Source organism: Terribacillus saccharophilus (assembly GCF_000725365.1).
Taxonomy (GTDB): domain Bacteria; phylum Bacillota; class Bacilli; order Bacillales; family Amphibacillaceae; genus Terribacillus; species Terribacillus saccharophilus.
Genome location: NZ_CP008876.1, coordinates 173015 through 230685, shown reverse-complemented (window position 1 = coordinate 230685; position 57671 = coordinate 173015). Strand labels below are relative to the sequence as shown.

58 protein-coding genes and 1 pseudogene (1 of these 59 cut by a window edge) are annotated in these 57671 nt (G+C 42.7%); 15 read left to right on the top strand and 44 right to left on the bottom strand.

Annotated elements, in window-relative coordinates:
* The 4 genes in view from GZ22_RS01150 to GZ22_RS01135 are tightly spaced (each overlapping or abutting the next) and all read right to left on the bottom strand, a layout consistent with a single transcriptional unit that may run on beyond the window.
* On the bottom strand, window positions 1–475 hold the 5' portion of the coding sequence (locus GZ22_RS01150) for a lysozyme family protein (RefSeq protein WP_051747911.1). Its footprint begins 170 nt before the window's first position; 475 of the gene's 645 nt are visible here — the first part of the coding sequence; it begins with the start codon at window positions 473–475; the stop codon falls past the left edge of the window.
* Window positions 459–3071 (bottom strand): YfhO family protein, encoded by a 2613-nt coding sequence (locus tag GZ22_RS01145; RefSeq protein ID WP_038557891.1) that lies wholly within the window; start codon window positions 3069–3071, stop codon window positions 459–461. Before GZ22_RS01145 ends, GZ22_RS01150 begins: the two co-directional genes overlap by 17 nt.
* Window positions 3061–3465, bottom strand: coding sequence for a GtrA family protein (locus GZ22_RS01140; protein WP_038557889.1), 405 nt, complete (start codon window positions 3463–3465; stop codon window positions 3061–3063). Before GZ22_RS01140 ends, GZ22_RS01145 begins: the two co-directional genes overlap by 11 nt.
* The gene (locus tag GZ22_RS01135; RefSeq protein ID WP_038557887.1) at window positions 3443–4405 is read right to left on the bottom strand and encodes a glycosyltransferase family 2 protein; all 963 of its coding nucleotides are present in this window, start codon (window positions 4403–4405) and stop codon (window positions 3443–3445) included. Before GZ22_RS01135 ends, GZ22_RS01140 begins: the two co-directional genes overlap by 23 nt.
* 156 nt (window positions 4406–4561) lie before the next feature.
* On the opposite strand from GZ22_RS01135, the gene GZ22_RS01130 reads away from it, so the two are divergent.
* Window positions 4562–5410, top strand: coding sequence for a Cof-type HAD-IIB family hydrolase (locus GZ22_RS01130; RefSeq protein ID WP_038557885.1), 849 nt, complete (start codon window positions 4562–4564; stop codon window positions 5408–5410).
* A gap of 9 nt (window positions 5411–5419) precedes the next feature.
* Here GZ22_RS01130 and GZ22_RS01125 read toward each other — a convergent pair whose 3' ends face one another.
* Complete coding sequence (locus GZ22_RS01125) at window positions 5420–6421, bottom strand: NAD(P)/FAD-dependent oxidoreductase (protein WP_038557883.1); 1002 nt, start codon at window positions 6419–6421, stop codon at window positions 5420–5422.
* A gap of 127 nt (window positions 6422–6548) precedes the next feature.
* Between GZ22_RS01125 and GZ22_RS01120 the strand changes: the two genes are divergently transcribed.
* Window positions 6549–8609 (top strand): bifunctional diguanylate cyclase/phosphodiesterase, encoded by a 2061-nt coding sequence (locus GZ22_RS01120; RefSeq protein ID WP_038557881.1) that lies wholly within the window; start codon window positions 6549–6551, stop codon window positions 8607–8609.
* 17 nt (window positions 8610–8626) lie between these two features.
* On the opposite strand, the gene GZ22_RS01115 is transcribed toward GZ22_RS01120, so the two are convergent.
* Window positions 8627–9097, bottom strand: coding sequence for a nucleoside deaminase (locus GZ22_RS01115; RefSeq protein ID WP_038557879.1), 471 nt, complete (start codon window positions 9095–9097; stop codon window positions 8627–8629).
* Window positions 9098–9276: 179 nt separating this feature from the next.
* Here GZ22_RS01115 and GZ22_RS01110 point away from each other — a divergent pair, with 179 nt between their 5' ends.
* A complete protein-coding gene (locus GZ22_RS01110) occupies window positions 9277–9609 on the top strand; it encodes a winged helix-turn-helix transcriptional regulator (RefSeq protein WP_038557876.1) in 333 nt (110 codons plus the stop codon).
* 152 nt (window positions 9610–9761) lie between these two features.
* A complete protein-coding gene (locus GZ22_RS01105) occupies window positions 9762–10064 on the top strand; it encodes a hypothetical protein (RefSeq protein ID WP_038557873.1) in 303 nt (100 codons plus the stop codon).
* 223 nt (window positions 10065–10287) lie between these two features.
* On the opposite strand, the gene GZ22_RS01100 is transcribed toward GZ22_RS01105, so the two are convergent.
* The gene (locus GZ22_RS01100; RefSeq protein WP_038557872.1) at window positions 10288–11649 is read right to left on the bottom strand and encodes an FAD-binding oxidoreductase; all 1362 of its coding nucleotides are present in this window, start codon (window positions 11647–11649) and stop codon (window positions 10288–10290) included.
* Window positions 11650–11998: 349 nt separating this feature from the next.
* Between GZ22_RS01100 and GZ22_RS01095 the strand changes: the two genes are divergently transcribed.
* Window positions 11999–13690, top strand: a complete 1692-nt coding sequence (locus GZ22_RS01095) for an NAD-dependent malic enzyme (RefSeq protein ID WP_038557870.1) — start codon at window positions 11999–12001, stop codon at window positions 13688–13690.
* Between the two features lie 106 nt (window positions 13691–13796).
* Window positions 13797–14762, top strand: coding sequence for an AEC family transporter (locus GZ22_RS01090; protein ID WP_038565377.1), 966 nt, complete (start codon window positions 13797–13799; stop codon window positions 14760–14762).
* 39 nt (window positions 14763–14801) lie between these two features.
* Here the strand turns inward: GZ22_RS01090 and GZ22_RS18490 are convergent, their stop codons facing one another.
* The 6 genes from GZ22_RS18490 to GZ22_RS01065 form a co-directional block, all read right to left on the bottom strand.
* Window positions 14802–14948, bottom strand: coding sequence for a hypothetical protein (locus GZ22_RS18490; RefSeq protein WP_158221569.1), 147 nt, complete (start codon window positions 14946–14948; stop codon window positions 14802–14804).
* A 165-nt stretch (window positions 14949–15113) separates the two neighbouring features.
* The gene (locus tag GZ22_RS01085; protein WP_038557867.1) at window positions 15114–15713 is read right to left on the bottom strand and encodes a nitroreductase family protein; all 600 of its coding nucleotides are present in this window, start codon (window positions 15711–15713) and stop codon (window positions 15114–15116) included.
* 163 nt (window positions 15714–15876) lie between these two features.
* Window positions 15877–17439, bottom strand: coding sequence for an AbgT family transporter (locus GZ22_RS01080; protein ID WP_038557865.1), 1563 nt, complete (start codon window positions 17437–17439; stop codon window positions 15877–15879).
* Between the two features lie 22 nt (window positions 17440–17461).
* Window positions 17462–18901, bottom strand: a complete 1440-nt coding sequence (locus GZ22_RS01075; RefSeq protein ID WP_038557863.1) for a M20 family metallopeptidase — start codon at window positions 18899–18901, stop codon at window positions 17462–17464.
* A gap of 223 nt (window positions 18902–19124) precedes the next feature.
* Window positions 19125–20840: an ABC transporter ATP-binding protein gene (locus GZ22_RS01070; protein WP_038557860.1), complete on the bottom strand. Its 1716-nt coding sequence runs from the start codon at window positions 20838–20840 to the stop codon at window positions 19125–19127.
* A 140-nt stretch (window positions 20841–20980) separates the two neighbouring features.
* The gene (locus GZ22_RS01065) at window positions 20981–21865 is read right to left on the bottom strand and encodes a Cof-type HAD-IIB family hydrolase (protein WP_245609711.1); all 885 of its coding nucleotides are present in this window, start codon (window positions 21863–21865) and stop codon (window positions 20981–20983) included.
* A 188-nt stretch (window positions 21866–22053) separates the two neighbouring features.
* Here GZ22_RS01065 and GZ22_RS01060 point away from each other — a divergent pair, with 188 nt between their 5' ends.
* A complete protein-coding gene (locus GZ22_RS01060; protein WP_038557856.1) occupies window positions 22054–23400 on the top strand; it encodes a sugar porter family MFS transporter in 1347 nt (448 codons plus the stop codon).
* 30 nt (window positions 23401–23430) lie between these two features.
* Here the strand turns inward: GZ22_RS01060 and GZ22_RS01055 are convergent, their stop codons facing one another.
* The 3 genes from GZ22_RS01055 to GZ22_RS01045 form a co-directional block, all read right to left on the bottom strand.
* Window positions 23431–24135 carry an ABC transporter permease gene (locus GZ22_RS01055; RefSeq protein WP_038557854.1) on the bottom strand — a complete coding sequence of 235 codons (705 nt, stop codon included), beginning with the start codon at window positions 24133–24135 and terminating at the stop codon, window positions 23431–23433.
* The gene (locus tag GZ22_RS01050) at window positions 24132–24977 is read right to left on the bottom strand and encodes an ABC transporter ATP-binding protein (RefSeq protein ID WP_038557851.1); all 846 of its coding nucleotides are present in this window, start codon (window positions 24975–24977) and stop codon (window positions 24132–24134) included. Before GZ22_RS01050 ends, GZ22_RS01055 begins: the two co-directional genes overlap by 4 nt.
* Window positions 24978–25133: 156 nt before the next feature.
* Window positions 25134–26150 (bottom strand): LytTR family transcriptional regulator DNA-binding domain-containing protein, encoded by a 1017-nt coding sequence (locus GZ22_RS01045; RefSeq protein ID WP_038557849.1) that lies wholly within the window; start codon window positions 26148–26150, stop codon window positions 25134–25136.
* Between the two features lie 79 nt (window positions 26151–26229).
* Here GZ22_RS01045 and GZ22_RS01040 point away from each other — a divergent pair, with 79 nt between their 5' ends.
* From GZ22_RS01040 to GZ22_RS01030, 3 genes are read left to right on the top strand one after another with little or no spacing between them, the layout of a single operon-like run.
* Window positions 26230–26679 (top strand): YueI family protein, encoded by a 450-nt coding sequence (locus GZ22_RS01040; protein ID WP_038557847.1) that lies wholly within the window; start codon window positions 26230–26232, stop codon window positions 26677–26679.
* Window positions 26680–26738: 59 nt separating this feature from the next.
* Window positions 26739–27359: a flavin reductase family protein gene (locus tag GZ22_RS01035; protein WP_038557845.1), complete on the top strand. Its 621-nt coding sequence runs from the start codon at window positions 26739–26741 to the stop codon at window positions 27357–27359.
* A gap of 20 nt (window positions 27360–27379) precedes the next feature.
* Window positions 27380–28222 (top strand): SDR family oxidoreductase, encoded by an 843-nt coding sequence (locus GZ22_RS01030; protein WP_038557843.1) that lies wholly within the window; start codon window positions 27380–27382, stop codon window positions 28220–28222.
* Here GZ22_RS01030 and GZ22_RS01025 read toward each other — a convergent pair whose 3' ends face one another.
* The 10 genes from GZ22_RS01025 to GZ22_RS18485 form a co-directional block, all read right to left on the bottom strand.
* Entirely contained in the window at window positions 28223–28765 is a 543-nt protein-coding gene (locus GZ22_RS01025) for a transcription repressor NadR (RefSeq protein ID WP_038557841.1), read from the bottom strand.
* Between the two features lie 71 nt (window positions 28766–28836).
* The gene (locus GZ22_RS01020) at window positions 28837–29709 is read right to left on the bottom strand and encodes a glycosyltransferase family 8 protein (RefSeq protein ID WP_093881050.1); all 873 of its coding nucleotides are present in this window, start codon (window positions 29707–29709) and stop codon (window positions 28837–28839) included.
* A 179-nt stretch (window positions 29710–29888) separates the two neighbouring features.
* Window positions 29889–30449: a shikimate kinase gene (locus tag GZ22_RS01015; RefSeq protein ID WP_038565374.1), complete on the bottom strand. Its 561-nt coding sequence runs from the start codon at window positions 30447–30449 to the stop codon at window positions 29889–29891.
* Between the two features lie 96 nt (window positions 30450–30545).
* A complete protein-coding gene (locus tag GZ22_RS01010; RefSeq protein WP_038557836.1) occupies window positions 30546–31517 on the bottom strand; it encodes an aldo/keto reductase in 972 nt (323 codons plus the stop codon).
* Window positions 31518–31744: 227 nt separating this feature from the next.
* The gene (locus GZ22_RS01005; RefSeq protein ID WP_038557834.1) at window positions 31745–32674 is read right to left on the bottom strand and encodes a manganese-dependent inorganic pyrophosphatase; all 930 of its coding nucleotides are present in this window, start codon (window positions 32672–32674) and stop codon (window positions 31745–31747) included.
* 86 nt (window positions 32675–32760) lie between these two features.
* The gene (locus GZ22_RS01000; protein WP_038557832.1) at window positions 32761–33348 is read right to left on the bottom strand and encodes a DNA-3-methyladenine glycosylase; all 588 of its coding nucleotides are present in this window, start codon (window positions 33346–33348) and stop codon (window positions 32761–32763) included.
* Entirely contained in the window at window positions 33345–34586 is a 1242-nt protein-coding gene (locus GZ22_RS00995; protein ID WP_038557829.1) for an MDR family MFS transporter, read from the bottom strand. The genes GZ22_RS01000 and GZ22_RS00995 overlap by 4 nt, the downstream gene beginning before the upstream one ends.
* 98 nt (window positions 34587–34684) lie before the next feature.
* Complete coding sequence (mscL, locus tag GZ22_RS00990; protein WP_038557826.1) at window positions 34685–35080, bottom strand: large conductance mechanosensitive channel protein MscL; 396 nt, start codon at window positions 35078–35080, stop codon at window positions 34685–34687.
* 111 nt (window positions 35081–35191) lie between these two features.
* Window positions 35192–36016, bottom strand: coding sequence for an NAD(+) synthase (gene nadE, locus GZ22_RS00985; protein ID WP_038557824.1), 825 nt, complete (start codon window positions 36014–36016; stop codon window positions 35192–35194).
* A gap of 135 nt (window positions 36017–36151) precedes the next feature.
* Window positions 36152–36307, bottom strand: a complete 156-nt coding sequence (locus GZ22_RS18485; RefSeq protein WP_164071993.1) for a hypothetical protein — start codon at window positions 36305–36307, stop codon at window positions 36152–36154.
* A gap of 156 nt (window positions 36308–36463) precedes the next feature.
* Between GZ22_RS18485 and GZ22_RS00980 the strand changes: the two genes are divergently transcribed.
* Complete coding sequence (locus tag GZ22_RS00980; RefSeq protein WP_038557822.1) at window positions 36464–37333, top strand: SDR family oxidoreductase; 870 nt, start codon at window positions 36464–36466, stop codon at window positions 37331–37333.
* 30 nt (window positions 37334–37363) lie between these two features.
* Here the strand turns inward: GZ22_RS00980 and GZ22_RS00975 are convergent, their stop codons facing one another.
* Window positions 37364–38323, bottom strand: a complete 960-nt coding sequence (locus GZ22_RS00975; protein ID WP_038557820.1) for a cation diffusion facilitator family transporter — start codon at window positions 38321–38323, stop codon at window positions 37364–37366.
* Window positions 38324–38566: 243 nt separating this feature from the next.
* Here GZ22_RS00975 and GZ22_RS00970 point away from each other — a divergent pair, with 243 nt between their 5' ends.
* Window positions 38567–39097, top strand: a complete 531-nt coding sequence (locus tag GZ22_RS00970; RefSeq protein ID WP_038557818.1) for an HD domain-containing protein — start codon at window positions 38567–38569, stop codon at window positions 39095–39097.
* Between the two features lie 136 nt (window positions 39098–39233).
* Window positions 39234–39752, top strand: a complete 519-nt coding sequence (locus GZ22_RS00965; RefSeq protein ID WP_038557815.1) for a M15 family metallopeptidase — start codon at window positions 39234–39236, stop codon at window positions 39750–39752.
* Between the two features lie 600 nt (window positions 39753–40352).
* Here GZ22_RS00965 and GZ22_RS00955 read toward each other — a convergent pair.
* On the bottom strand, window positions 40353–40541 hold the full coding sequence (locus tag GZ22_RS00955; RefSeq protein WP_038557812.1) for a hypothetical protein: 189 nt from the start codon (window positions 40539–40541) through the stop codon (window positions 40353–40355).
* Between the two features lie 113 nt (window positions 40542–40654).
* Complete coding sequence (locus GZ22_RS00950) at window positions 40655–41428, bottom strand: glucose 1-dehydrogenase (RefSeq protein WP_038557810.1); 774 nt, start codon at window positions 41426–41428, stop codon at window positions 40655–40657.
* A gap of 676 nt (window positions 41429–42104) precedes the next feature.
* Here GZ22_RS00950 and GZ22_RS19070 point away from each other — a divergent pair.
* Window positions 42105–42437, top strand: a pseudogene (locus GZ22_RS19070) (methyl-accepting chemotaxis protein); the annotation flags it as partial.
* Between the two features lie 16 nt (window positions 42438–42453).
* On the top strand, window positions 42454–43281 hold the full coding sequence (locus GZ22_RS18940; protein WP_038557806.1) for a methyl-accepting chemotaxis protein: 828 nt from the start codon (window positions 42454–42456) through the stop codon (window positions 43279–43281).
* 30 nt (window positions 43282–43311) lie between these two features.
* Here GZ22_RS18940 and GZ22_RS00935 read toward each other — a convergent pair whose 3' ends face one another.
* From GZ22_RS00935 to GZ22_RS00865, 15 genes are all read right to left on the bottom strand, one after another.
* The gene (locus GZ22_RS00935; RefSeq protein WP_038557804.1) at window positions 43312–43908 is read right to left on the bottom strand and encodes a hypothetical protein; all 597 of its coding nucleotides are present in this window, start codon (window positions 43906–43908) and stop codon (window positions 43312–43314) included.
* A gap of 81 nt (window positions 43909–43989) precedes the next feature.
* A complete protein-coding gene (locus GZ22_RS00930) occupies window positions 43990–44799 on the bottom strand; it encodes a histidinol-phosphatase (protein WP_038557802.1) in 810 nt (269 codons plus the stop codon).
* Window positions 44796–45695 (bottom strand): alpha/beta fold hydrolase, encoded by a 900-nt coding sequence (locus GZ22_RS00925; RefSeq protein ID WP_038557800.1) that lies wholly within the window; start codon window positions 45693–45695, stop codon window positions 44796–44798. The genes GZ22_RS00930 and GZ22_RS00925 overlap by 4 nt, the downstream gene beginning before the upstream one ends.
* 20 nt (window positions 45696–45715) lie before the next feature.
* Window positions 45716–46561, bottom strand: a complete 846-nt coding sequence (locus GZ22_RS00920; protein WP_051747909.1) for an STAS domain-containing protein — start codon at window positions 46559–46561, stop codon at window positions 45716–45718.
* A 102-nt stretch (window positions 46562–46663) separates the two neighbouring features.
* The gene (locus GZ22_RS00915) at window positions 46664–48370 is read right to left on the bottom strand and encodes an adenine deaminase C-terminal domain-containing protein (RefSeq protein ID WP_038557798.1); all 1707 of its coding nucleotides are present in this window, start codon (window positions 48368–48370) and stop codon (window positions 46664–46666) included.
* Window positions 48371–48381: 11 nt separating this feature from the next.
* Complete coding sequence (locus GZ22_RS00910) at window positions 48382–49440, bottom strand: ABC transporter ATP-binding protein (protein ID WP_038557796.1); 1059 nt, start codon at window positions 49438–49440, stop codon at window positions 48382–48384.
* 15 nt (window positions 49441–49455) lie between these two features.
* Window positions 49456–50244, bottom strand: coding sequence for an ABC transporter permease (locus GZ22_RS00905; protein ID WP_038557794.1), 789 nt, complete (start codon window positions 50242–50244; stop codon window positions 49456–49458).
* A 3-nt stretch (window positions 50245–50247) separates the two neighbouring features.
* Entirely contained in the window at window positions 50248–51072 is an 825-nt protein-coding gene (locus GZ22_RS00900) for an ABC transporter permease (RefSeq protein WP_038557792.1), read from the bottom strand.
* A gap of 24 nt (window positions 51073–51096) precedes the next feature.
* A complete protein-coding gene (locus tag GZ22_RS00895; RefSeq protein ID WP_038557790.1) occupies window positions 51097–52023 on the bottom strand; it encodes a nucleoside hydrolase in 927 nt (308 codons plus the stop codon).
* Window positions 52024–52035: 12 nt separating this feature from the next.
* Window positions 52036–53085, bottom strand: coding sequence for an ABC transporter substrate-binding protein (locus GZ22_RS00890; protein WP_051747907.1), 1050 nt, complete (start codon window positions 53083–53085; stop codon window positions 52036–52038).
* Window positions 53086–53250: 165 nt separating this feature from the next.
* The gene (locus tag GZ22_RS00885) at window positions 53251–53589 is read right to left on the bottom strand and encodes a Na-translocating system protein MpsC family protein (RefSeq protein WP_051747906.1); all 339 of its coding nucleotides are present in this window, start codon (window positions 53587–53589) and stop codon (window positions 53251–53253) included.
* Window positions 53590–53729: 140 nt separating this feature from the next.
* Entirely contained in the window at window positions 53730–54281 is a 552-nt protein-coding gene (locus GZ22_RS00880) for an RNA polymerase sigma factor (protein ID WP_051747903.1), read from the bottom strand.
* Between the two features lie 3 nt (window positions 54282–54284).
* Window positions 54285–56222, bottom strand: coding sequence for a DUF6449 domain-containing protein (locus GZ22_RS00875; protein ID WP_038557786.1), 1938 nt, complete (start codon window positions 56220–56222; stop codon window positions 54285–54287).
* Complete coding sequence (locus GZ22_RS00870) at window positions 56197–57093, bottom strand: ABC transporter ATP-binding protein (protein WP_038557784.1); 897 nt, start codon at window positions 57091–57093, stop codon at window positions 56197–56199. The genes GZ22_RS00875 and GZ22_RS00870 overlap by 26 nt, the downstream gene beginning before the upstream one ends.
* Window positions 57090–57473 carry a GntR family transcriptional regulator gene (locus tag GZ22_RS00865; RefSeq protein WP_038557781.1) on the bottom strand — a complete coding sequence of 128 codons (384 nt, stop codon included), beginning with the start codon at window positions 57471–57473 and terminating at the stop codon, window positions 57090–57092. Before GZ22_RS00865 ends, GZ22_RS00870 begins: the two co-directional genes overlap by 4 nt.
* Between the last annotated feature and the right edge of the window lie 198 nt (window positions 57474–57671).

Sequence of the window (57671 nt, the reverse complement as noted above, 5' to 3'; positions counted from 1 at the left end):
GATCTTCGCTAAATGCTCCACCGTTTTCGTTAACAAAACCGATAAAGCCGGCACCGAAATTATAAGACTGGATGGCTACATCTTCCTCTCCATCCGCTTCTTCCAGCATACGGAGGAAATGCGCGATTCCGTAGGCAACCGATTCTTCCGGATCCTCGATACAGCCAATTTCACCGCATTTGCTTTCAGAGGCTTGCATCGGGTCATCTCCTCTGCCGCCAGATTCCTGCATCATGACAGAGAGAACAAGCGGTGCCAGAGACTCCTGATTCGATTTAGCCAATTCCTGCTCTATCGTATCCCGATAAGCCAATACATCTTCAGACAGTACTCTGCCTTCCTGCTGCTCAGTGCCGTCATTCTCTACCACAACGGAAAGAATGAACAGCAGAAAGAACAGACCCAAACCGAATAAAAGTACTGTTCCAAATGCTGTAAATAGTTGTTGCTGTTTTCTATTACGCTTCTTTTTCACCTTTCTCACCCGCCATATGACGTTTTCGTAAGAAGATTCCCCATGCTAGTGAAACAATAAGACTTCCAATACATAGAACAAGCAGCAAATTCCAATACGGCGGCCGATAAGTGAAGACAATATGGTTTTCTCCGCTCTGCAGCTGTACGCCAAGGAACGCATAATCTGCTTGCAAAAGTTCTTGATTTTCACCATTAACTGAAACTTGCCAGCCTTTTTCGTAAGGTACTGGTATTTTTAGATAGCTGTCTTCCTGTTGATTATTATAGTCTACCGTAACCTGACTGCGGCCGATAGTAAACGGAATGTCCTCCGCTTGTGCTACAGCAGAATCGAGCTTTTGATAATCTTCATGCTGCAGACTAAAATCTTCGATAGTATAGCTTCCTTCCGGCAAGCGTATCCGGATTGTATCAGCTGCTTGCACTCGAATTGTCAATTCATCGATTTTCGTACGATAAATAGACTGTTGCGATTTTCTGTCTGTTTCGAACTCATTGACAGTCAAATCATATAATGGTGCGCTCACATCGTTGTTTTTCAGATAGAAACTGACATAATAATCACCTGTCTTCGGTAAGTCATCATCAAGCTGCAGATCCAGGCCGCCTTCTGTTTGTTCTACTTGAAGCTGCCCATCTTGATAAGTACCCCCTGCCGCTTCTACTGACACTTGATCCATCAGATTCGGAAGTGCTTCCGCATCTTTAGTCGAACCGCCGTCTGAAAGAATAATACCATCAAGCATGGCATGCTCCCGTTCAAGCGGTGTATGACTTTCCAAGTCATTCTCCTGAAACACATTAGCAGTGACTCTCGCAAATGGCAGTAAGTTTTCATTCTGGTAAACAATATAATCACTACTTTCCATGTACGGTTTAAACCCATATGGTGCAGCAATTGCCTCTTGTTTATCGAACATTATATATTTTCCGTTCAGCATACTATATAAGTTCGCTCTGTTCCCGAAGCCTGAATAGCGGCTCACGCTTTCCCGCTTCATATCTATGTTCAAATCATGATAATAGAAAAACAGCAGCTCCTTATTAAGAATGCTAGAGTAAATACTGATTCCCGGAAAACCTTGGACCATATTTGTATTATTACTATCATCTGTCTTCCATTCGAGCCTGGTAAAGTTATCGTCTGATCCAAGCACTTCATGTATCAGTTCTTGCTGTTCTTTACTTGCATATTTGTCACTTGTCAGGAGCTGGAGCGTTGAATTATCTACATTCCCTGCATCAGAGAGCTGCTTTTCTTGATGAGAATTGATTAGCGGTATATACGTTGCAAAAACAACTATCAAACAAATTCCTAACATCCATGCTTTCCTTTTTAAAATATAGAAAAGGAATGCCAGCAGCACAAGCGCTACTCCTGCCAAGACATACTTCGCCCATTCATCTGCCCAATCAAGTGTCAGATCATGGTGCAGATAAAGACTATACAAAATAGCTGTAATCCCTATTGCAGCCAGCAGATGCCATTTCTTCACTTTGTGCAATTGTGTAATTCCCACAGCGATAGTTCCTGCAACAACGAACATGGTTAAGTACTCAAATCGATATTGCGGAGCTGAAAAACCGTTAAAGATACTCGCTATACGGGGGCTTCCCTGGAAGAAAATGAACAAGATGCTTAACAGAGCGAACAATCGGAAAAGCTTGTTTTTATAAAGTCCTGCTACACACATTAAAAAGACAAACAATACCGGCAGAAGTAAGGTTCTGCTTGTGAATAAGATGTTATCATCATTCCCATAAAACGGTATCGGATCTTCGAATGCCGGCCGGTAATTATTCAAAAAAGCATAAACAGATGGGATAAATGAAATGGAACCGATCCCGAACCCAAGCAGAATAGCCGGGATGAAATAGAGCAACTGGGATTTGATAGGCAACTCATCTTCTGATAACTTAATGAACCATCGCGCTATCACATAGATTCCAATAAAAATAAAGCTTATGTATGAAAAATAGAAATTATCGAATACGGATATGGCCACTGCGGCAATGAACCAGTAAGGTTTCCGCTCCTGGATAATTTTCTCCACTCCAAGTACTAGAAGCGGCAGCCAAAGAAAAGCGTTAGCGAAAAACTCCCAATACACGACATGCCTGAAGTAAATGGCACTGCCAGCATAAAAGCACGCTCCGATAAATGCGGGCAGAAGCGGTATTCGTAAGTATCGGAACACACCAACCGCCAGCAAGAGCGCAGCTGTAAGCCTAATGATACTAACTGGCAGGATAGCTTTTGCCCATGTGATAACATCAGGGCTTCCAATCACATTGGCAATGTCCAGGAGCCTTATCCCAAGCAATGTGAGCAAATAAACAATGCTCGTCGAGAAATAATAAGCCAGCTGACTGTAAATACCGCCGCCAAGCCCAAAGGAGAATGAATAGAAAAAATTCCCCTGCGTATATTGTTCATATAAATGCTGCTTAAATGGCAGCATTTGCGCCATTCCATCATTTGGTCCCAGCATGAAACGACCGTCAAAGTATTCCTTGATGAAATGCATATGTACCAAAACAGCAAATGTGAGTGCTGCTAAAACGAGCAGCACCACTTTCCAACTACGCTTCATGTGTTACATCCTCACGTCCATTCTTCATAATTTTACTTGTGATAACAAACGTGATCGGCACAGTGAAGAATACAGCCGCGATCGGCGCTACTGTACCGCTCCAGCCGAAGCCTTCAACGAATATGTACACCAAAACAGATGATACGGCTATATTGACAGCCTGCGTGAGCGGGAACTGGAAAAACTTCCGCCACGTTGGCCGTACGCCGTACGTGAAATAACTGTTCAAGAAAAACGAGAAAATCATGCTGATAATAGTCCCAATCCAATGGGATACGAGATAATGAACATCTGCAAGCTGATAGAAGAACAGGTATACCAGGTAATAGCAGATGGTGTTCAGCACACCTACGATGATAAAACGTGTAAACTCAAGCTTCCATATTTTTTTCATAGCTTTTCCTTGCCTCGATATTCGTATCTTTTACTAGGTAATGCGGTCTGCGTTTTGTTTCGTTATAGATTCTTCCTATATACTCTCCGATTACACCTAGACTCACAAGCTGTACCCCGCCCAAGAAAAGGATGGCGGTAATCAAAGTGAAATAACCAGGAGTGATCACTCCTCGGACAAGCACTTCCACAAACGTATACAGAATATATGCCAGCGAAAGGAATAGCACAATGAATCCGGCATATAAGCAGACCCGCAATGGTTTTGTGTTGAAGGAAACAATCCCATCGATGCCGTAATCGAACAGTTTCCCGAACGACCACTTTGATTCCCCATTCTGACGGGAAACATTGTCATAATAAACTGTTTTCTGCTCAAAGCCAATCCAAGAGAACAATCCTTTGGAGAATCGATTGCCCTCACTCAGGATTAACAGTGCGTCGATGGCCCGGCGGCTGAGCAAACGAAAATCTCCTACTCCATTTTGGATACGAACATCGATGAACCGATTGATGATCTTATAGTACATAGTCGAAAGCACTTTGCGTGGAAGGCTTTCACCTTTTCTGTTTCTTCGTGCAATAACTTGATCATAACCCTCTTCAAAACCGGCCAGTAACTCATGCAGCAGCGCAACCGGATGCTGTAAATCCGCATCGATGACGACTGCACAATCGCCTTTTGCATGTTGGAAGCCGGCCAGTATTGCCGCCTCTTTTCCGAAATTCCTTGTGAAAGACACATACTGCACATTGTAATGCATATCTGCTAATTCTTTCAGTTCCAATAGCGTGGTGTCAGAACTGCCATCATCCACATAAATCACTTCGTAGTCATAAGGTGAGTATTGTAATTCTTTGGCAAGTTCTTCATAAAAGAGCTTAACATTTTCCGCTTCATTAAACGAAGGCACAATTACGGATAGTAATTTCCCAGCCATTCTTTTCCCTCCATTAGGTATGAACCATTCTATATGTATTGTTAAAATTGTGAGCGGCTTGACTCCTTATTATACTTTACTACCCTAATTTCGTCAGTTTACATCCTATCCGAAATAGGGAATGTATGTAAAAAAGGAGTAAAGGAGCAATATCAAATGCGCAAATTAGTAGCAATAGACCTAGATGGAACATTTCTTAATCAGTATTACACTATATCCTCCCTGCATGCCAGCACCGTAAAAAAAGCGCAGCAAAAAGGAGCAGAAATTGTCATAGCAACAGGAAGAGCAAACTTCGATGTGCAGCGTCTCTTTCAAAATGAGCAGCTTTCTACTTGGGTTATCGGAGCAAACGGAGCTACCACTTACGACCCAGAAGGGAATTTGTCTGTTGCTTTGCCAATGGAAACAATTTACGCAAAAGAAATTATTACTTGGCTTAATGAAGAAAACTATTATTATGAAATCGTCACGGATAATGACATCTTCATAACGAATAAAGCAAAACAGCTGCTCCAGGATGAAATGGATATCGTCCAGAACACGGACAGAAGTGAGATGGAGAGCGCTCGCGAGCGCCAGCTTGGACAGGCGAATATCCAAGAGATAGAGGACTATATCGATGTCTTTCAATCAAAAAAAGAAATTTACAAAATAACGATTGTAAGCTTTGATGAAGAAAGACGACGCGTAGCGGCTGATACTTTAAGCAAGAAAGGACTGAATTTATTTTCTTCAGCCGATTTTAATTTAGAAATCGTTGATGCTAAAGCTTCAAAAGGAAACGCTTTGAAAAAACTAGCAAAGAAATTAGACATGAAGCAAGAAGATATTATTGCAATCGGGGACAGCATGAATGACCTGCCGATGCTGGAGATCGCTGGTACGAAGGTAGCGATGGGCAATGCAACCGAAGAGGTAAAACAGCATTGTGATTATACAACCGAAACGAACGAGGATGATGGCGTAGCTCATATGCTCGAACGTGAAATACTACAAAAATAGAGGCTGCTATCAGCCTCTATTTTTTTGGTATTCAATTGTACTGTAAACCTGTGCACTTGCTGATGGATCCAAATACAGTTTTGCACTATTTACGGCAGTGATTGCCTCCGCGAACCCTGTTGCAATCAGCATATTTTTATTGGCATAATGCACAGCATCTCCTGCTGCGTAGATGCCTGGTACATTAGTAGCCATACTATAATCCACGATAACCTTGTTTTTATCTGTTTCAATTCCCCAGCTGGCAAATGGCGTCTGCGTAAGATTTACATTTTCATAATATAACAGTGCATCCGTTTCATACATCATTTCCAAACCATCCTGTTCCACCAATAAAGTGTGCAATCCTTGGCTGTTTCCTAATAGCTTGGTGACTTTATGATTGTATTTCACGCGTATTGATGTATTCTCAAGTTCATCGATTACTTGGGGCGGCGTATACAGGAAATAATCTCGTTGATTAATTAATGTCACTTCTTTTGCCGTCTTCTCGAGTGCCCTTGCCCAATCAATACCTGTCCGGTTCATTGCATAAACCATGACACGCTTATCCCGGAATTTTTCAGCTGACTTCAAATAATAATGCAAATTCTTTCCCTCATATAAAGGTGCTTCCTCAAGCCGCAGCGGTTTCATCTGGTATGTTCCCATTCCGCTAGTGAGAATAATTGTCCGAGCCATATACAGCTTGCCGGCAGATGTTTCAATTTCAAAGATTCCACTTTCCTGCTTTCTTATTTGCTCGACAAACTCACCTGTTATAATCTCCGGTTCTGCTCTCCTGCTTTGCTCAAGCAGTTTATCGACCATTTCTTCTCCAGTTGCAACGGGAAAAGCACCTACATCATAAATGTGCTTTTCCGGATAAAATTGTGCCACTTTCCCTCCGAAATCCGAGGTAGCTTCGATTAGTAAAGTCGTCATCTTCCTTAGCTTTGTATAAAAAGACGTATACAGTCCGGTTGTTCCGCCGCCCACGATGATCACATCGTATATAAAATCATTCCGCAATGACAAATCCTCCCTGCTAATTAAGAATTATTTACTATTATTTCGCTGATTTTGGTTTGCTTTTTGTAACCATGGGTATACAATATCCCTATGACTATTTGACTATATAACAACTCGGAGGTTTTCCATGCAGGAAGTCACTGGTACGTATAACGTCACCTTTGTTGTCGTTTCTATATTTATTGCCATTCTTTCATCCTATATCGCCCTGGATATGTGCTCCAGGATAAACCGTACTGCAGGCTGGCGAAAATTCTTTTGGTTTATTTCCAGTTCACTTTTGATGGCACTCGGCATCTGGTCGATGCATTTCATATCTATGCTGGCCTATAAGCTGCCCGTGGAAGTCACTTATGATCCCGGTCTTGTCATTTTATCCGTGATCTTCGCTTTTGCTGGTACTTCCATTGCATTTTACCTTGCTACGGTAAGAATGACTGCGTTCCGTCTCTTTGCAGGCAGTATCTCTATGGGAGCAGCAATTGTAAGTATGCATTACATAGGCATGGTGGCCATGCGCATGGATGGCATGATGCATCATGGCGGGCCGTTTTACTACTTATCAATCATAATTGCTATTATAGCATCCTGCGTCGCTCTGCTATTGTTTCACTACTTCCAAAACCAGACTGGTCAAACACAGCATCTATTTAAGTTTGCCAGCGCGATTACAATGGGTACTGCCATTTGCGGCATGCACTATACAGCAATGAAAGCGGCTGTTGTCCATGTGAATAGCGGTTCCATTTTGCCAGAACCGGTGTTCACACCGAATAATATCAACCTTGCTATTAGCGTGATGCTCGTCATCCTGCTGACACAGGTATTGGCTTTCGTCTCCACTTCGACTGATCAAAAGCTTGCCGAACAAGCAGACCGATTACAATATATCGCAAACCATGATGAGTTGACGAATATTCCGAATCGCCGTTACTTTGAGCAGCAGCTTCTTGGCTATTTAGAAGAGCGTACAAGTGAACCCGCAGCTCTATTCTTCATGGATCTGGATCGATTTAAAGCAGTCAATGATACGCTCGGTCATAAATTCGGCGATAAGCTGCTGCAGCTTGTGACATTGCGCCTTTCACGGATGCTTCCAGATCAGAGTATGCTTGCTCGACTTGGCGGAGATGAATTCACGTTGCTTTATCCGAATGCAAAAAAGGAAGATGCAACAATGTTGGCACAAGCAATCATACAAAGCGTTGAAGAGCCATTTTTCATTGAAGGTCGGAAAGTAACCGTCAGCACAAGCATCGGTATTGCTTTGGTTCCTGATAATGGGACAACCAGTAAGGAAGTAATGCGATTTGCTGATATCGCCATGTATTTGGCAAAAGAAAGCGGCAGATCAAATTACAAGTTCTTTGCCAATGACAGCTTGCATGACTCACAGCCCCTTCTGCTGGAATCAGAATTATGCAGCGCCATTGCCAATGGAGAAATACAAGTTTACTTTCAGCCAAAGATGGCAAGTTCCGGCGACCAAGTATATGGTGTCGAAGCTCTATGCCGCTGGGTTCATCCTACGCACGGTATTATTCCGCCCGGCCAATTCATCCCTCTGGCAGAAAAGAACGGAGACATCATCGCACTTGATAGAAAAATGATTGAACTTGTTTTTGCCGAAATGAATAAAGAAGCTTTCTGGGATCTTCATGTTGCAGTTAACATCAGCACACAGCAATTTTATAACAATCGCTTTTTGAGCTTCATTCGCAAACAAATGGAGAGATATCCTCAAGTAGATGTAACGAAGCTGGAAATCGAAATAACAGAGGAAACTGCAATTCAAGACGTAGAAGGCGCTGCACACACAATAATGGAGCTGAAGAAATTAGGAATTCGTATCGCGCTTGATGACTTTGGCAAAGGCTTCAACAGCCTCAACTATTTAAAACAATTGCCCGTTGACACACTAAAGATTGATCGTGCTTTCATTGCGAATTTACCTAAGGATTTTCAAGACCAGGCCATTGTCTCTTCTATTGTAACGTTAGCGAAAAAACTGCAGCTTTCTATTGTCGCAGAAGGAGTAGAAAGCCAAGAACAGCTGACTTGGGTGCAAAACTTAGAATGTGATTATGCACAAGGTTACATGTTCAGTAAACCCCTGCAAGTGTCAGAGTTCTTAACTTATCTCGACACATTCAATGCAACACATAAAAAGAAGGCGACCCTGTTATAAAAGGATCGCCTTTTTCTTTAATATTCTACTTTATCTTCTTTCTCTGTCCATGCTTTCATCGGATCTGCCGTTTGATTATCACGAAGCTGCACCGTAAGAATTTTTCGTTCCTCATATGGTTTCTCAATCTCCTGATAGATGAAATCATCATCGAATCCAATTTGTGCAGCATCCTTTTTCGTATAAGCAAAGTACAATGCTTTCGGGCGCGCCCAATAAATCGCTCCTAAACACATCGGACAGGGTTCACAGCTGGAATATATGATACAATCCTCCAGCTCGAAGTGACCCAGGTTGCTCGTTGCGTTACGTATAGCCTGTATTTCTGCATGTGCCGTTGGATCATGCAAGCTTGTTACCAAGTTCGTTCCTTCTCCGACTATTTCTCCATTCTTTACAATGACAGCACCAAATGGACCGCCCTTGCCGTTGTTCACATTTTCTACCGCTAATTTACATGCATAATCTATGTAATAATGATGATCCATCTATTCTCCTCCTACATCATACTTCCCTTATAATTATAGAATTTTTCTTAATATTTAGCCAGAAAGTTAGTATGTAATCCTCTGCTTATAGGAACAATATACTTGTTACTTTTCGTAACCTCATATATAATGAAAAACAACAGATGAAGTATACAGTGTTTTTACAGAGGTGATGATAGATGAAATCCGAAGAATTATGTCCGCGCTTTGAGTCAGGAATGGAACTTTTAAGCAAACGTTGGACTGGCCTTATCATTTTCCGCCTCTTAGAAGGATCACAGCGATTTTCTGAATTGGAATCGTCCCTGCCGATCAGCGGTCGTTTGCTTTCTGAACGTCTTAAAGAGTTAGAGGCAGCAGGCATCGCAACAAGAACAGTATATCCGGACACACCTGTCCGTATTGAATATGAACTGACTGAAAAGGGTCGTGCACTGCACCCTGTGATTACTTCCATAAGAGAATGGGCGGAAACATGGGTTACACCGGATGAACCAGCCCAAACAAAATAATAATCTTTTCAAATAACCTGCCCTTTCGATAGGACAGGTTTTTTTACGCGTTTTAATTTCCGAATAGTAAGAATATTGATAAATAACCATTTACATTCTTACAGAATGGGTATATAGTAAAGAAATCAAAACGGATAGGAGGTGGGGAGGAAATGCAACGTAAAGCTGCTCTTTTGTTTATCGGACTTGTGCTGTCTATTATGGTGCAAGTAATGGTACTGCACCCAATGTATCAATTGGGAACAAATGATATTCAAGCACAGCACGTCGTCATACACAAGGCTGATTTGCCGGATGATGAAAAACACTGGTTCCCGATCATTTCACAAACAGCAGTCCTGATTTTTCTGCCTGTGCTACTCGTCACAAGTATGATGCAAGCACGTATGATGCAGACTAAACAGGCGGTCCGGCATTTCCTGCTGGCCGTCTTCTATCAATCGAGTTACCGCTGAATAGTCTTCCCTTTTGCTTAAAGGTTTCTTAGCATTCCAAAGGAGGGGACGAAAATGTTTGTGGCAAGAGCGATCATGGTCATAGCACTTTCAGTTAGCGCACTATCCATCTTTGCATATCAAGGCATTGAAGTGGTGCATGCAATTTCAGACCTATTCAGCAAAAAAGGATAAACATATAGGAAAGAGCGTATTCTTGAGGGGGAATACGCTCTTTTCTATTTTAATCGATTAATTTGCCTGGATTCATAATGCCGCGTGGATCGATTGCCTGTTTAATAGTTCGCATTAAATCATAAGCTGTACCGTGTTCTTTTTGCTGATAGCTTTTCTTCCCTATTCCCACACCATGCTCACCTGTACATGTACCGTCATGAGCAAGCGCATAGTCCACTATTTCTTTATGGAGTTGCTTAGCTGCGGTTACTTCATTTGCATCCTCAAAATCCGCCATCGCAATGATATGAAAATTCCCGTCACCTACATGTCCGACAATACCCGCTTCCAATCCGCTTTCATCTACTGCTTGCCTTGCATGAAGGATTGCCTCCGCAAGCTCTGAAATCGGCAGACATACATCTGTGACGAGCATTCGTTTTGTTGGTGCAGCTTGTATGTAATAATAAGCAAGATTATGCCTTGCATCCCATAAACGTTCCTGTGATGCCTGATCGGTTTCTGCCAGGAATTCAGCTACATGAAATGGCTTCAATAACTCCTCCATCCGTTTGATTTGATGCTGAAGATGTTCCACCTCACCATTCAACTCGAAAAAGATAGTCGGCTGTTCAATGTAAGATGTATTAGCGAATCGATTGACATGTGCAACTGAGGCCGCGTCAACAAACTCAATCCTAGCCAAATCTAATCCTGCTGTACGAAGTCTCACCACAGCAGTTACGGCTTCTTCAAAGTCATCGAATACAGCACGTGCTGCTACACTTGCCTCCGGTATTGGATACACACGAAGAGTGAGTTCTGTAATGACACCAAGTGTACCTTCTGAACCTGCAAACAAACCCGATAGATGCAGTCCAGAGGAAGACTTCACAGCTTTCGAACCAGTATGTATGATTTCTCCGCTCGGCAATACGACCTCCATATCCAGTATATTGTCCCGCATCGTGCCATACTTAACGGTATAAGATCCGCTGGCATTCGTACCCGCCATCCCGCCAAGCGTTGCTTCCGCTCCAGGATCTACACTGAAGAATAATCCATGCTTTTTCAGGGCATCATTCAGTTGGAACTGTGTTAGACCTGATCCGACAACGACATACCCATCGTTATCACCGACGGTCTTCAAGTCATTCATTAACCCAAGGTCAAGAGAGATACCTCCCTCATATGGAATCGCATGCCCCTCCAAACTGGAGCCTTTTCCGAAAGGAGTAACCGGTATTCCATGGTCGTTCGCAAACGAAAGAACTGCGCTTACTTCTTGTGTATTTTCCGGAAAGATGACGACATCCGGATCAGCCGCAGGGTGATAGGACGCATCGTGGTTATGCTGGCCAATGACCGCAGTTGCTGTTGATATCCTCCCTGGATGAATTAATTTGCTCAATTCTTTCACAATGTCCATACCTAACTCCCCTTCTATACTTATAAAAACAAGCTTAACATGAAGGGTCTAAATTAAAAAGCCGAACAGTCAGAATAATTAAATATAATAAATCAAACCGCACGTTGTATATTTTTATAAATAAAAAAAACAATAAAAAAGTAAAAATCGAATTTACTTCACATCAGTAAAATACTTTGATACCGCGGTTTCCCAAGCGGTTATTTAGTATGTGAAATATCACACAAACTCGAGTATTGCAATAGTTATTTTAAATACTTTGTTAAAATTGATTAACATTTGATTAGTGATAGAATTGGTTGTGGCAGTTACAAAAGGTAAGTAATTATTCGAAAAGGTGGAATCAGATATGAACACATATCGTAATAACGAAGATGGATCAATATCCACTTCTCTAAGAGGTAAAAACTTAATTTCAAATCCTTTTCTAAATAAAGGTGTCGCTTTTACAAAAGAAGAACGAGCTGAGCTTGGTCTTGACGGTGTTTTGCCAGCGACAGTATTAACACTAGATGAGCAAGTAAAACGTGCTTACGAGCAGTTCAATGCACAGCCTAACAATTTGTTGAAAAACAACACGTTAAACCAGCTGTACAACCGTAACGTTGTTCTTTACTATCGTCTATTGACTGATCATCTAAGCGAAATGCTTCCAGTCGTTTATACTCCAACTGTAGGACAAGCTATCCAAGAATACAGCCACGAGTACCAACGTCCAGGCGGTGTTTATCTTGATATCAACAACCCGGACAGCATCGAGCAAGCATACGAAAATACATTGCTTAACACAGATGAAATCGACTTGATCGTAGTAACTGACTCTGAGAGCATTCTTGGAATTGGTGACTGGGGTGTCGGTGGTCTGAATATCGCTATTGGTAAATTGGCTGTTTATACAGCTGCCGCTGGTATCGATCCTAACCGTGTTCTTCCAGTAGTAATTGATGCTGGTACAGACAACGAAACATTGCTTAACGATCCACTTTACGTCGGTAACCGTCATAAACGTGTACGCGGTGAGCAATACGATCAATTCATCGATGCATTTATCAGCAAAACAGTTGCTAAGTTTCCTAACGTACTTCTTCACTGGGAAGACTTCGGTAACCGTAACGCACGCAACATCATCGATAAGTATGGCGATAAGATCCTTACTTTCAATGATGATATCCAAGGTACTGGCGCCATCACACTTGCAGCTGTTATGAGTGCTTCCAAAGTTACTGGCACACCAATCAGCGAGCAGCGTGTAGTTGTCTTCGGACCTGGTTCTGCAGGTATCGGTAACGCAGACCAAATCGCAGCTACTATGGTACTTGATGGCATCTCTAAAGAAGACGCATTGAAAAACTTCTGGGCTATCGACCAACGCGGTCTTTTAACTGATGACATGGATGGCATTGCTGAATTCCAGAAACCTTACCTTCGTTCCGCTGATGAAGTGAAAGACTGGAACAAAGAAGATGGCATCATCGGTCTTGCTGAAGTTATCCGCCAAGTGAAACCGACTATCTTAATCGGTACATCTGGCCAAGCTGGTGCTTTCAGTGCAGAAATCATCAAAGAAATGGCGAAACACGTAGAGCATCCAGTTATCATGCCTATGTCCAACCCAACACCACTTGCGGAAGCAATTCCAAAAGACTTGCTTGAGTGGACAGAAGGTAAAGCACTAATCGCAACAGGTAGCCCGTTCGACCCTGTTGAATACAAAGGTACAACTTACCATATCGGTCAAGCTAACAACGCATTTGCGTTCCCAGGTCTTGGACTTGGATCAATCGCTGTTAAAGCGAACTTGATTACAGCTCCTATGTTCGCAGCAGCAGCTAATGCAATTGCAGACATGGTTAACAGCAACACACAAGGTGGCTCTTTGCTTCCAGCAATCGATGAGCTTCAACCAGTATCTAACGCTGTAGCTGAGGCAGTTGCAAAAGCTGCAATCGAAGATGGCGTATCTGATGCAAAACCTGAAGAAATTAAAGACCTTCTAGCTAAATCTGTTTGGAAACCAGAATACAAATCCATCAGAGGCTAAGCTTTTAAAGAATTTCTAATGGTGCAGGTGACTCCTTCCAAAAGGAGGCACCTGTATTAATTTTGACAACATGAGCATTATAACTACTGTAGGGAGTGGAAAGAACATGAGTTTTGGTGAAATTTTCATCATACTAGTCCCGATTTTCTTCGTAATCCTTCTTGGATTCATCGCTGGGAATCGTGGCATCTTCAACAAAGAAACATCTAAAGGGATTAACACACTTGTAACAAAAATTGCTTTACCAGCACACTTATTCGTTGGGATTACAACAACTTCCCGCGAAACAATCTTTGATAAAGCATCGTTCCTTGGAGCATTGCTAATTGGCGTTATCGGCTTTTTCATCGTCTTACTTCTTATTACAAAATGGACTACTAAATATGACTTCGTTACTTCAACGATGTTCTCATTGAATTCAACACAGCCTACTTTTGCCTTCATGGGTATTCCTGTTATGGGAAGTATCTTCGGTGCAGAAGCAATTGCAATTCCAATTGCCCTTATGGGTATTATCGTAAATGCTGTCCTTGATCCATTGTCTACTATCCTTGGTACTGTTGGATCACGTAATAATGGTTCAGAGTCCACTGAAAACAAAGAGAGTCTTTTCAAAGTAACAATGAAATCCATCGGTCATGGTCTTACTGAACCACTTGCATGTGTACCGATCATCGGTTTGATTCTTGTTCTTGTCTTTAACTTCCACCTTCCGGAACTAGGCGAGAAATCACTTGACCAAATTGGTGATGTTGTTTCTGGTGTTGCACTATTCGCAGTTGGTGTTACAATCGGTATCAACAAAATCAAACTTAGCTTCTCTGCATTTTCAATTGCCATTCTAAAAGCAGTTGTTCAACCGCTTGTTATGGTTGGTATTGCACTTGCACTTGGCTTAGGACACAATGATTTCGTACAAGCAGTATTGCTTGTATCCTTCCCAGGTTCTGCAGTTGCAACTATGATTGCAATTCGCTTCAAGAGTTTGGAAACAGAGGTTGCATCTGCATTCGTAATCAGTGCAATCCTGTCAATTATCACATTGCCATTCTTGATAACGGCATTAATGTAAAGCAAAAGGAGTATCCCGCATATCGGGATACTCCTTTTTTTATTTGACGGCAGGAAGGTCATCTGATTTCGACATTTCATCTCGTAAGTAATCCATGTATCGTTCCAATGTTGTTAGGATCTCATCTCGTTCGTCATCCGACAAGTCACCGGCATGCTGCAACTTCTTATATGGATAGGCACTCACTTTGCTTCCTTCCTTTCATTTAAATGTGATTGATTATGTTAGTAGCTACTATATACCCCGGCTCTCAGTGATGGAAACGTATGTAATATAACTGTAACAGAATTTTCAAACAATTATATCTAAAAAAAGTGCTATTGTCTATACAAGACAATAGCACTTTTTTTATTATTTAATGACTTTAACACGCTCTTCAAGAGGTTGGAATTCTTTATCGCCAGCTGGCATTGTCGGCTTACCGAAAGGCATCTGACCGCGAAGCTTCCAGTTAGATGGGATATCCCATTCTTTTTGGATTGCCTCGTCTACTAATGGGTTATAGTGCTGCAGACTCGCACCAAGACCTTCCATTTCCAATGCAGTCCAGACCACAAGCTGATGCATACCAGAAGTCTGCTCAGACCAGATCGGGAAGTTATCAGCATAAAGTGCGAATTGCTCTTGAAGACCTTTTACAACTGTTTCATCTTCAAAGAATAGAACCGTACCATATCCATTACGGAAAGATGAGATTTTCTCTTCAGTTGGTGCAAAGTTATCAGCCGGAACCACTGCACGAAGCTGCTCTTCAGTAAGATCCCAGAAACGATCATGCTTGTCTCCTAGAAGCACGATTACACGTGTGCTTTGAGAGTTGAATGCGGATGGTGTGTATTTAACTGCAAACTCCACAATTTCTTGAATACGTTCATCAGAAACTGGAGATTCTTTTGCTAGTGCATAAATGGATCTTCTGTTTTCTAAAGCTTTGAAAAAATCTTGAGTCATTATATATCCCTCCAAAAATTGTACTACCGTTTGATAGCATACCCGACTAAACAAACACCTATTAGTTACTTATTATTATCGAGTTACTTTCAGTAATTAATGTATCGCATTCTAAAGAAAACGTCAATAAAAAAGGGCGCTGCATAGGCGCGCCCCCCATTTCTTATAATCGAATATCAACACCTGGACCAACCTGCAGTCCAAGCAAACTCCAAACAACAAACATAATGATCCAAGCTGCCAAAATCAGAAGTGCAAATGGTAGCATGAGAGACATTAGCGTCCCAAGACCCGTTCGTTTATCATATCGTTTCATGAACCCAAGCAGCATAACAACGTATGGATTCATTGGAGACAGGATATTGAAAGCCGAATCCCCAATACGGAAAGCCACCTGTGTATAAGCTGGATCGTAGCCCAACTGATAAAACATAGGAAGAAATACCGGAGCAAGCAGTGCCCAAAGTGCAGAGCCACTTGTGATGAACAAATTGACGATAGATGAAATCAAGGTGAATCCTACCATGGCTCCTATGCCCGTCATGTTCATGCTCTCCAAAGTGTTACTGCCGTTCACCGAAATGATTGTACTAATATTAGTCCATTCAAAATACGCGATGAACTGTGCAGCAGCAAAGACCAGTACGATGAACCCTGACATTTCTTTCATCGCAATACCCATCTTTTCCGGGACATCTGAGATCTTCTTGAGTGTACCGGCTGTAAAACCATATGACACCGCCAATACGATGAAAAGAACTAAGATCAGCGGCACTATATTACTCAAAAACGGAGATTGAAGCACTCCTCCATCTTCTCCACGCAAAAGACCATTAGAAGGCACGATAAGCAAGGAAACGAGAACAATATAAATTCCAGCTGCTATTAATGCATTTCGAATACCGCGCTTTTGTTCCGGACGCAGCTTCTCTATTTTCGCAGTCAGGATACTCTTATCTGCAAATTCAGGATTAAATTCACCTAGACGCGGTTCAATAAACTTCTTCGAAATAAAAGCTACAACAAATACGAGCATTATAGTTGAAGCCGCCATAAAGTACCAGTTATCCAGCGGAGACACAGACCGTGCATCCGGATACCGGCCTTGAATGACTTCTGTCGAAATACCAGACAGCAAGACATCTGTTCCAGCAATAAGGAAGTTCGCTGTGAAACCGGCTGATACAGCAACAAAGGCTGTTAAAAGACCTGCAATCGGATGTTTGCCAACGGAATAATAAATCATTGCAGCAAGCGGCGGTATAATTACCATAGAAGCATCCGACGCAATATTTCCTAATACCCCTGTGAAGATGACCATATACGTAACCAAGCTTTTAGGAATATTTGCTACCATTCCCCGCATAGCTACTTCAAAAAATCCAACATGCTGCGCAAGCCCGATACCGAACATCATGACCAGCACAAGACCAAGCGGAGCAAATCCCGTGAAGTTGTCCAGCATAGAGGATAAAGCGAAAATCAATCCTTCTTTTGAAATCATGTTGTTGACTTCCACAACCTCATTTTCAGGTGTGGTGACGGATACGCCAAGCATACTCATGATCCAGGAAACAATGGCAATGAAAACTGCCAAGTAAATGAAAAGCATAAACGGATCAGGAAGCTTATTCCCCGCTCGTTCTATTGCAGAGAGAAACCTGAGGGCCCTTCCCTCTTCTTTTTTAGGCTTCTGCGAGCCGCCATTCTGTGTTTGATTTTCCATCTCTTTACCCCCGATCTGTTAGTTAGGCTAATATGGTTGGCTTGATGCCATCCGGGATAGGACTTGTATATCCATTTGGTCCTAGACGCTTTTGCAGTTCAAATTTTGCAGCTTTCAGCTGTTCTGGCTTATCAAATAGAGATAATGCAGTAGCTGCCATTACTTCACTTGCATAGAGCATTCCTTTTTGAGCTAGAGGCGTTTTCCCCTGGGACACTACTTGCCATGTATGTAATGGAGTACCAATAGCAAAGCAAGCTGCATGGAATTGGATAGTAGGTGTGATTCTGCTCACATCTCCCACATCAGTTGAACCGTATTGGAAATTGTCTATATCTTGGTACGGAATTGGTGTTGTAAGAAGTGGTGATGTCTCCATCTCTTCTTCCCACAATGCAGCATCCTTTCCAATTATCTGCAGAATAGAGCGCTTATCTGAAGAGATATCTTCTTCACTCAGCGTCGTTTGGATACCTCTTGCAAAATCAAGTTCTTCTGCGGAATACTCAGGCACCCGAACTCGCTCCACCTCGTTCTGCATAACTTGCTCAAGGACAGTATTGCGGATAAAGCCGGAACAAGCCTTGTCGAATGTTATCTCCAGCTCAGTTTCCGTCATTAGCGCTGCTCCTTTGGCAATTTTCACTACGCGCTGATAAATACTTTCAACTTGTTCTGTCTCCGGAGCCCTAACCAAATATAGAACTTCCGCTTCAGGCTGAACGACGTTCGGAGAAACACCGCCTGCATTCGTAATCGCATAATGCAAACGAGCGTCCTGTATAACATGTTCTCGCAGGAAGTTAGTGCCGATATTCATCAGCTCAACTGCATCCAGCGCACTGCGCCCCAAATGAGGTCCGCCTGCTGCGTGTGCACTTTTCCCCTTAAATTTGAAATATACTTGGTAGTTGGCCAACGTCTCGGCTCTTTGCACCCCGCTATGCGTAAATGGATGCCAAGTAATAGCCGCATCTGCATCATCAAAGACGCCTTCTTTAGCCATGAAGGTTTTTCCTGATCCACCTTCTTCTCCTGGACAGCCGTAGTAACGAACAGTACCGCTCAATCCATTTTCCTGCATATATTCCTTTACCGCTAACGCAGCTCCCAGAGCACTTGTACCGAGCAGGTTATGGCCGCAGCCGTGACCCGACCCTCCTGAAACAATCACTTGTTGCTCTATTACACCCGCTTCCTGACTCAAATCAGAAAGCGCATCGAATTCTCCCAAAAAAGAGATGACTGGTTTGCCTGCACCAAAGTTTGCTACGAACGCTGTTTCGATACCTGCAATGCCGCGCTCGACATCAAATCCTTCCTCTTCCAGCACATCCGCAAGAAGTGCTGCAGATCGCTTCTCTTGAAAACGCAATTCAGCAAATTCCCAAATTCGCTCACTTATCGCGCATAGCTTTTCCGCTTTATTTCTTATAAGATTATCAATCGAAATAGTGCTCATTAGCATTTCCTCCTATGTATGCAAAAGTCATGTTAGCTTTCCTTCCCTGTGATGTTACCTAAAGACAAGCGAATCTGCAATAGAATATCGTCAAAAAAATCTAATAATTCTAATTTTATTGTAAAATATTCTAACATATATTAATAGAAAACGCTTTCATATCTTACGAAAAAACAGGAAGTAGTTTCTCCCTAATGGAAGAAAACTTCCTGTTTCTAATGAATTAGTGAGCAAACTGCGCATCATAAAGACGGCGATAAGCACCTTCTTTTTGCAATAGCTCGCTATGCTTTCCTTCTTCCGTAATACCTTGTTTCGTTACCATTATAATCTTATCAGCATGCTTGATTGTTGCCAGTCGGTGGGCAATTACTAATGTTGTACGCCCTGCTGACAGCTCATCCAGCGCTTCTTGTATTTTAACTTCTGTTTCTGTATCCAATGCAGATGTTGCTTCATCCAGTATGAGGATTGGCGGATTCTTCAGGAATACACGCGCAATGGATATACGCTGTTTCTGACCACCGGAAATCATCACGCCACGTTCCCCAATAACAGTATCCAATCCTTTCGGCAATTCAGCAAGGAAATCAGTCAGCTGAGCTCTTCTCGCAGCTTCCTCAATTTCAGCATCTGTTGCACCCAACTTGCCATAAGCAATATTTTCCCTGATAGTGCCGCCGAACAAATAAACATCTTGCTGTACGATTCCGATTTGACTTCGCAAGGATGCCAATGTCATCTCATTCGTCGGAATACCATCTATGGTTATTTCTCCTGCATTACGCTCATAAAAGCGCGGCAGCAGACTGCATATCGTAGATTTACCAGCTCCGGAAGGGCCAACAAAAGCAACCGTCTCTCCTGCATTTATAGAGAAACTAATATCTTTGAGAATCGAACTGCCCTCTTTGTATCCGAACGAGACGTTATCATATCGGATATTTCCCGTGAGAGCATCAACCTGCTTGGCATTTGGTGCATCCTTTATATCCGGATCAAGCCGCATGATGTCCATATAGCGCTGGAATCCAGCAATTCCTTTCGGATAAAGCTCGATGATTGCACCGATTTTCTGAATCGGCTGGAAGAATACGTTTGTCAGGAGAATGAAGGCTACCAGATCTCCGTAAGACATTGTTCCCTGAATAATGAACCAGGCGCCGGCAATTAACTGAAAAACAGCTATGAATCGCATCAGCATATACGTAACTGATAGATTCAGCGCCATAATTTTATAAGAAAGCAATTTCGTCAGACGGTAACGTTCATTGTTGACCTTGAATCGCGCTTCTTCGTGCGCTTCGTTAGTAAAAGCCTGAACAACACGAATACCACCAACAGTATTTTCGATTCTAGAACTGAAATCTGCTGTATCTTCGTTCATTCTTCTGGAGGCTTCCGTCATTTTCTTGTTGCAATAAAGAACAATCCAGAACAGAATCGGAACGACTAGCATTGTCATTAAAGCAAGCGGCCAATTGATGAAGAACATAATTGTGAGCGCACCAACAATGGTCATTAGCGCGATAAACAGATCTTCCGGACCGTGGTGAGCCATTTCCCCGATCATGAACAAATCGTTCGTCAATCGGGAAATCAAGTTTCCTACCTTTGTATTATCGAAGAAACGAAAGCTCAGCTTCTGAATATGCTCAAACAGCTGTTTGCGCATATCCCGCTCGATATTGATGCCAAGCTTATGTCCCCAATAAGTGACTATGTATTGTGTGACTGTACTCAAGCCATAGACAATGAACAACAAAATACACGCTGTCACAATCCAGCTCCAGTTTTCAGTCGGAAGCAATCGGTCGACCATCATATTAACGCCAATTGGAAAAGCCAGCTCCAAAATGGCTACAAAAACAGCACTGCCGAAGTCCAGCATAAAAAGCCGTTTATACGGTTTATAAAAAGCAAAAAACTCTTTTAACAAGACCCACACTTCTTTCTTTGAGAATGATTATCACTCTATTCTACATGTAACATGCAGCTTACGCACCCCTTTATTGGATAATTCTAAACAAATTAGCAGGAAAACGTAAAAACCCGATGCACTACTGCATCGGGTTTTCCTTACACGCCTTCTTCGACTCGTCGCAATTCTTCTTGCTCTCCAGCAATCAGCTTATCAATAAAATATGCTACGCCAAGCTCATCATTCGTCTTTGTCACATGCGTAGCAATTTCCATGAGCTCTGTCATTGCATTTTTCATCGCAACGCCGTTACCAGCAACCTCAAACATACTGATATCATTCGGGCTATCTCCTACTGCGTAGATATCTTCCTTCTGAATTCCATATTTTTCAGCAAGCATCGTCACCGCATAGCCTTTACCAGATTTCTCGGGTAATATTTCAAGAATATGCTCACCAGAGGATGTAACCGCGATCTTCGTATTCTGTCTAATAGCTTTATACACTTTAGCCAAATTCTGCAGATCAAAACTGAAGACAAGAATCTTGAATATTGTATTCTCATCGGTGAAAATATGGTCAATATTCGGGACAAAGCGGATACCGGATTGCTTGAACTGGGACATAGCACCGATCCAAAGCTTCTCAAGGCTTTCATCAGGGTTGGCAGAAATCACTTTATCTAATTCCGCCTGCAGCTTTTCTTCTCCATTATAAGGAGAAAGCAGCTCTGTTTCTGTATACACTTCAAAGTAGATATCCTGTTCAATGAGGAACGTCGCTATTTCCCTTGCAAGTTCTTTCTCAAATGTAATTGTGTTAAGTAATTTATATCCAACATCATGTATCGTACCGCCGTTTGAAGCAATGATCGGGATATCCAAATCATCTCCGACAAGGGACTTCACATCAAATGTTGCGCGTCCAGTACTAATTGAAACCAGCATATCCGCATCAATAGCACGCTTGATTGCTGCTTTATTTTCTTCGGGGATTTGACTCTCAGTATTCAGTAATGTTCCATCCAGGTCTATTGCTATCATTTTTTTAGCCAAGCAAAATCCTCCTAATAACATTTTTAGGTAGTCAATTCTGATACTATTAAATTATAATGGTTTATTGTGGGACTTTTCAATCGAGAGCAGATGGAAAGGTTTCATCTTATACCGAAAGAGGAAAAGGCTTACATAATTATAACATAGTTATCGCACAACTTAGGAGGTAGCAATATATGCAGAAAAAGCAATCCAATGGCTTATTGTATTTTTTTGGTGCACTTGGCGGCTTGCTGTATGGATATGATACCGGAGTCATCTCTGGTGCACTGCTATACATCGACGAAGATCTTGGACTGAATTCCTTCACGGAGGGACTTGTCGTTAGCTCACTATTAGTAGGGGCTATCATCAGCGCTGCCATCACTGGCCGTGTTACAGATAAAATTGGACGTAAAAAAACGATTATCGGAGCCGGTATCTTATTCCTTATCGGCGCATTGACCGCTGGACTTGCTGTCAATGTAACAATGATGGTTGTTGCTCGTGTCATTCTTGGTTTAGCAGTTGGATGTTCGACGACAATTGTACCACTTTACTTATCAGAGCTTGCTCCAAAAGAAAAACGCGGCTCTCTCGCTTCATTGAATCAACTATTAATTACAATTGGTATTTTGTCTTCATACCTTGTTAACTATGCTCTGTCAGATGCAGGCGCATGGCGCTGGATGCTTGGACTGGCTGTTATCCCAGCAATCATCTTAATCGTCGGTATGTTCTTCATGCCGGAAAGCCCACGCTGGCTCCTTACAGCAGGAAAAGAAGATCAAGCACGGGCTATTCTAAAGCGTGTACGAGGAGAAAATGCTTCAATTGATGAAGAAGTCTCCGAAGTTAAGAAAGCAGAAAAAGAAGATGAAGGCGGAATGAAAGAACTGTTTTCCAGCTGGGTACGCCCCGCTTTAATCGCCGGAATGGGTATTGCATTCTTCCAGCAGTTCATCGGTATCAATACCATTATTTATTACACACCAATCACACTGGAGAACGCCGGATTCGCAAACTCCGCTGCCATTCTCGGTACTGTCGGTATCGGAGCAGTCAATGTACTAATGACACTCATCGCTATCCGTTTTGTAGATAAAATCAACCGTAAAACTTTGCTAATGGCAGGTAACATCGGAATGGTTATCAGCTTGGTAGTTCTGTCTACCGTTAACTTACTGGCACCTGATTCTACAGCTGCAACATGGGCAATCATCATTTGCCTCGGAACCTTCATCGTATCGTTCTCGACAACATGGGGACCAGTTGTTTGGATCATGCTTCCAGAACTATTCCCGACAGCAGTTCGAGGAATTGGAACAGGTGTAGCTACCTTCGCTCTACATGGTGCAAACTTGATTGTGTCATTGCTATTTCCGATTTTGCTCAATGCAATCGGTATCAGCTACCTTTTCTATATTTTCGCCGTCATCGGCATCCTTGCCCTCCTATTCGTCAAATTCTTCACGACCGAGACACGCGGGAAAAGCTTGGAACAAATCGAAGAAGATCTACGCAAACGCAGCAGTGTAGGATAAATGAAAAGCCGCCCATAATGGGCGGCTTTCTTATTTGGATAAACTTTTCTTTTTAAAGGTAATGAAGGTAACAACTAAAGCCGCTACTGTCCATCCAACAAGCCAAATGATGTCTTCTCGATAAGAGGAGAAGGCCTCCCCGCTAATTGCTGCCAAACACGCTTCCATCATAAAACTTCCTGGCGTATAGCCTAATATATCCGCCACTATACCTTCTGAGAAATACATTTGGATCATCGGACCAAACCCGAACACAAAGCTCAGCGGCAATAGATATACGGTAGTCTGAACCAAGTTTTCACTAAGCAAGCCAACTAACGTACCCAATGCAACAAAAAGAATAACACCAAGTACCAAGGTGACGGAGAGCATGATGGGACTCTCCACATTCACATCTATAATCAGCATAGATACCACCAAAACTATAACCGTTAAAATGACAGATATGATGCTTTTGCCGATCATGATATCTGCAGAGCTAGCGGGTGATAGCAATAAGACTTGCAGCGTGTTTTTTTCTTTCTCTTCTGCCAGCAGAAGCGCCTGGACATACATTGTCACAAATGTAACCGTCATAATAAAGACGAAAGATGCAGCAAAGCTCTGTTCACCATCCATACGACTATAAAGAATGGCTAAAAATATAGGTACAATTACAACAGATAAAACTTGAACATTAGATTTTGCATCATGGTATTCTTTCACAAGCATTGCGGATATTCGTGCAGCATTCATGCTAATTTCCTCCCCGTCACTTCAATAAATATATCTCCCAACGTCGGCTGATCGGAATGCACAGCAAGAACTTCCTCTGCCTGCATGTATTGATACAGTCGTTCTGCTCCAGTCGGATTATTCTCGATAGTTTCGTTGCGACCATCTTTCAATTCCAGATGAATTGTATTTTTAGCATATTTACGTTGCAATTGGTTCGGCGCATCCATTTCTCGTATTTGTCCTTCATGCAGGAACGCTACGCGATCACAAAGCTGCGCGGCTTCCTCCATATTGTGCGTGGTCAGGAAAATCGTTGTTCCTTCTCGGTTTAGATCCCGCAGTAGATCATGCATCTTTTGAACATTTCCAGGATCCAAAGCAGAAGTCGGTTCATCGAGGAAAAGCACTTCTGGTTTGTGCAGGACAGCACGGGCAAGAAGCACACGCTGCTTCATCCCTTTTGACAGTTTTTTTACTGGTTTTTTCTTATCTTCAGCTAAGCCTACCAGCTGCAAAACCTCTTCCACTCTTCCTGCAGCGGCATTATATAACTTCGCATAGAAATCCAGATTCTGCTCAACTGTCATTCGTTCATATAACCCACTGTTGTCGGTTAAAATACCTATTCTGCCTAAGTCAGCATCTTTCATTTTAGATGCCGGTTTACCTAGTATATTAACTTCTCCTGCCGTCTGCAGAAGCTGCCCTGTAAGGATCTTAACAGTCGTTGTCTTTCCGGATCCGCTCGGTCCGAGGAAGCCGAAGACCTCTCCTTTTTTTACATTGAATGAGACTTGCTGTAATGCCCGCTGCTGTCCGAATACCTTGGATAAATCCTTCACTTGTAATGCGTAGTCCATGTTATGATGCTCCTTTCCGTTCGTAACGGTTGATAATCAAAGCTTACTAGTCTTTTGGGAAAAACGCTGTAAAATCAAGCTTAACAGAACACTAAAATACTGAATGGAGCAAATAATAGGCTGAATACTGCAAAAATCAAGGCCGAATGGAGCAGGCTACAGATCGAGCATACCCTTTAATTCTTCAAAACGGTTTTTTGACAACGGAACCGAACTGCGTGAATGATCATCAAGGATCAAACTGAAGCTGTTTCGTGTCCAAGTTACCACTTCCTTCACCTGCTGCAGATTCACAAGATAGGAACGATGACAGCGAAAGAAGCCAAAAGCCCTCAGCCGCTCCTCCAATTCCTGGAGCGTGTATGTACATGGGTAGACACCATCTTGTAAATGAAGCTGCGCCACTCCTTCGCTGCTCTCGATAAAGTTAATATCGAAAGGATTAAAAAGAATGATCTTATCATCGATTTTTGCCGGTATTTTCTCAAGCTTAACTGGCTGTATAGCTTCTTCGCCTGATGCTATTTGCTCGGTTTCCTCTTCAACAGCAATCCTTTTACAGCTTTTTTCCGACAAAGTATAGACATAATTGGTGAGCGCTAATGCATTTTCCAAGTCTATAGTAGTAAGAAGGATAGTTTTACCTCTCTCCTTCAACTCACTAATGATGCGGTGAATGATCAAGCTGGTTTCAAGATCAACATTCTGTTCGGGCTCTTCCATTATGAATATAGGCTGATCTTGCACAATTAGTCTGCCTATTTGCACCCGTCGCTCCTGTGAATAAGTCAGTTTGCTGATTTTTGTACTTCGACACTCTCGCAGTCCAATTTGCTGCATTACCTCTTCCACTTCAATCTTGCTGCCGTAAAGCTTCCGAAAAAAGGTCAGATACTCACATACCTTCATTCTTGTATACGTTGCATCATTGAGATACAAAAAACCAATACGATCATTTACAGAATGCAGGTTTTCGATATTTTCACCGAATAGTAGTACACTACCGGTAGATGGATTTTCTTGTTTCATGATTATGTTAAGCAGCTGACTTCCAATCACTTTATTACAGCGAATGACATAACATTCACCAGCTTTCAGCTCAATATCGATTGGAGGCAGGAGCGTTGTATTGTGAGAAGTTTTACTGAGATTTTCGAATTGCAGTGTAGCCATTATGTATTCGCCCCCTGTTTTACTTTTATTGTAAAGCTAACTCCATGAATTGGAAATACCGAATCGGAGATGAAGACCATTGAAAAAAGATATAGATGATTATCTAAACGAAGGAATATATGGAATAAAAGAAACAAAGGCAAGTGAAAGGAAAGAGTTTCTGGGAACATTGCGGGAAAGAACGATACTTGCATTGACAGAAGGAGAAGTCGTCCAGCAGAAAGGACTAAAACAGCTGGAGGAAGCTATGAAAAGCTATCCTGATGCTTCCCTGCGATTTTCCGGAGAAGTTACGATGCGTTTCTTCAAGCCGTACAAGACGCTTGCTTCATCGCGTCATATTCCATACACATCCGTAACTAATCAAGGCGCAGATGTGGATATCGCGCTCGTTCTGCATGTTGATCATGCGATTGATAAACCTGATATCTTCCTGCACGAGGAGAAGGAGCAAGAGAAGGCAACAGAAATAACCAAAAAAACAGAGCACTCCATTACATCTGTGCTTAAAAATATCTTTAAACGGTAATAGAACTGTTAAGTGCACGTAAGGTTTCTATGATAGCCTGACAGAGAGGAGTAATAAACTTGTTCACATTCAATGCAAATGACCTTTCAGCCAAAACACACTACAAAATACTCACAGGAAGCATCATCCCAAGGCCAGTAGCTTTCGTCACGACCAAATCGCCAGAATCGGAAGTAGTCAACGCTGCTCCATTCAGCTACTTTTCAATTGTAAGTGCAACGCCGCCTCTTATCAGCATTTCGATCCAGCGTGCAGGAGGAAAACAAAAGGATACGGCCCGCCATGCTATTCACTCTGGCGAGCTTGTTGTCCATATCAGCACAGAGCCAATTGTAGAGGAAATGAACAAAACCGCAGCAACGCTTCCTTCAGAAGAAAGCGAGCTTGATCACACCAGCTTAACACTCGAGCCAAGCACATACGTTTCGGTTCCCGGAATTGCTGAAGCTTCCATTAGGATGGAATGCACCTTGTATGAACATATCGAGATAAAAGATGATGATGGGGCTGTTACAGCAGATCTATTGCTTGCAAAGGTGGCTGGTTATCATCTTTCACCAGAAGTTTATGATGACAGCACCGGCTATCTGAATGCGGAAACCATCCAGCCAATCAGCCGCTTGGCAGGTAATGATTACAGTAAGCTTGGAAAGCTATTCACACTGAAACGTCCAGAATAACAAGGAAAGTGGTGTACAATATGCAGAAAACAGCCGTAATCACCGGCGCTAATTCCGGTATGGGCTTTGCCACAGCTGTATCGTTAGCCAGAAGAGGATACGCCGTATGTATGCTTTGTCGCTCTGAAGAACGCGGCACACAAGCAATGAAGGAAGCTAAACAGCAAAGCGGTTCGGAGAACATACATTTATATGTATGCGACTTGGCTTCATTTACTAGTATTCACACCTGTGCGGAAGCATTGAAAGCAGAACATCCTGCTATTGACGTACTCATCAACAATGCCGGCATTGTTACAACAAAAAAACAATTCACTGCTGATGGTTTGGAGATGATGATGGGTGTGAATCATCTCGGACACTTCCTCTTGACCAATTTACTGATAGAACAAATCAAAGCAGCACCTCAAGGTCGTGTGGTCGTTGTATCTTCCGGTGCTTATAAAATCGGAAAAATAAATCTGGATGATCTAGGCGGAGCCGAATCCTTTACGCCTTGGCAAAATTACGGTCACAGCAAACTTGCTAACCTTTTATTCACCAAAGAGCTGTCTCTGCGTCTTCATCATTCAAATGCCACGGTAAACGCAGTACATCCTGGAGCGGTAAGCACAAGTCTCGGTGTGGACAGGCAGACCGGATTTGGCAAAAAGATTCATCAATTACTACGTCCATTTTTCCAATCGCCTGCTGATGGGGCAGATACTGCTCTGTATCTAGCGGAAAGCTCTGAAGTGCAGCATGTATCTGGCGGTTACTTTTACAAACGTCAAATCCAGGACGTGAAGGGCCAGGCCGATGATGCTGAACTAGCTAAGCAGCTCTGGGCAATCAGTGAAAGAAAAGTGGGATTGACCGTATGATCAATCCCACTCTGGCACTAAAAAGCCATGATGGCTCAACAAATTGATTGCTTCCTCCATTATTGACTCATCATTTGCTGCCAATGTATGAAGATGGATACCATCAGTCAGTTCAGATAAATAACCTGCATTGCTGTTTGCTATCCGCTCGATGAACTTTTTTACTTCTCTTCGGCTGGATACCATGATAGAAGCCGTTATTTGTCCATAAACTGGATGCTCCACCCGGACATCCTTCACTGTCACACCCAAGTCTACAAGCAATTGCAGCTCTTCCTCCGTCCGTTCAGGTGCATGCTGACAAGCTACGATTCTTTCAACTGAATAGGCAGGATGCTGCTGCAGTACATATCCCTCACTGGTAGCGATGATCGGGTGCTGCTCTGCTTTCAACAGTGTAACATCACCTACGATAACCTGTCTGCTGACATTTGCCTCCTCTGCCAGTTCACTTCCCTTAAGTGGGCCGGCTGCTGCCTGCAACTTATTCAATAACCACTTTCTGCGCGTACTCCCCAATAACTTCTTTTTTTCTTGGCCCATCTCGAATCCGTCCTTTACCCTGTTTCCTGTATTATAGCAAATAAAAAAGACACAGCCATATTAGCTGTGTCTTAGTCTGCGTACACTTCCTGTTCCTTTTTCTCAGGAAGTACTTTCCATGGTGTCTGCTGCAGGAATTCGAAATACAGCGGAGCAAACGGATGCCCTACATCTGAGTTCCACGGTTTATTCGCACCAGTGAAATGAACGATGGCAGGTGATTGGCGAGCTTCTTTATAACGTTTCCGCTCTACTAATTCTCGAGGCGTTTTTGTCTTTAGTATGATAAAGGATTGCGCATTCCATTTCGGATGGATTGGCTTCCACTTATCCCAAAGAATAGCATTCAAGGCATCTTGATCATGTAAGTAAAGGAAATCCGGATCATTGTTTTCATCAATGAATTGCAGCACTCTATTCGAGATATTTTGTTTGCGCCAGCCTTCCATGTCAATAACCATCATACCGGAATTAAAGTACTTGCCTTCAGTAGTAATATTCATTTTCTCCAAACGCTGAAGCTGGCCAGCATCCTCTACTGCCGCCATCAGGTTCCCATCCAGATCGATATCGTTCAGCTGGGCAATATCCGTCAGCACAAGTGTGTCGCAGTCGATATAGATGACTCGTTCTACACTAGGATCTGTTATGACCTCCGGAATGGAGATACGATAGTAAGCTGTTTTATTTATATATCTGCTTTCTGTTGCATTCTTATAGGATTCTGTATCTATGGATAGAAAACGGATCGGAACACCGAATTGCATCGTCGTCTTCATTAGCATTCTTTTGTTTGGCTTTTTGATGCCCCCGTCGATTACATATAGCATGACTCGTCTGTTCTTATCGACATTTGTAAGCAGGGATGCCAGCATCACACCAAGGTGGTGGGCATAGTTATCATCCGCACTGGAAACAACATGAATTGTATCTTTGTGATGCAAGACGTTCATCCTCCTTTGAAATCGTACATTTCTGTACCCTGCTTTTCCTTACAGGAAACCCTTTATAGCAAAAATAAGCAGATAGAACTGTTAATTGTTTGATAATTAGGACAATTATTCCGGTTAAAAAGAGCTATTACAACTAGTTAATTGCAATAGCTCTTTGATCAAGTGTTTGATCAGGATAGCGGCTGATGGAGTTCCCAGCCCAGCTTCAGTATTTCCACGATATAATCCGCGACTTCCTCTGGATTCAAGTTATCGGTTGTGACCCGCGCATTATGTTCTGCATAAATCGCCTGTCGTTCGTCAAAGATCTCTTGGACCTCGTCGACCGACTTATTATGCAGCACAGGGCGGTTTTCGATCAGCAGATCCATACGTTCCTTCCAGCGATCCCAACTTAAATCAAGGAAGAGCACCAGACAGCTGTCGAGACATTTTTCCCGGATGGCTTCTTGTTTAAAAGCACCACCTCCGAGAGAAACGATATTACATTGTTTATTATCACAAATATCGATGACCGTATTCCGTTCAATCTCTCGAAAATACCCTTCACCATGCTGCGCAAATATTTCTGGTATCGTCTTGTCATAACGGCGTTCGATTTCGATATCAACGTCGATGAAATCCCTGTAAAGTTTATCGGCAACCATCTTGCCGATGGTCGTTTTCCCGACACCCATGAATCCGATCAGGACGATATTCTTCGCCCGCACGGGTATATGCTGTCTGCTCATTGTCCGCACGCTGTAACTCCTCTCCTTACGTTTCGTATACTTTGCATTATGTTCTATTGTATACGATAAATCAAAAAATCGTAAGAGAGAAATACCCTACTTCACTGCGGCATCGGCAAGCTCTAGATTCAGCCACTTTACTTCTTCTTCCGTCAGATCAATATCAATTGCCGGCAGTGCTTCTTCTAATCGCTGTACATTTTTACAACCGACAATAGCACATGTCGGGAAATCTTGATGCAGTACATACGCAACAGCAATCTGATTCGCCGTCACGCCTTTTTTCTCAGCAATTTCGGCTGCACGATCAAATCGTTCCCAGTTATCATCATTGTAATAAACCCGGGCTATTTCTTCATCTGTCACATGATGCCTATCATAGGTACCAGTAAAGAAGCCTCCTGCCTGAGATGCCCAAGAAATGACCGGCATACCTGTACGGCGGTGCCAAGCCAGATTATCATTATCCAATGCCACTGTCTCAGCCCAGCGCACTTCGTTCAGCTGCGCGAGACTCAAGTTCGGACTGTTCACGAACAGTCGGTCAAATCCTTTGGCATCAGCGTAGGCATTCGCCTCCTCAATGCGATCAGGCTGCCAATTAGATACTCCATATATGCCGATTTTCCCGGCCTTTTTATGCTCATGCAGCATATCCATAAGCACTTGGACAGGAACACTTCGATCATCCCGATGTATGAGATAGATGTCGATATAATCTGTCTGCAGATTTTCCAAGCTATCATGTAGATCCTTTGTAATTTCGACAGGATCAACACGCTTCATGTCGGGATGATGCGTACCATCCTTATCAATATGGTAATGCCCGCCTTTGGATATAAGAATCACATCCTCACGGTTACCTCGCTCTTGCATCCACTGACCAATCAGTTTCTCAGCTTGGTATTTCGCATATTTTGGTCCTGTATCAATCGTATTGCCGCCTGCCTGTAAGAAGGCATCCAGAACAGCGAATACATCATCTTTTTTGTCTTCGAAGAATTTTGTTGTTCCCAGGATTAATTGTGATAGCGGGCGCTCGATTCCTGGTATATCTGTATATTTCATCCTGAAAAACCTCCCTTTATTCTGAAAAGTAAGTAAGCAGTTTGCATTCCTATTCCCTTTTTAATAAGAAAAGTATCCTTTGCTAGTACAGAAAAAACAGAGTTCTTATAAGAAGAAACTATTACGGGGTTGTTTCCTATAGGGGCGTGTATAATCACTTTAGCATTATGGCCATGCCTTCAGCAAATAAAAAGAGCAATCACATAGTGTGACTGCTCTCATATGCATTAGCCATTCATGACTTCTGTCAGAACTGGCACGATTTGTTTCTTACGAGATACAACACCTTTTAGGGTTGCTGTATTATTGGAAAGCTTCACTTGGAACGCTTTTTCGACAGCTTCTGTATCTGCTCCGATTGCGATTGCAGTGGAGTCATTTGTCAGGATATTCGTGATAGCGAAGAGATAGAGCTTCAGGCCTTTATCTGTAATCTTCTGCTTCATCGCTGCTTCTACTTCAGCCTGACGTACAAGAACATCCTGTTCATCTACAACGTTAACTTGCGCAATTTCTACTGTTGCATTACCCATCTGGAATTCTTTTGCATCAAGTGTGATCAATTCCTCAGGAGTTTTCTTGCTAACATCCGCTCCAGCTTTCAGCATATCCAAGCCGTATGTATCTACATCGACGTCAGCAATTTCTGCAAGTTCCTTCGCAGCCTTAATGTCCTGTTCTGTACATGTAGGAGATTTGAACAATAGAGAATCAGAGATGATTGCACTCAGCATAGCACCTGCGATTTCTTTTGGAATCTCTACATCATGCTCTTTGTAGATTTTCTTGATGATAGTTGCTGTACACCCAACTGGTTCCGCACGGTAATAAAGCGGATCAGCTGTTTCGAAATTGGCAATACGATGGTGATCGACAACTTCAATTACAGAAACCGTATCGATATCTGAAACACTTTGCTGTTTTTCGTTGTGGTCGACTAAGATGACTTGCTCAGCATCTCCATCAATCGCCTCAATTAAACGAGGTGCTTCCAATCCGAAAGTTTTCAAAGCGAATGCTGTTTCTTCATTCAATTCTCCCAGGCGGACTGCTTCTGCTTCCACACCTAGTTTATTTTTTAAATGCGCGTATGCAATTGCGGATGTAACCGCATCTGTATCCGGGTTTTTATGTCCAAAGACTAGTACTTTACCCACTGCCTATCTCTCCTTTTTTGCATTGCCGGCGAGTGCCGGACATGATGTATTCATTTTACATGATTATAGCTGTTTTAAAAAGGGACTCACCTGGAAACATACCTGTTCCCATGCACCCAGAAACGCCACGGAAAATCTTTGGCTTCCTGTGCATTTGGAATTCCGATTCTCGGTCCCGTTTCTACTTGCTCTGGGTTGTACCCTTCTGTGATATATAACGGCGGATTGATAAAATGACCGCCATAATGTGACTGGATTATGCCCATTGCCTGACATAGCTTTCCGGGGCCATTCGTTAGCTCCCTTGGCTTTCGTCCAGGCCTGCGCGTTTCCATAAGGGGCATTCCATCCTTTGGTTCAAGCGCCCGTATGAGGACTGCCTCCGGTATTTCAGCATCTGCACTTACTACATTGAGCAGCACTTGACGATGCATTGTATACGTATAAATATGGCCCGGTGTATGGAACATGATTTCCGTCCGTTTTGTTCGCCGGTTATTGAAGCTATGCGCAGCACGATCAAGTGCTCCGCGATACGCTTCTGTCTCTACGATATAGCCGGAGGTGATTCCTTCCGATGTTTCATGTACGAGCAGGCATCCTAATAAGCTTTGAGCCAGCTCTAGTGTAGGCTGCTGGTAAAACGACTGCGGCAGCGGCGGATAACTTGTCATCTAACATGCTCCTTCTTTAATACAGGTTTCAGATTTTGCTCCTTCCCTTTTAGCATTACCCAAACCTGGAATAAGAATGGGGCACCAATAATGACAAGGAAGGCTATGATAGTGAATATCGGAATCGGATGAACAGCACCGAAATGATCCAGCAGCATTCCTCCAATCAGCGGCCCTGCAACACTTCCAAAGCCCGTAAAGCCCATTGCACCGAAATAGGTCCCCTTCATATCAGGATTGGCAATTTCATCAATGAACATATCCGACATAGAGAATAACAGCACTTCTCCAACCGTGAACAGAATGACTGCAGCGGCAATCCAGATGACTTCATGCAAAAAGGCCATGCTTAACAAACTGAGGGCAATCAGTACATTTCCAAGCATCAGGGACAATACGAGTGAATACTTTTTCGCAATAGCAACGATTGGATATTGTACAATTAAAACTGTCAAAGCATTCAATGTGAGCATCATACTGAATAGCCTTGCCCCATCCTCAATACTAGGTGTAGCAGCAAAAAACTGAGGTAAGGTAGCACTGAAATGCGAATACCCAAACACACTGATGGTGACCCCGATCAATAGGAACATAAACAGTGTGTCCTTTCGTGTCACATTAAAAGCTTCACGGACACTAATCCTATTTGCTCCTGCTGCAGCTGTTTCTTCCACTTTGACACGTAAAAATTGAAAAATAAGCACAAGTCCGTATGCGAAATAAACCAAAGCCGCAATTAGAAATGGCGCTGTAGAAGAAGCGGAACCAAGGTACAGACCCAAAAGAGGACCAAATACGACACCTATGTTGATTGCGGTATAGCGCATATTGAAAACGAGTAAACGGTTCTTTTGATCGGTCACATCTGACAAAAGAGCTTTGGATGTTGGTTCGAACAAAGAACGGCATAATCCATTCAGTGCATTCATGACAAAGAATACCCAGATAGCATCCGCCAGGGCAAACCCTACAAATACCCCACACCAGCCAAATATACTGATGCTGATAATTTTCTTTCTGCCGAATCGATCAGAAAAGTATCCGCCGTAGAAGCTGGACAGAATGCCAACCAAGGAACTGATAGCGATAATCAGGCCGGTGAATCCTGCTGATGCCCCTTTCTCCTGCGTCAGATAGATTGCTAAAAAAGGAATACTCATACTTGTAGCCATCCTGCCGAACACCGTTCCGATAATAATTGTCCAGCTGTAAGGATGGAGTGTGCGTAAAACGTGCATGCTGTCTCAACTCCTCATAATCCAAATTATAGCAGATTACAAGGCTTCTGTTTTTGCATTCCCGGCCTGCTTGTAAATTAATCAAAAAAGAACCAGACTCACGTCTGATCCTTCATTTTTTCTTCTTTTTTCATTAAGTCACGAATTTCCGTAAGCAGCTCCTGTTCGACAGTCAGTTTTTCAACAACCTCTTCTGTCTGTGGCTGTTTGCGCTTCAATCTATTCATGACTTTGACGACCATAAATAGTGCTGCCGCTATCAAGAAGAAATTAAGTACAGTTTGAATGAATGCTCCATACTTCACTACAGCGCTGCCAACAGTGAACTGCAGCCCGCTAAAGTCATGCCCTCCGGTAATAATACCGATGAGTGGCATGATGATATCGTTGACAAGGGATGTTGTAATGGCACTGAATGCGGAGCCGATCACTACGGCTACAGCCAAATCCACAACGTTACCTCGCAACGCAAACTCTTTAAATTCCTTGAACATCGTATGTATACCTCCTTAAAGCTAGTACCATTCTTACGCATCTATTTCCCTTTTTCAAGTATAGCCATTACAAAAATAAAAGAGACCCCCTGTGGAGTCTCGTCTATATTATTATAATTCCTTCCACCAGTCATCGTGGATGGTGGCTGGCATCTGCCGTTTATGGGTTGTTTTGAAGTAACGATCCTCCAAAAGTTTAGCTGTTTTCTCTTCGATAATTTTCCCTTCGAGATAATCATCGATATCCTCATAAGAAAGTCCAAGTTCTGTTTCGTCGGCTTGTCCAGGATTCTCATCCAGCAAATCAGCTGTCGGCGCTTTTTCATACAGACATTTTGGTGCTCCCAGTTCGATAAGAAGCTGTTTACCTTGACGCTTGTTCAGGCCGCTCAATGGAAGAATGTCTGCTCCGCCATCGCCGTACTTTGTGTAGAAACCGGTAATAGCCTCAGCTGCATGATCTGTACCGATGACCAGCAATCCTTCTTGACCACCGATTGCATATTGGGCAATCATGCGCATGCGCGCCTTGATGTTTCCTTTGTGGTAATCAGCAAGCTCGTCGCCAGTAGCATCTTTATATGCTTTCGCCGCTTCTGAAACCGGGGATTTAATATTGTACACATAAGATTCAATCGGCTTAATGAAATCCAATGCCAGCTGAGCATCTTCTTCATCCGCTTGTTCACCATGCGGCAGACGGACAGCAGCAAAGGTCACATCCTTGCCTTCTTTCTTCAGCTCTTCAATCGCCACTTGTGCAAGGCGTCCTGCCAATGTAGAATCCTGCCCGCCGCTAATACCAAGAACGAATCCTTTAGCACCAGTTTTAAGCAAATAATCTTTCAGGAAGTCGATTCGGCTGCGGATCTCCTGTTTAGCATCTATTGTTGGTTTTACTTGCAGCTCTGAAATAATTCTGGATTGATTAGACATAATTTTGCCTCCTCGATAATGATTATATTTCTCTTTTCCCTCTCAAGCTGGAACGTAATCTATTTATGTATCATGCTCTCTTTTACTAGTATAAACCAATCACATCATAAAAGACGAAAAATAAAACCCGCGGAATCAGTTCTCCGCGGGTTTGTTGTTCAAATATGCTTCCATGTCCTCCATCGTCTTTTCCATACGCTGGACATCTATATCAAAATCAAGGTCTGTTGAACGAAAGAATGGATCGTTAAATGTGAAAAGCTCTGCAATGTAGTTTTCATAAGCTCGCATCGCAACCATCTCCTTTCCAATTCTTCTTTCGTCTATTCTAGCCTAAATCCCTTCTGAAAAAAACCCATCCAAAGGAACTTATTCAGAGGCCCAGCGTTTTAGAACATGCTGTTTTTGTCAATAACTTTTCTTATGTATTAAAAGGAGGCAAAGGAAATGGATTTATATGATTTTATGAAAGAAGGCAATCCCGGAAAGAAGCAATCCCGCCAGCCTGGCATTCAGCATGAGATGGATCCGCTCCCAATTGAAGAATTCGACCATTGGAAGGGCAGCGGGAAACTGCAGGGAAAAGTTATTCTTATTACAGGGGGAGACAGCGGCATCGGGCGTGCTGTAGCTATTGCTTATGCAAAAGAAGGCGCTGACGTAGCTATATCCTATCTGGATGAGCAGGAGGATGCAGAATATGCGAAGAAGCGGATCGAACAAGAAGGTGTCAAATGTGTTCTGTATCCTGGCGATATAAGCGACGCTACCTTTTGTGAAAACCTGATAAAACAAGTTATACAGGATTTTAATAAGCTTGATATCTTGGTCAACAATGCTGCACGCCAAGAAGTACAGAACGATTTGACGGATATCACGCCAGAGCAGCTAGAACGGACATTCCGGACAAACTTCTTTAGCTACTTTTACCTGACTCGTGCTGCTTTGCCGCATCTTGGAAAAGGGAACTGTATCATTAATACATCTTCTGTCACTACGTATATCGGCAACCCTACCTTGATCGATTATACGTCCACAAAAGGAGCAATCGTTGCCTTCACTCGATCATTGGCAAAAGGATTGGCTAGCAAAGGAATACGAGTGAATGGAGTTGCACCTGGCCCGATTTGGACGCCGCTCATTCCGGCTACCTTACCGCAAGACGGAATAGAAAACTTCGGTACCCAGACTCCGCTCGGCAGACCTGGCCAGCCTGTCGATCTCATCGGCAGCTATGTTCTGCTCGCTTCCGATGAAGCTGCCTACATTACCGGACAATTCATCCACGTAAACGGCGGAGATTACATGTCATCTTAATAAAATAAGGAAGCCGCATATGCGGCTTCCTTATTCTTTGCTTTTCCATACTTGCGTTTTATCATCCTCATCAAATTCAATGGTGACATCTGTAACGCCTCTATGCTCCAATATTTGAGCTTCCAGCCGATCTCTGATGTCATCAGCATCCGCCACTGTAATAGTCGGGTCAATTTCCAGTGTAGCTTCCACGTGGAATGATTCCCCTTCTTTTACAACAGTCATTTCCTGGACGTCTCGCACATCCCTATCTGCAAATAAGATATTCCCGATTTTGTCAGCCATCTCTTCATCAGCTTCTCCGATGACACCAGCTGCATTATCAAGGAAAACACGTCCAACGACAAGAAACATCATCGCACCGATTATGATAGAAGCGATTCCTTCAGCCTGATAAAACGGTGTGTAAGCAGCAATTAAAATGGCAATGATAGCAACCAATCCGCCGCTAGTAGCAACTAGGTCTTCCATGAACACCAATTTTGTAGCTGGTTTCGCTCGTTTTACATGTACGAAGCTCATTGGAATGACCGCCAGCCCTTTTGCACCTGATTCACTCTCATGGGCAATCTCACGCATCGCTTTAAGCAATACGAATCCCTCAAGAATACAGCCTAGTGCTAGCACTGTGATACTTATCCATAACCCCTCTGATTCTGATGGATGTGCCAGATGTGTAATTCCTTCACGAATGGTTTCGTAAGCAAGGATACCCACGATTAATACTGCACCGAGCAGCACCAAGTTGACAGCCCGGCCGAATCCTCCCGGGAACCGCTCTGTAGGGGCTTTTTTACTGAGTGCTGAGCCAACATAGACGAACAGCTGGTTAGCGGCATCCCCAAAACTATGCATCGTTTCTGCAAACATAGCCACATTCCCTGTCAATAAGAAAGCTCCTCCTTTGACAAGTGCAATGACCAAATTGACCACCGCAGCCAATGCGGCTGATTTACTTCCTTGACGTAACAGGCTTACATATTCCTTCATGCTGTCTCTTCCTTCTTTGTGATTTTATATGTAGCAGTTTATGGTAACAATATTTTTAGCATAGCATACATTGAATGCAACGCGCCCCCTTATGCTCAAGGCGCAAGAAGACAGGATGTTTTAGTTTGAGTAGAAACGGTTATTCCATATACATGAAATCCGTATTTTTTTCACTTGCAGTCTTTCGCTCAACGTGTTAATATCTTGAACAATATACTTTTACAGAGAAAGGAGATAAAAAATATGAGAAAAGTAACATTAGAACAGATTTATACACATCCAATTGCACAGAAATATCTCGGACGTTCCGGGCAAGCGCATGCTATTTCGGTTGCGGAGCACGCACTAATCATCAGTGAGAAAAAGCAGGTCGATCCAGACACAGCCGTAAAAGCTGCATTGCTGCATGATATTGGTCATTATGAATGGTATAGCGATGGCAAGTGGGATTATGATTTGTATAAACAAAATGATATCCATGCTATCAAGGGTGCTGCCCGAGCACATAAACTCCTGATTCGCTTAGGTGAAGATCCGCAGGCTGCCAAAGCAATCTCCTTGGCAATCCTTCTGCACACAGACTCTTACCTGCCCGAACACAATCTGAAGCTTGACCCATTGCAACAAGTAGTAGCGGAAGCAGATACAGCTGATGAAGAGACAGGCGGTGCACATCATTACAAGACCATCTCTCAGCAAGAAGCACTGAAACGCATACGGAAATTGGACGCAAGCATCGAGAAGCGCATGATAAGACAAGTCCAGACAAGCTGATCATGTCCGCTTCCTCCCCCCTTCCTTAAATCTCCTATCTTTCCTTTCAAAACTTCGTTTCAAAACGTGCAATCTAGTTCCTATTCCGCTATGCTAGAATTACAATATACGAGATTTCAAAAGGAGAATAGCGAATTTGCACTGGAAAAGGATTATAGTAACTACTTTGCTTATGACAGTTGCAGCGTTAATCCTATTCGGCTTTTTGCATATAGAGCAGCTTCCACCAAATCAATCCACTCCCACTGATTCCATGAATGCAGACGACATTACCGGCCTCCATCCTACAGTAGAAAAGAATATGAACGAACTAATAGAAAAAACTTCTGATATCGGTATCTCCATTATCATTACGGATGACTATCGATCCAAGGAAGAACAAGACAAGCTATACGCCCAAGGGCGAACAACTGAGGGACAAATCGTCACTCAAGTCCAGGGCGGAGAATCTATGCATAATTATGGACTCGCCATTGACTTCGCCTTAGAACCGGAACCTGGCAATGTAATCTGGGATATGGAATACGACGGAAACAAGAACGGGGAATCTGACTGGATGGAAGTAGTCGATATCGCCAAAGAACTCGGCTTCGAATGGGGCGGAGATTGGCCAGGATTCAAGGATTATCCGCATCTGGAAATGCATAATGATTAATGAGAAAAAGCGCCAAGTCAGGTGCTTTTTTAGTTTATGAAAATGTTGTTCATCATAAAAGGAAAGTATTGTAAAATGAGATGATATTAATATAAAATATTATTATATAATTCAGAATATATAGTCTGTGTTAGTAATACAAAATAAATAACGTCCACAATCCTTTTCCCCATCTCGCTTCAAAACCCTCTTAGTCAGTTCACTTTGATGAAACCTATAAAATTACTTTAGAAAGAGTGATGATGTGAAAAAAACACTTGCAGTCTGTCTTACAATTGTCTCAGAGTTCCTGCTGATTTGGTTAATCGCGATTATTTTTTCTATTAATATGATGGAGATTCTTACTTTGGGAGGAATATTAGTATTTGCTGTCATATGGTTATTTTCATTAGCTGTTAGAAACTCCAACAATCAGTCCCATGCCCACAATAAAGGCTTTCTCGGATTTAAGACAGGAGACATACAACTTTTTCGTTTTCAAGTATCCCCCGTTATAATGGGCGTTCTTCTATTTGTTTTGATAAGCATAATCTTAACAGCTATATATTACGCTTCATATTTTTAATAAAGATACAAAAAAGCGCCCTCATGGGCGCTTTTTCAGTTAGCAATGACAAGATAGGTGCTAAAACTGATGATATAGATAGCAAAACAAAAAACAGCTACGCGCATATAATTACTTGTAAGATCAAATAACACCTTCAAGCCATTGGACAAAATTGCTGCTATTGTTAGCAAAAACGTAACACCAAGCATCAGCATAGCACCGAAAAAGATAATCTGCTCCATCTGGACTCTCTCCTTCTTTTATCCCTATTACGTCTTATAATAGAAGGAAAGCAGCACAAGCTCCTGTTGTTCCGCTAACATTGATTGCTTGGAAGTGACGATTTTGTCACCTTTTACAGTTCTAACTGAGAAGGGTACAACGTCATACCGCCATCGACGAAAAGTGTAGTACCTGTGACGTAGCTTGCTTCCTTAGATGCAAGCCATGCAGCAGCTGCTGCAATCTCTTCTGGCTTACCGAAGGATTGCATCGGTATCTTCTTCATCTGCTTTGCTTCGTTTTCCGGTTTGGTATCTTCGTTCCGCTCCGTATCAATTGTTCCTGGTGCAATGGCGTTTACTCTGATTCCGTTAGCCGCATACTCGAGTGCCATTGTTTCAGTTAATAACTTAATACCGCCCTTCGATGCAGCGTAATGACTATCAGAAGGTTTCGGAATTTGCTGGTGTACACTAGACATATTGATAATGCTGCCTTTTATATTATTCTCCAGCATATGACGCAAAGCCACTTGGCCGCCGAGGAAAGTTCCTGTCAAGTTTACATCAATCACACTTCTCCACGTTTCCTCTTTCATTTCGTGGAATGGCTCCGGTTTACCGAATCCAGAGTTATTTACCATCACATCCAACCCACCGAATTCGCTAAGAGCTGCATCCAGCAGTTTCTGAACCTCTTCTTTCTTGGAAACATCTGCTTGAATGACAATTGCTTTCCCGCCAGCTTGGCGGATATTCTCGGCCGCTTGATTAGCTCCATCCTCGTCCCCATGATAATTAACGATAACATTCATGCCCTCTTGTCCGAATCGTTCTGCAACTGCACGACCTATTCCTTTGGAAGAACCAGTGACGATAGCTGTCTTTCCTCTTAAATCATCATACATGTCGATTTCCCCTCTCCCGATTTATGTTCTTCTCTGCTTTTCCCCCAATCACTTCACAAGAAACTTTTCTACAAAATATGACAAAATAGGACTTTTTCTAGTGACTCTCTTCACTTTCTGGTACTTCTTACCGATATAAAGGAAAAACATGTGCAGAGGAGCTCGTTTTATGAATTCTACGTTACAGGCAGTAGTCAATATTGCCCCTATTATAAAAGATACTCTTGGACCGACAGCAGCGATGGGTGTGCTAGACACTGAGAAATTCGTTTACTTCGCCCCTTCCACACTCTTATCACTAGGCATTGAAGTTGGAAGAACAAGACTGGATGAACACGAAGTTTATCAGCGCGCAATTAAAGGAGAGCATATTGTATTCGCTATCACAGAAGATTATGAAGCCCTCGGTGCACCAGTGGTAACCTCCATAACTCCAATTCGCGATATGGAGACGAATGATATTGTCGGTCTATTATCACTATCTCGTACATTGGAGCATCAAGAAAAGCTTGATGCAGAGCTTAACAAATTAAATGAAGTGATAGATGCATTACAAGGTAAAGTTCAGCATGTTGCCGCACAAGCCGAGGAGCTATCTGCAACAAGCAGTGATATTAACGAACAGGCAAACAGTGCAAACCAGAATTCTCGACAGATAGGTGAAGTCGTCCAGTTAATAGAACAAATTTCTACGCAAACGAACTTACTTGGCTTGAATGCCGCTATCGAAGCAGCCCGTTCCGGTGATGCGGGTAAAGGATTTGGCGTTGTAGCAGATGAGATTCGTAAACTCTCCGATAATACTAAGCAAGCCGTTCAAACAATTGGTAAGTCCTTGACAGAAATAAGTTCCAGTATTGAAAACCTAACACTTAGCATCAATGAGGTTTCCACTTCCTCTGAAGAGCAGTCTGTCGTCATGGTCGAATTCATGGATGACATCCAAGCTTTAGATGAAAAAAGTAAACAGATTATTGATACCATGAAGAAAGTTACGAATCAAGATTAAGGAGGTAATCTAAATCATGCACCCTACATTACAAGCTATGGTTCTCTTAGCACCAGAAATAAAGAAAAACATTGGTGAAAACAACGTTGTTGTAGTTACAGACAAAGAAAATTTTGTTTTCTTCTCACCTTCCAAAGATTTGGATATGGGTATTAAAGTTGGTGAATTTGCGTTCACAGAAGACAATGAATTATTGCATCAAGCCCTTGCAGGTGAAAGGGTACAAGTACATATTCCAAAGGAACGCTACGGTATCGGTATGCAAAACACCGCAAATCCAATTCGCGATGAAAATGGTGAAGTGGTTGGTGTATTTCAGATCACGAAGACCCTGAAAGACGAAGAGATTTTAGACGAAGAGCTGGATGAATTACGTGCAGTTGTAAACAGCCTGCAAGGAAAAGTACAGCAAGTAGCTGCACAAGCAGAGGAACTTTCCGCCACAAGCACAGATATTAACAGTCAAGCAGCTCATGCGAATGCCAACTCTCAGGAAATAAGTAAGGTTGTTCAACTGATAGAGGATATCTCGACACAGACGAACCTTCTTGGTTTGAATGCCGCTATCGAAGCCGCCCGTTCCGGTGAAGCTGGCAGAGGATTTGGGGTCGTAGCTGATGAAATCCGCAAACTTTCCATAGGTACAAAAGAGGCCGTCGGTACAATCGGCCATTCCCTTCAGGAAATCCGTTCGAATATGGAGAATTTGACACTAAGCATTGGCGAGGTTTCCACTGCCTCAGAAGAGCAATCTCGTGTGATGGTGGAGTTCATGGAAGATATTCAGAATCTCGATAGCCAAAGCAACGATATTGGGCAATATATTAAAGAAATTACGTATTAAAAAAACGCCTCCATTAGGGAGGCGTTTTCTTTAGATAGATTGTTTGTTATTTGGAGTTGGCGGTGTTGTTTTAGTAGTAGGTGTTGTTGTTGTCTTGTTGACAGGCTGATTCTTCTGTTCATTAGAACCGCTATTAGCTTCATTTTTCGACTTTGTCATCGGATTACTTGGTGCACTTTCAGGTTTTGTTTCCATTAGTTTATTAGAAGCTTCTTTTGCTTTACTGCCTGCATTTTTCAGATCATCTTTCGCTTCTTTTACTGTGCCAAGGGCCGATTTAGAATCTTCTTGGACATCGTTCACTGAAGACATGATCTCGTTTTGAGCCTTGTCATAAACATTCTTAACGTCGTTAGCTGCATCCTTTGCAAGCTCAGTTGCGTCCTGTACTTTGGACATAACCTGTTCCTTCGTGCCCTGCGGATCCTGTTTTGCTTCTTTTACAAAGCTGACAACCGTATCCTTAGCTACCCCGACATTTTGGAATACTTTTTGACGTGTCTGCTTGTTAAGTAAAACGATTGCCGCGCCGGTAACTGCTCCAGCGACTGCGCCAGTTAATAGTTTAGAACCTGCTTTTGCTTGTTCTTTCACTTCGTGCTTGTCTACTGTTTGTGCTTGTACCATTATGAACACTCCTTAGCTTTTTTGTTTACCGTATTGGTGTATAAATACCCCGTACCAATGAAAGTAAACAAAAAACTTTAATTACATTGGCAGCACTTTTCTCTGTTTCTGAACGAAGTAAACCATTTCCTTGAAACCGATATCCTTTAAGCGGTCTTTCACTTTGTCGAAGTCCTCACCGATTCGGGATGGTATATGAGCATCAGAGCCAAAGGAGATATCCACACCATAATGCAGTGCTCTTTCCAAAATAAGATCAGAGGGATACCATCCGCCTACTGCCTTTGTACCGCCGGATGTGTTCACTTCGATGCTAACACCAGCTTCTCCAATCACTTTCAAAGTCTGTTCGATCGCATGATCAGCAGGAATATCAGAGAAAGCAGGATAAAAACCCTTCATCGCATCAATATGGCCAAGCACTTGAAAAATTCCGCTCCTAGCCGATTGCTGAATCATATCGTAGTAGGATTCTTTCACTCGGATATGTTCTGCTTCTGATAAGCCATCCCATCTGCCTTGTTTGAAGATATTCACGTCATCAACATAATGAACAGAACCGATAATATAATCGAATGGGTACTTTTTGTAGTAGTCCGCATATAAAGCAGCATGCTGCGGGAAGAAATCACTTTCTACACCTAAGAGGACATGAATCTGGTTCTTATATTTCTCCTTCAGATGAAGCACTTCCTGAACATACGCTTCAAAGCCGCTGATTGGCATAGCAATACCAGGATAAAGCTGGTCTTCCTCGCTGTAGAAATAAGGGGAATGATCCGCTATCCCGATATATTGCAATCCTTTTTCAATCGCTGCTTTAATATAATCCTCAATCTGTCCCTCAGCATGTCCACATCGGTAATGATGTGTGTGCAAATCGAATGTCATACACCTGCTCCTTCGGCTACTGCAGTATTTTCTTCTAAGAATTCTTTAATCAGCATGTTGACGATTTCTGGCTGCTCATGGTGCACCCAATGAGTCGCATCATCAATATAAACCAAATCGTAATCTGTGCAGTATTTGACTGATTCCTGAGCCAGTTTCTTTAAAAGGAATTGGTCCTTGATTCCCCAGATAATCTTGGTAGGTACATGAACCATGACAGAATTCTTCTTACCATACATACTGATGTTGTCCTTTTCTGTCAAAGCTCGGTACCAGTTCAGCATACCTGTCAGCGCACCTGGCTTGGACCATGCTTCTTTGTAATTATCTACATCCATTTGAGAAAACGTTCCTTCTTGGCTGAACTTTGTCAGCGCCATCGCGAGACCATAATAGTCATTCGCTGCCAATGATTTTTCCGGTACATCCTGCATCTGGAAAAAGGCCATATAAGAGCTCTTGAACCACTGCAGCGGATTGGTTGCGAGTATTTTAGGCATAGCTGCCGGATGCGGCATGTTAATAGCAATGAATTTTTCTACAAATTCCGGCCGCGTAACTGCAAGGTGCCATCCAACTGCTCCGCCCCAGTCGTGACCAATGATTATCGCCTTCTCTCTCTGAAAAAGACGGATCACTGCTACTACATCGTCACGGAGCTCATCCAGTACATAATTAGCAGTACCTTCGGGCTTATCAGTCAAATTATAGCCTCGTTGATCAAGGGCAAGAACACGGAAACCTTGCTCCGCAAGCGGAACGATTTGCTCCTTCCACCCATACCAAAATTCTGGGAACCCATGCAGAAGAATCACCAATTTACCATCGTTCGGCCCAGCTGCAGCCATATGCATATTCATTCCATTCGCTTTTACCGTCAAATGCTCGACTCTCATCAGAATCCTCCTCGACTAAATTAATTGCGATTCAACCCATAATGCGCCAATGCCTGCTGCAAGGAATTATAGAAAAGAATATCCTCTACCTGTCTATCTCCCCCTAAAGTCTGCGCCAAATCGGGACGCACACCGGAAATTGCACAGTTAATTCCGAGCATTTGCAGTATCTGCACCATCTGTCTGAGCTTTTCCCTTACAAGTGCTTCGGTAAAACTCGCTCCTGACATATCGATAAAAAGTGTTTCAATTCCTTTTTCCTTGCATGCTTGCGGCATATGTTCTACGATCAGATCTGCCCTTCGCTCACTTATTTCGCCAACCAGCGGAAATACACCGATGCCTTTCATAATCGGAATAACAGGTGAACTAGTCTTATGAATTACTTCGCGCTGGCTCCTGATTTTCCTTTCTGTCAGCTCATAATAAAACTTCGTAAAATTATTAATAACTTCATCCAAAGCACGGTGGAGGTTCTTCGACCAGCCAATGACCATAGCTGGTGTAATATCCTCTTTATGTTTTTCCGTAAATGATTCAATGAATTCCCAAATGACCGTTCCTGATTTTCCGACTGCCTGCAGCACTTCATGGATTGGTGTATTAGTCTTCACTCGGCTATTTGCTACTTTCTCCACCCATGTTTTGAGATTCTGACTGTATTGCTCTTCATCCTCCAAAATCGCACTGGCAACTGTGACAATTGTCATTCGGTGTTGTTTTCTTAATTTCGCACGCATTTCTTTTCCAGCATCATCTGCATAGATCGAATTTTTATAGTCATATAATAAACCGGCCCATCGATCTGTTATATGAGGAGCGTTTTCCATGATGTAGTTGTATAATGCTTCGTTCATCCTTGGCATGCGATTCACCTTCATCTTTGTGATTTGCTTTTATTATAGCCGAACCGCCAAAGCGCTTCTATCTTGAGCATGTAAAAAAGAGTCTGCCGAAGCAGACTCCTACTAAACTCCCAATGGTACAATATTTCCCTCGTTTACTCTGATATAGCCGTGATCTGTCAATTTTAAAGCAGGGCTTACAGGCAGTGAAAGGGTACTGATAGACATGAGAACATTATAATGTTTGTAACCGAGTGATTTAATAGACTTCGTCAAATGAGAGACTTGTGCTGCCACTTCTTTCAATGGTGCTTCCGATAGAATACCCCCAACAGGCAATTGCACCATAGATAGTATTTGGCCGTCCTTCACACAGCAGATACCGCCTTGTTTGCGAATTACTTCATTCGCAGCAAGCACCATATCCTCTACATCACGACCGATAACAAGCAAATTATGATTATCATGTGAATAAGTAGTGGCAATTGCTCCTTCTTTGAGCATATCACCTGTTAATAGACCGAAGGCGCGATTTCCGTTCTTTCCATATCTTTCTGCTGTCATGACAAGCGCAAGCCCTTCTTCCTGCCATTGCACTTGCCCAGCCTCTATAGCCAAACGAACATGCCGTTCTGTCGTAAATGTCGAACCGTCCTTTATTTCCATAACACGGTACAAAGCTTCGCTTGCTTCTTTTTCATTCAATAGAAGGAAATCGTCAGACTTCAGCTCTTCCAACTTGATGCTCTCATAATAGGACGAAGGGAATTGCCGCTCAAGTACAATTTGCTCCTTCACAGCATCCTTCTCATACACTTGTTGGCCATTCTTGAAGACTTCTTGAATAGAGAAAGCATGCAAATCCTCGAGCAAGATGAAATCAGCTATTTTCCCAGGAGCGATTAGGCCTCTGTCCTTCATTTGCATTCGTTTTGCTGGTGCAGCAGTTGCAGCATATATTGCCTGCTCTGGTTTCATCCCCATATGTATCGCCTTTTGGACAAGCTGGTTCAGATGCCCTTCTTCCAGCAACTTATCTGCCATCACATCATCGGTTACAAAACAGAAATGTTCGCTAACATCGTTTTCTATCACGTAGTTTATGATTTCCTGCGTCATAGATTTCTCCTGCAATTCTACAAACATACCTGCATTGATGCGCTGTTCCATCCCTTCAACCGTCTGGTGGGTATGATCAGAATCAACACCGGCATATACCATCCGCTGCAGCTCAAGATCCAAAAGCTTCGGTACGTGACCTTCTACGATCAAGTGTGGATATGCTTGTCTTACATGCGCCAAAATGCGGTTCGTCTTACTGTCAGGAGCCGAAATAACATCATAATAATTCATGATCTCACCAAGGCATTGAATATTACCCGACAGCATTAACTCATCGATATCCTGGATATCAATCTCTCCGCCTGTTGTCTCCATTGATGTTGCTGGCACAGAGCTTGGAATGCCATAAAACATGTCCACTGCGCAATCCGCACTTGCATCCATCATACTTTTCACACCATCCACCCCGAAAACATTTGCCATCTCATGCGGTTCCGGGACGATTGTCGTCACGCCATTTTGAATAATGCCATAAGAGAAGGAAGATGGCGTAATCATTGTACTTTCAATGTGAAGATGGATATCAATCAAACCTGGTACCATGTACCGGCCTGTTCCATCTATTACACTTTTCGGCTCCAATTTATCGGTATCTTTCTTACCGATATAGAGGAATTTCCCATCAAGCACAGCGACATCGGCATCGATGAATTTCTTTCGATAGCTGTTAAATACCCGCACATCACGGATCAGTAAATCAACAAGCATTGTTCAACCTCCTAATCGACGAGCACGATTTGTTTCTTTGGAATCTCGAGCACGATATCCTGCCCATTTGCAAGTAGTGCTGCTGCAGCGTCATCATTTACGGTGAACCGACCGATACTCGTTTGGACTTCATATTGGTAGCTGCGGCCAAGATAAGTACTGATCAGCACTTTCCCTTGCACAGCATTTTCCACTGTCATTGGCGCTGCATCCAATGCATACAGACGCAGATCATCCGGTCTGATTGCTCCTACCAAACCAGCTGTATTGTCCTGCTGCTGAACATTTAGAGTTATTCCTTGAACAGTTGCAGCAATTCCATCTGATTCCTGACGGCGGCTGTCGAATTGGATAAAGTTCTTGAATCCGATAAAGTCCGCGACAAATTTCGTCTTCGGTTGTCTGTAGATAGTGGCCGGATCACTGAGCTGTTCGATAATGCCTTTATTCATGATCGCTACCTTATCTGAAATCGAAAAGCACTCTTCCTGGTCATGCGAGACATATACCGTCGTAATGCCAAGTTCCTGCTGTATCCTTCTAATCTCCACGCGCATATTTACACGCAGATTAGCATCCAAGTTGCTTAAAGGTTCATCAAACAAAAGGAGATCTGGTTCAATGACTAACGCTCTGGCAATTGCCACACGCTGCTTTTGTCCACCTGATAATGCAGCTGGGAAGCGTTCCTCAAATCCTTTCAAACTGACGATATCAAGCACCCTAAGTACTCGATCCTTGATTGATGCTTTCGATACTTTCCGTTGACGCAAGCCGAACGCGACATTATCGAAGACCGTCATATGCGGGAACAAAGCGTAATTTTGAAAAACAAAGCCGAAATTACGTTTGTTTACCGGAACTTTCGTATAGTCCTTCTCCCGAAACAAGAATTTGCCTTGCTTTGATTGCAGGAATCCTGCAATCAGCCGAAGCGTTGTCGTCTTTCCGCAACCACTTGGACCAAGAAGGGAAACGAGTTCCCCTTCTCCGATAGACAAATTGAAGTCCTGAAGAATAGCTTGCTTCTGATAAGCAACAGTGACGTCCTGCAGCGTAAACAAAGACATGATAAAGCCTCCTAATTACCGTTTCGTGAAATAAGATAAACCAAGCAACCGCTCGACAAAGAACATGAATAAAGCTGTGATGATCATCAATACGACAGATAGCGCCGCGATTGTTGGATCGAAGTAATTCTGCACATACGTAAGCATTTCAATTGGCAGTGTGCTTACGCCCGGCCCTGTCATGAAGACCGAAATGTCCACATTATTGAATGATTCCAGAAATGCGATCAGAACGCCGGCAATGATACCGGATTTGATATTAGGCAAAACCACTTTGAAGAAAGTACCGATTCTGCTCGCACCTAAACTGACTGCCGCCTCTTCAATGGAAAAATCGAAGTTAGCAAGACTTGAGGAGACGACACGGATAATGAATGGCAGCATAATGACAGTATGCCCGATAAACAGACCTGCATAGATCGGCAATTGATAGTATGTGATGAAAAAGCGCAAGAACGTGAAACCTAGCACGATTCCAGGAATGATGATTGGAGATACGAATATACCTTCCAGAAGCGCCTTTCCTTTAAAATCAAATCGGTTCAAGGCATACGCTGCTGGTATTCCGATTAACAGCGCAAGCAGGTTGCCCGCCAGAGAGAGATAGATGGAAACCTTGAACGTTTCCAGGAACCCACTCACTTCGAATATATTTTTATACCAATCGAGGGAGAAGGATTCTGGCGGGAACTTAAGCACTGTTCCCTGTTCGAAAGAGGTGACAGAAATGATCACCAATGGCCCCAGCAAGAAAACGAACACCAGAAACGTGAAGATACCAAGTCCTATATGTTTTTCCCGCATAGTCTACCTCCTCGGATTCAATTTATTTGCCAGTAAGTTCATGCATGTGATGACAATGAGCGTCACAACAATCATGATGGCAGCTAGAATACTGGCCATATGCCAGTCATTTAATGTATTTGCATTTTGATAGAGCAGCGTCGAAAGAACCCGCTGCTGACCTCCCAATAATGCAGGTGTCGTATAAGCGGTAAAACTACCTACGAACACCAAAATCCCTCCAATTACTAAGCCAGGTACACAAAGCGGAAGAACAACCTTGGCAAACACTCCTAAGCGGCTTGCTCCAAGGCTCGCTGCTGCAGTCAGCAAATCTGATTCTATACTCTCCATGACACCAACTAGTGTAATGATGGTCAATGGAAGGAAGAGATGGACAAGTCCGATGATAACGGCAGTTGGTGTATACAAAATTTCCAATGGTTCTTGTATGATACCAATTCCCATCAAGGCTTCATTGACCAGCCCGTTGCGCCCGATGATGACCATCCAGCTGAAAGAACGAACAACAGGACTCGTCAGCAGCGGGAATATTGTCAAAATTAACAGCACTGCTTTCATTTTTGCGGACATTCTGGCAATAAAGTATGCAGCAGGGAAACCGAGCACCATACAAATGATAGTGGTAAGAATGCTGACCCGCAGCGTTGTCCAAAGAATTTCTAAAAAGTATGAATCCCGGAAGAGACTGGCGTAATTGCTTGTATCAGCTGCTGCTTCATTTGGGAAAAAGGTCGAAATGATTGTCATGCCGATTGGGACAAGCATGAAGATTGTTAGAAATAGAACCCCTGGCAAGATCAGGAGATACTTATAATAATTTCGCATAATGATTAACTCCCGTTCTTTTGTCTAAGCGTTTAACAGCTTGAGAAAGAGATCGAAGAAACGAGCTTCATCGAGCTCCAGACAAACATGCATATTCGCCGGATGTCCTAGACGGTTTTGGAAATCGCAGACTGTCTGACCATCACAGTAGGTACTCTTCGTCTCCATTGTGACGTGCAGCCATTCTGTTTTTACCAGCTCGGAATCGATTGCAAGTGCAACCGCTAGCGGATCATGCATCGCACAGGCCCATACTCCATTCCGCTCATAATAGCTATTGCGGTATGTCGCCGTGCTTGTCCGAACGTACTCCTGTAATACTGGGTTCTGTATTTGATCAATATGTTCATCCTTCAGCAAAGCGCTTCTCGTAACGTCCAAACCAACTTGTGTTAAGGACTGGAACCCTGCCTCGAAGACAATCGATGCCGCTTCTGGGTCAGCGAACATGTTATACTCTGCCACTGGCGTTACATTGCCGACTCCTTTCACGACACCGCCCATAAAGATAACTTCTTTGACTGCCGATACAAGCTCAGGATACTGCTGCACTGCCTCAGCCAGATTTGTCAGTGGACCTGTCATGATCAATGTAATGTTACCTGGATCAGCCATAACTTGATTTCGTATAAAGTCCACCGCAGGTTGTTCTTGCACCTCACGGGTCGTAGCAACACCCTTTAGCGCTCCTCCGATTCCATCTTCGCCATGCACACGATGCTCGAAATGAGGTTTCCGGGTCAGCGGTTTGGCAGCCCCGGCGAATATAGGTGTCTTTTGATCATCAAGTAAATCAAGTATTTTAGCTGTGTTAGTAGTGGCTGTTTCTAAGGAGACATTACCGCTGACTGTCGTGATACCGACAACGTCTAATGCCTCGCTTTTCACAGCGAGCATGATACCAATTGCATCATCAATACCAGTATCTACATCCAATATAACCTTCTTCATCATGCTCCCCCCTTACTTGGTCACTTCTTTATTCCAGCGATCGATCCACTGCTTAGAGTTCTCGACTAAGAAATCAGCTGGCAGGACATTAAGTTTCTCGATAACATCTTCACCGTACGTAACACCTTCCTGCTCTTCATCGGAAAGTACCACTTCTGTATTAACCGGAGAATCTACCTTTGCTTTTGCTGTTTTTTCTTGTACTTCTGTACTCAACTGATAATTGATGAATTCTTCAGCCAATTCTTTTTGGTCGCTGTCCTTCACTACGTTAACTGTATTCATGACAGCATATCCGCCTTCTTCAGGTGTTACAAATTCCGCTTCAGGTACTGCTTCCTTCAATGAGCTGAAGTACATTTCCATAATTGGTCCGCCAGCAATCTCGCCTTGTCCGAACATATTGACAAATTCAGACGTCTGATTGTATTCATTGACGATATTAGGCTTCAGCGCATCGAGCTGTTTGAATGCTGCATCTTCATTGAATGAATCGTTACCGCTCACTTTAGAAGCTGCATCAAGGAACATCGGTCCTGTTGTAGTCGTAATACCAGGAATTGCTACATTACTTTCCCACTCTGCATTCCACAGATCCTTCCATGATGTAACAGATCCTTTCACCATTTCAGGATTATAGGCAATTCCGAACTGCCCGATTGTGTATGCCGGTCCATATCCTTCACCGTTAGGAGTCTTGGCTGCATCATAGATCTTATCCAAGTTTGTCAGCTTGGAAGAATCCAGCTCTTCGAACAAACCATCATCCACACCTTGCTGCGCGTAATAATCAGATAGGTAGACTAGATCTACGTCTGAGTTGCCTTGTCGTATTTTGTTCAATCGTTCCGCGTTATTTCCTGTTTCTACCACAATGTCAACATTGTGTTCCTCTTCAAATGGCGCATACACATCTTCATTGAAGAAATCTTCCGAGAAACCCCACGTAGAGATGACAAGCTTTTCTTTCCCAGCTCCAGCACTATTACTGCCACAAGCAGATAACGTAAGTGCAGAAGCGATTGCAGCTGAACCTAAAAGCATTTTAATACGACCATTCATGTGAAAAACCCCCATATAATAAGTGATTTATAAAAGCAAAAAAAGAAGACAATCTTAATAGAATGCGAGCATTCTACTAGATCATCTTCTCTTCGATCAACAAAGGTCAGACCAATCAAGCTTTTCTATGGCGTTAACCGTAAACCAGATGAATCCGGTGTTGGCTTAACTGCCTAAGACAATATTGGTGAAAGCACGTTGAGAGGCTGCGTCATAATCTCGTAGTATTGACTCAATGTGCCATTCCGTTTCGGTATTAAGTTTTTCTGCCAAGCGTTTTTTGTACAGCATTGATAACCGGAAGTCGACCTCCTGCTTCAAGCTAGGAGCCTCGCCTTCCAAAGCTGCAGATCGCGGAGAACGCCGATGCTTGGCTTGGATGGTGATGATGTTCTGATCGATAGATACCTTCAGTAATGTCGTTCCGACACCGAACAATTCCTTCGACACATCATTGTACATATGTGACAGCATCTTCTTGATTTCATTGCTATTCTCTAGCATGCCAACAACCACCTGTCATGTATGTGGTAAGGTCATTATACATACTTTAATAACTCAAATCAATATATTGTTCGGATTTAAATGTTTTTTTCTGTTTTGCATTAAGTTATTGTTCACTAAAAAAAGAGAGACAGGTTTTATTACGTCTCTCTTACCATTATCATATCGCGGTATTCCCGCTCTGCTTTTATTAGTTGCTTTGCCCTATACAATCGGGTTTTAACTGTTGATTTGGTCAAAGATAGGGTTGCAGCAATTTCACTTTCCTTCATATCTTTCACATAACGCAGCGCCAGCACTTCCTGGAGTCTTGGCTTCAGCTTTCGAATATCCTGCTCCAGTTCCCGCTTCGTCTCCCGGAGCTCGACTTCTTCAATCACGATATGCTCGAGATAATGCTGCTCCAGTTCCCAGCTCGCCAACTCGATACTAATGAACTTGCGTTTACCTTCTTTACGAAGCATATCAATAGCCGTACGAGAAGCAATCGTTGCCAGCCATGCCCCCGCCTTCGAGACATCCTCCAGCTTGTCCAAATTCCGATAAGCCTTAATAAACGTTTCCTGCGCCGCATCCTCTGCCAACTGCGGATCACGCAGCACCTTCTGAGCCGCGTGATAAACCCGCTGATGGTAGAGCGAATAGATATGCTGAAACACCGACTCCGTCACATATACACACTCGCTTGCCACGCTTTATTCCTCCAGTTGATTTTTGATTGATTCGGGGAGGTCTTCGTATTCGATAGACATCTCTTCCCCCGTACTCCGTCCTCTATTAAGGTTAAATGTTACAAAATAAGAATCCTCTTCTTCACTGTAGTAAGTAACGTGATTAAGTATTTGCTTGATTTCTTCTGGATCCTCTACCGTTACCGTATTGTTCCGTTCAAAATTCTCTAAATCAATGCGAGATATATCTTCGGAATATACTTTTAAATCATCATATAGCCCCGCATCCTGTAATACTTGAATTGTATTCTTATCACTGTCATCGAAGGATGCATAATAGTAACCTTGATCTTTATTTGTCAGGAGATCTAGTGAATAAGTTAGTAATTCTTCTGAATCCGCCTGTGGATCTTCGAGCTCGATGTCTTTTTTGATGGCTTCAATGAGCGCATTAATCAATTCTGGATCGGAAATCCTAGCACTGCTTTGCTTAATATCATTTGATTGCACATCCACAGCATAGATCTCATTCGGAGCAATATTGAAGACAGCGTTATTTGCATACTTATACGCATTTGATCCCTCGATCTCATATTGTAGACTTTTCAGTTCTGGATTATCGTCTAAAGAATACGTATATGATCTAGCTACTTTCTTTCCGTTTTTCAGTTCATAAACGATAAACGTAGAACGCAGATCACCTTCATAATAATTATCGGCTCTCGGAGCCTCTATTGCTTGCTCATGTAAATCTCGAACCAATTCAATATCTTGCTTATCTGTGAAAAATAGCGGTTTAATACCTGCTTCCAAATATTCCGGAGCCTCTGTATAAGTATAGGAATCTCCAAAATAGACTTTTACAATGTTTTCAGGAGAAGGTATCTTATTCTCATAATTCTCTTTTACTAGATTCACAGCAATTAGAACAACAGCTAAGGACACTGCGAATACTAGATAAGATTTGTAGTTACTATATATTCTCCATGTTTTATTCAATATCGCTTCAGCTACAATAAACCCGAGGAGTGATCCTGCAACATAGCCGAATATAACCCATGCAAACGAAGACGAAATAGCATGAAAGTAGTATCCACCTACCATCATAAAGCAGAAGGTTACGCCGTACCGGAAAACAGGTCGCATGAAAGGATACACAATTGCTTGGGAAGTAGCTTCCATTCGCCGGTTAGCATATAACCAGAATGCAGCAAGATATAATAAAATGCCTGCTGCTGCATATAGTGACATTACAATCCAAGACAATTCTGGATCAGGAGTAAAGTTGATCAAGAAATACGAGATCGGTGAAAATTTAAAAATGGCCATATCTGCATAATATTCCATTGGGTAACCAACGAATAGAATACTCATATTGGCAATTAGCAGAAGCACAAGACCCGCCGGAAGTAAGACTAAGATATAAGTTAGTACAAAGTGCATGGAAAACATTCCAGTTACCATTCCAGTGAAAAATGTAGCTAATAGCATAAAAATATTAAGAAACAGCATTATACCTAGCCAAGAAAACACATGCATAATATTAAAATAATCACCTATACCAGAGAAAGCTTGTAAACCAAGCAGAATCAATGCATTTAACATAATTGGAATAAATAACAACACCATTCCAACAACTAAATGATGATGATATAATGACGACCTCTTAACAGGCATACTGTGAATAAAATCGGATACCTGTTTCTTATGCAAGTAGCGCAGTAATAATATCCCTAGAAGCACTGGCACCGTAATAGACAGTAGCCATTGGACTTCAGGAATATATAAGAATAGATTCCCTTTTTCCATATACTCTTGCGCCTGTGGATTTGAGTATTGGATGATGATCTGTATTGGCAGAATTAAAAGCAAAGCCAAAAAATACAGCACACTCAGCCATCCAGCCTGTCGGACATCATGCAGGATAATCTGCTTCTTAATCGAGGATGTTTTCAATGGCATAGCCAGCACCTCCCATTTCATAGATAAAGATTTCTTCCAGAGATAGCGGCAGCATATCCAGTACGACTGGGTTTTGTGCTGCAAGTATTTCTTCTAACTCCTGATGGTCTGATTTGACGATCAGCAGATGGATACTCCCGCGTTTTTCCTGGTGAAGGATATTTAATTCTTCTAAGAAACTCACATCCTGCCCTTTACGTAAAGCAAACTGAACCTTTTGAACCTCTGTTTTCATATCATCCAGATTGCGCTCCAGAATCATCTTTCCTTTATGTACAATACCGACGTCGTCACAGAGGTTTTCCATTTCCCGCAGATTATGGGAAGAAATAAGAACCGTCATCTCCCTTTCTGCTACGTCATTGATGAGTAAACCTTTAATTCGCTGCCGCACAACTGCGTCTAATCCATCCAGCGGCTCATCCATAATCAGGTAATCCGGTTTCGCTGCTAGCGCTAGGCAGAAGGCAACTTGCCGCTGCATTCCTTTTGAAAAGGTAGAGACTTTCTTGTTCTCCAGTTTGAATTGACTGATCAGCTGGTCATATCGCTGCTGATCCCAATTTGCATACATATCAGCATAATATTGACCCATCTGCTTTACTGTATATTGCGGAAGAAAATAAAGGATATCCGGCATAAAGATGATGCGCTGCTTCAACGCTACATTTTCAAATACAGTTTTGCCGTCAACGAGGACACACCCTTTGTCATGCTTCAGGATACCAGCAAGAATACGCATAATGGTTGTCTTCCCAGCGCCATTCGAGCCAAGCAGGCCGTATATCGTGCCTTTTCTCACTTGGAAACCAACTTGATCCAACACTTGCTTCCGATCAAATCTTTTACTTATTTCTACTGCCTTGATCATGTATCGCTTCCTCCCCCATTACGCAGCTGCTGCTCCACCACATTCCGAATCTCATCAGCTGTCATACCGATATACTGTGCCTCTGTCAGCAGTTTTTTCAATTCTTCCTGCATTTGCTTCACCTTTTGCGGATCGACCTGTGTACTAATCGCATTCACGAAACTTCCCCGTCCTTTCACGGAATAGATCAATTCTTGATTCTCAAGCTCTCGGTATGCTTTCTGAATTGTATTCGGATTGATTGTCAGCTGCTGAGCGAGTTCCCTTACTGAAGGAAGTTTCTCGTCTGTCTCCAGCACTTGATTGACGATCAGTTCCTTAAACTTATCAACGATTTGTTCATAAATCGGCTTGCCGCTTCGCAAGTCAAGTTCAAACATGTATTCACCTCATCCAGGCTTGTGTATTAACTGTATTAGTTATAGTAGTACACTTGATACACCAAAGTATACACCAGCGATTTCCATTTGAGAAGCACTTTTTTCCAAAAAATAAAAAGCCAGATCATAAGATCTAGCTTTTCCAATAATTAAATAGAAATCAAATGCGCTACATTCCTGCTTTACCGCCTTCTTTGC

What these genes read in the sequence shown, in the direction of transcription:
- GZ22_RS00975 (WP_038557820.1), bottom strand. Translation starts at nt 38,323, where the DNA reads ATGAAGGAATATGTAAGCCTGTTACGTCAAGGAAGTAAATCAGCCGCA.
- GZ22_RS01030 (WP_038557843.1), top strand. Translation starts at nt 27,380, where the DNA reads ATGCAGAAAACAGCCGTAATCACCGGCGCTAATTCCGGTATGGGCTTT.
- GZ22_RS01025 (WP_038557841.1), bottom strand. Translation starts at nt 28,765, where the DNA reads ATGGGCCAAGAAAAAAAGAAGTTATTGGGGAGTACGCGCAGAAAGTGG.
- GZ22_RS01000 (WP_038557832.1), bottom strand. Translation starts at nt 33,348, where the DNA reads ATGACAAGTTATCCGCCGCTGCCGCAGTCGTTTTACCAGCAGCCTACA.
- mscL (WP_038557826.1), bottom strand. Translation starts at nt 35,080, where the DNA reads ATGTTCAAGGAATTTAAAGAGTTTGCGTTGCGAGGTAACGTTGTGGAT.
- GZ22_RS00900 (WP_038557792.1), bottom strand. Translation starts at nt 51,072, where the DNA reads ATGCGAAATTATTATAAGTATCTCCTGATCTTGCCAGGGGTTCTATTT.
- GZ22_RS00885 (WP_051747906.1), bottom strand. Translation starts at nt 53,589, where the DNA reads ATGCTAGAGAATAGCAATGAAATCAAGAAGATGCTGTCACATATGTAC.
- GZ22_RS00995 (WP_038557829.1), bottom strand. Translation starts at nt 34,586, where the DNA reads ATGCACGTTTTACGCACACTCCATCCTTACAGCTGGACAATTATTATC.
- GZ22_RS01050 (WP_038557851.1), bottom strand. Translation starts at nt 24,977, where the DNA reads ATGGACTACGCATTACAAGTGAAGGATTTATCCAAGGTATTCGGACAG.
- GZ22_RS00865 (WP_038557781.1), bottom strand. Translation starts at nt 57,473, where the DNA reads ATGTTTGAACTTGACTTGCGAAGCGGCAAGCCGATTTATGAACAAATC.
- GZ22_RS00980 (WP_038557822.1), top strand. Translation starts at nt 36,464, where the DNA reads ATGGATTTATATGATTTTATGAAAGAAGGCAATCCCGGAAAGAAGCAA.
- GZ22_RS01010 (WP_038557836.1), bottom strand. Translation starts at nt 31,517, where the DNA reads ATGAAATATACAGATATACCAGGAATCGAGCGCCCGCTATCACAATTA.
- GZ22_RS00930 (WP_038557802.1), bottom strand. Translation starts at nt 44,799, where the DNA reads ATGACATTCGATTTGCACACACATCATTACCGATGTGGACATGCTGAG.
- nadE (WP_038557824.1), bottom strand. Translation starts at nt 36,016, where the DNA reads ATGTCTAATCAATCCAGAATTATTTCAGAGCTGCAAGTAAAACCAACA.
- GZ22_RS00910 (WP_038557796.1), bottom strand. Translation starts at nt 49,440, where the DNA reads ATGTCTTTGTTTACGCTGCAGGACGTCACTGTTGCTTATCAGAAGCAA.
- GZ22_RS01080 (WP_038557865.1), bottom strand. Translation starts at nt 17,439, where the DNA reads ATGGAAAATCAAACACAGAATGGCGGCTCGCAGAAGCCTAAAAAAGAA.
- GZ22_RS01100 (WP_038557872.1), bottom strand. Translation starts at nt 11,649, where the DNA reads ATGGACATTGTGAAAGAATTGAGCAAATTAATTCATCCAGGGAGGATA.
- GZ22_RS18940 (WP_038557806.1), top strand. Translation starts at nt 42,454, where the DNA reads ATGCACCCTACATTACAAGCTATGGTTCTCTTAGCACCAGAAATAAAG.
- GZ22_RS01095 (WP_038557870.1), top strand. Translation starts at nt 11,999, where the DNA reads ATGAACACATATCGTAATAACGAAGATGGATCAATATCCACTTCTCTA.
- GZ22_RS01065 (WP_245609711.1), bottom strand. Translation starts at nt 21,865, where the DNA reads ATGATAGCAATAGACCTGGATGGAACATTACTGAATACTGAGAGTCAA.
- GZ22_RS00895 (WP_038557790.1), bottom strand. Translation starts at nt 52,023, where the DNA reads ATGAAGAAGGTTATATTGGATGTAGATACTGGTATTGATGATGCAATT.
- GZ22_RS01015 (WP_038565374.1), bottom strand. Translation starts at nt 30,449, where the DNA reads ATGAGCAGACAGCATATACCCGTGCGGGCGAAGAATATCGTCCTGATC.
- GZ22_RS00905 (WP_038557794.1), bottom strand. Translation starts at nt 50,244, where the DNA reads ATGCGGGAAAAACATATAGGACTTGGTATCTTCACGTTTCTGGTGTTC.
- GZ22_RS01140 (WP_038557889.1), bottom strand. Translation starts at nt 3,465, where the DNA reads ATGAAAAAAATATGGAAGCTTGAGTTTACACGTTTTATCATCGTAGGT.
- GZ22_RS01045 (WP_038557849.1), bottom strand. Translation starts at nt 26,150, where the DNA reads ATGGCTACACTGCAATTCGAAAATCTCAGTAAAACTTCTCACAATACA.
- GZ22_RS00875 (WP_038557786.1), bottom strand. Translation starts at nt 56,222, where the DNA reads ATGCCATTGAAAACATCCTCGATTAAGAAGCAGATTATCCTGCATGAT.
- GZ22_RS01110 (WP_038557876.1), top strand. Translation starts at nt 9,277, where the DNA reads ATGAAATCCGAAGAATTATGTCCGCGCTTTGAGTCAGGAATGGAACTT.
- GZ22_RS18485 (WP_164071993.1), bottom strand. Translation starts at nt 36,307, where the DNA reads ATGCGAGCTTATGAAAACTACATTGCAGAGCTTTTCACATTTAACGAT.
- GZ22_RS00915 (WP_038557798.1), bottom strand. Translation starts at nt 48,370, where the DNA reads ATGCTTGTTGATTTACTGATCCGTGATGTGCGGGTATTTAACAGCTAT.
- GZ22_RS01055 (WP_038557854.1), bottom strand. Translation starts at nt 24,135, where the DNA reads ATGAATGCTGCACGAATATCCGCAATGCTTGTGAAAGAATACCATGAT.
- GZ22_RS01130 (WP_038557885.1), top strand. Translation starts at nt 4,562, where the DNA reads ATGCGCAAATTAGTAGCAATAGACCTAGATGGAACATTTCTTAATCAG.
- GZ22_RS00920 (WP_051747909.1), bottom strand. Translation starts at nt 46,561, where the DNA reads ATGCCAAGGATGAACGAAGCATTATACAACTACATCATGGAAAACGCT.
- GZ22_RS01135 (WP_038557887.1), bottom strand. Translation starts at nt 4,405, where the DNA reads ATGGCTGGGAAATTACTATCCGTAATTGTGCCTTCGTTTAATGAAGCG.
- GZ22_RS00890 (WP_051747907.1), bottom strand. Translation starts at nt 53,085, where the DNA reads ATGAATGGTCGTATTAAAATGCTTTTAGGTTCAGCTGCAATCGCTTCT.
- GZ22_RS00870 (WP_038557784.1), bottom strand. Translation starts at nt 57,093, where the DNA reads ATGATCAAGGCAGTAGAAATAAGTAAAAGATTTGATCGGAAGCAAGTG.
- GZ22_RS00935 (WP_038557804.1), bottom strand. Translation starts at nt 43,908, where the DNA reads ATGGTACAAGCACAAACAGTAGACAAGCACGAAGTGAAAGAACAAGCA.
- GZ22_RS01145 (WP_038557891.1), bottom strand. Translation starts at nt 3,071, where the DNA reads ATGAAGCGTAGTTGGAAAGTGGTGCTGCTCGTTTTAGCAGCACTCACA.
- GZ22_RS00925 (WP_038557800.1), bottom strand. Translation starts at nt 45,695, where the DNA reads ATGAGAGTCGAGCATTTGACGGTAAAAGCGAATGGAATGAATATGCAT.
- GZ22_RS01075 (WP_038557863.1), bottom strand. Translation starts at nt 18,901, where the DNA reads ATGAGCACTATTTCGATTGATAATCTTATAAGAAATAAAGCGGAAAAG.
- GZ22_RS01090 (WP_038565377.1), top strand. Translation starts at nt 13,797, where the DNA reads ATGAGTTTTGGTGAAATTTTCATCATACTAGTCCCGATTTTCTTCGTA.
- GZ22_RS00970 (WP_038557818.1), top strand. Translation starts at nt 38,567, where the DNA reads ATGAGAAAAGTAACATTAGAACAGATTTATACACATCCAATTGCACAG.
- GZ22_RS00950 (WP_038557810.1), bottom strand. Translation starts at nt 41,428, where the DNA reads ATGTATGATGATTTAAGAGGAAAGACAGCTATCGTCACTGGTTCTTCC.
- GZ22_RS01085 (WP_038557867.1), bottom strand. Translation starts at nt 15,713, where the DNA reads ATGACTCAAGATTTTTTCAAAGCTTTAGAAAACAGAAGATCCATTTAT.
- GZ22_RS01120 (WP_038557881.1), top strand. Translation starts at nt 6,549, where the DNA reads ATGCAGGAAGTCACTGGTACGTATAACGTCACCTTTGTTGTCGTTTCT.
- GZ22_RS00955 (WP_038557812.1), bottom strand. Translation starts at nt 40,541, where the DNA reads ATGGAGCAGATTATCTTTTTCGGTGCTATGCTGATGCTTGGTGTTACG.
- GZ22_RS01115 (WP_038557879.1), bottom strand. Translation starts at nt 9,097, where the DNA reads ATGGATCATCATTATTACATAGATTATGCATGTAAATTAGCGGTAGAA.
- GZ22_RS01105 (WP_038557873.1), top strand. Translation starts at nt 9,762, where the DNA reads ATGCAACGTAAAGCTGCTCTTTTGTTTATCGGACTTGTGCTGTCTATT.
- GZ22_RS01060 (WP_038557856.1), top strand. Translation starts at nt 22,054, where the DNA reads ATGCAGAAAAAGCAATCCAATGGCTTATTGTATTTTTTTGGTGCACTT.